At 58.5% G+C, this 56727-nt stretch carries 56 protein-coding genes and 2 tRNA genes (2 of these 58 running past the window's edge); 18 read left to right on the top strand and 40 right to left on the bottom strand.

All coding sequences use genetic code 11. The features are described from left to right. On the bottom strand, nt 1-192 hold the 5' portion of the coding sequence (locus tag EDY99_RS23545) for an NAD(P)H-binding protein (protein ID WP_033641670.1). 441 nt of this gene lie to the left of the window's left edge; 192 of the gene's 633 nt are visible here — the first part of the coding sequence; it begins with the start codon at nt 190-192; the stop codon falls past the left edge of the window. Between the two features lie 30 nt (nt 193-222). Beyond that, on the bottom strand, nt 223-663 hold the full coding sequence (locus tag EDY99_RS23540) for a YhbP family protein (protein WP_015376428.1): 441 nt from the start codon (nt 661-663) through the stop codon (nt 223-225). Nucleotides 664-1096: 433 nt separating this feature from the next. Here EDY99_RS23540 and speFL point away from each other — a divergent pair, with 433 nt between their 5' ends. The 4 genes from speFL (at nt 1097) to EDY99_RS23520 (ending at nt 5410) form a co-directional block, all read left to right on the top strand. Beyond that, nucleotides 1097-1201: a leader peptide SpeFL gene (gene speFL, locus EDY99_RS23535; RefSeq protein WP_004933443.1), complete on the top strand. Its 105-nt coding sequence runs from the start codon at nt 1097-1099 to the stop codon at nt 1199-1201. Nucleotides 1202-1476: 275 nt separating this feature from the next. Further along, on the top strand, nt 1477-3639 hold the full coding sequence (gene speF, locus EDY99_RS23530; RefSeq protein ID WP_123062098.1) for an ornithine decarboxylase SpeF: 2163 nt from the start codon (nt 1477-1479) through the stop codon (nt 3637-3639). 62 nt (nt 3640-3701) lie between these two features. Continuing rightward, nucleotides 3702-5018: a putrescine-ornithine antiporter gene (gene potE / locus EDY99_RS23525; RefSeq protein ID WP_033648789.1), complete on the top strand. Its 1317-nt coding sequence runs from the start codon at nt 3702-3704 to the stop codon at nt 5016-5018. An 86-nt stretch (nt 5019-5104) separates the two neighbouring features. Further along, nucleotides 5105-5410, top strand: coding sequence for a GIY-YIG nuclease family protein (locus EDY99_RS23520; RefSeq protein ID WP_139120340.1), 306 nt, complete (start codon nt 5105-5107; stop codon nt 5408-5410). Here EDY99_RS23520 and EDY99_RS23515 read toward each other — a convergent pair. Next, on the bottom strand, nt 5397-5900 hold the full coding sequence (locus EDY99_RS23515) for a GNAT family N-acetyltransferase (protein ID WP_047025095.1): 504 nt from the start codon (nt 5898-5900) through the stop codon (nt 5397-5399). The two genes, EDY99_RS23520 and EDY99_RS23515, sit on opposite strands and share 14 nt — an antisense overlap. Then, complete coding sequence (locus EDY99_RS23510) at nt 5894-6421, bottom strand: SCP2 domain-containing protein (protein WP_206424499.1); 528 nt, start codon at nt 6419-6421, stop codon at nt 5894-5896. The genes EDY99_RS23515 and EDY99_RS23510 overlap by 7 nt, the downstream gene beginning before the upstream one ends. Before the next feature lie 252 nt (nt 6422-6673). On the opposite strand from EDY99_RS23510, the gene EDY99_RS23505 reads away from it, so the two are divergent. Beyond that, on the top strand, nt 6674-7669 hold the full coding sequence (locus tag EDY99_RS23505) for a peptidase U32 family protein (RefSeq protein ID WP_033641666.1): 996 nt from the start codon (nt 6674-6676) through the stop codon (nt 7667-7669). 11 nt (nt 7670-7680) lie between these two features. Next, complete coding sequence (locus EDY99_RS23500; protein ID WP_123062097.1) at nt 7681-8559, top strand: U32 family peptidase; 879 nt, start codon at nt 7681-7683, stop codon at nt 8557-8559. Between the two features lie 128 nt (nt 8560-8687). On the opposite strand, the gene EDY99_RS23495 is transcribed toward EDY99_RS23500, so the two are convergent. The 5 genes from EDY99_RS23495 to EDY99_RS23475 all read right to left on the bottom strand — a co-directional run bounded on the left by EDY99_RS23495 (nt 8688) and on the right by EDY99_RS23475 (nt 13844). Next, nucleotides 8688-9230, bottom strand: coding sequence for a chorismate mutase (locus tag EDY99_RS23495; protein ID WP_033641664.1), 543 nt, complete (start codon nt 9228-9230; stop codon nt 8688-8690). A 13-nt stretch (nt 9231-9243) separates the two neighbouring features. Then, nucleotides 9244-10032, bottom strand: a complete 789-nt coding sequence (locus EDY99_RS23490; protein WP_047025094.1) for an alpha/beta hydrolase — start codon at nt 10030-10032, stop codon at nt 9244-9246. A 568-nt stretch (nt 10033-10600) separates the two neighbouring features. Next, on the bottom strand, nt 10601-11740 hold the full coding sequence (locus tag EDY99_RS23485; protein WP_016929316.1) for an ABC transporter permease: 1140 nt from the start codon (nt 11738-11740) through the stop codon (nt 10601-10603). Further along, nucleotides 11737-12891: an ABC transporter permease gene (locus tag EDY99_RS23480; protein WP_033651473.1), complete on the bottom strand. Its 1155-nt coding sequence runs from the start codon at nt 12889-12891 to the stop codon at nt 11737-11739. Before EDY99_RS23480 ends, EDY99_RS23485 begins: the two co-directional genes overlap by 4 nt. Next, nucleotides 12873-13844: an HlyD family secretion protein gene (locus EDY99_RS23475; protein WP_033638900.1), complete on the bottom strand. Its 972-nt coding sequence runs from the start codon at nt 13842-13844 to the stop codon at nt 12873-12875. The genes EDY99_RS23480 and EDY99_RS23475 overlap by 19 nt, the downstream gene beginning before the upstream one ends. A 232-nt stretch (nt 13845-14076) precedes the next feature. Here EDY99_RS23475 and EDY99_RS23470 point away from each other — a divergent pair, with 232 nt between their 5' ends. Continuing rightward, on the top strand, nt 14077-15090 hold the full coding sequence (locus tag EDY99_RS23470) for a luciferase-like monooxygenase (protein ID WP_187307333.1): 1014 nt from the start codon (nt 14077-14079) through the stop codon (nt 15088-15090). Nucleotides 15091-15127: 37 nt separating this feature from the next. Here the strand turns inward: EDY99_RS23470 and yedF are convergent, their stop codons facing one another. From yedF to rlmE, 19 genes are all read right to left on the bottom strand, one after another. After that, a complete protein-coding gene (yedF, locus tag EDY99_RS23465) occupies nt 15128-15367 on the bottom strand; it encodes a sulfurtransferase-like selenium metabolism protein YedF (protein WP_033641662.1) in 240 nt (79 codons plus the stop codon). Then, the gene (gene yedE / locus EDY99_RS23460; RefSeq protein ID WP_016929320.1) at nt 15364-16578 is read right to left on the bottom strand and encodes a selenium metabolism membrane protein YedE/FdhT; all 1215 of its coding nucleotides are present in this window, start codon (nt 16576-16578) and stop codon (nt 15364-15366) included. The genes yedF and yedE overlap by 4 nt, the downstream gene beginning before the upstream one ends. Before the next feature lie 145 nt (nt 16579-16723). After that, nucleotides 16724-18646, bottom strand: a complete 1923-nt coding sequence (locus tag EDY99_RS23455; protein ID WP_033641661.1) for a DEAD/DEAH family ATP-dependent RNA helicase — start codon at nt 18644-18646, stop codon at nt 16724-16726. Beyond that, nucleotides 18636-18710 carry a protein YrbN gene (gene yrbN / locus EDY99_RS24970; RefSeq protein WP_223182019.1) on the bottom strand — a complete coding sequence of 25 codons (75 nt, stop codon included), beginning with the start codon at nt 18708-18710 and terminating at the stop codon, nt 18636-18638. The genes EDY99_RS23455 and yrbN overlap by 11 nt, the downstream gene beginning before the upstream one ends. Nucleotides 18711-18832: 122 nt before the next feature. After that, nucleotides 18833-19717, bottom strand: coding sequence for a lipoprotein NlpI (nlpI, locus tag EDY99_RS23445; protein WP_004933495.1), 885 nt, complete (start codon nt 19715-19717; stop codon nt 18833-18835). 128 nt (nt 19718-19845) lie between these two features. Then, a complete protein-coding gene (gene pnp / locus EDY99_RS23440) occupies nt 19846-21963 on the bottom strand; it encodes a polyribonucleotide nucleotidyltransferase (protein ID WP_016929321.1) in 2118 nt (705 codons plus the stop codon). Between the two features lie 256 nt (nt 21964-22219). Further along, a complete protein-coding gene (gene rpsO, locus EDY99_RS23430; protein WP_004933502.1) occupies nt 22220-22489 on the bottom strand; it encodes a 30S ribosomal protein S15 in 270 nt (89 codons plus the stop codon). Between the two features lie 124 nt (nt 22490-22613). Continuing rightward, nucleotides 22614-23558: a tRNA pseudouridine(55) synthase TruB gene (gene truB / locus EDY99_RS23425; protein ID WP_033641660.1), complete on the bottom strand. Its 945-nt coding sequence runs from the start codon at nt 23556-23558 to the stop codon at nt 22614-22616. Then, entirely contained in the window at nt 23558-23968 is a 411-nt protein-coding gene (gene rbfA / locus EDY99_RS23420; RefSeq protein WP_004933508.1) for a 30S ribosome-binding factor RbfA, read from the bottom strand. The genes truB and rbfA overlap by 1 nt, the downstream gene beginning before the upstream one ends. A gap of 70 nt (nt 23969-24038) precedes the next feature. Continuing rightward, nucleotides 24039-26729 carry a translation initiation factor IF-2 gene (gene infB / locus EDY99_RS23415; protein WP_019453339.1) on the bottom strand — a complete coding sequence of 897 codons (2691 nt, stop codon included), beginning with the start codon at nt 26727-26729 and terminating at the stop codon, nt 24039-24041. A gap of 23 nt (nt 26730-26752) precedes the next feature. After that, nucleotides 26753-28261 (bottom strand): transcription termination factor NusA, encoded by a 1509-nt coding sequence (gene nusA / locus EDY99_RS23410; protein ID WP_004933514.1) that lies wholly within the window; start codon nt 28259-28261, stop codon nt 26753-26755. Nucleotides 28262-28282: 21 nt separating this feature from the next. Further along, nucleotides 28283-28735, bottom strand: coding sequence for a ribosome maturation factor RimP (rimP, locus tag EDY99_RS23405; protein WP_033644179.1), 453 nt, complete (start codon nt 28733-28735; stop codon nt 28283-28285). Nucleotides 28736-28952: 217 nt separating this feature from the next. Next, nucleotides 28953-29029, bottom strand: a tRNA-Met gene (locus EDY99_RS23400). A 60-nt stretch (nt 29030-29089) separates the two neighbouring features. After that, nucleotides 29090-29176 (bottom strand) — tRNA-Leu (locus tag EDY99_RS23395). Between the two features lie 70 nt (nt 29177-29246). Next, complete coding sequence (gene secG / locus EDY99_RS23390; RefSeq protein ID WP_004933519.1) at nt 29247-29582, bottom strand: preprotein translocase subunit SecG; 336 nt, start codon at nt 29580-29582, stop codon at nt 29247-29249. A 220-nt stretch (nt 29583-29802) separates the two neighbouring features. Beyond that, complete coding sequence (glmM, locus tag EDY99_RS23385) at nt 29803-31140, bottom strand: phosphoglucosamine mutase (protein ID WP_033651476.1); 1338 nt, start codon at nt 31138-31140, stop codon at nt 29803-29805. Nucleotides 31141-31144: 4 nt separating this feature from the next. Further along, entirely contained in the window at nt 31145-31981 is an 837-nt protein-coding gene (folP, locus tag EDY99_RS23380; protein ID WP_042783532.1) for a dihydropteroate synthase, read from the bottom strand. A 92-nt stretch (nt 31982-32073) separates the two neighbouring features. Further along, nucleotides 32074-34005 (bottom strand): ATP-dependent zinc metalloprotease FtsH, encoded by a 1932-nt coding sequence (gene ftsH / locus EDY99_RS23375; protein WP_004933529.1) that lies wholly within the window; start codon nt 34003-34005, stop codon nt 32074-32076. A gap of 56 nt (nt 34006-34061) precedes the next feature. After that, the gene (gene rlmE / locus EDY99_RS23370) at nt 34062-34691 is read right to left on the bottom strand and encodes a 23S rRNA (uridine(2552)-2'-O)-methyltransferase RlmE (protein ID WP_004933533.1); all 630 of its coding nucleotides are present in this window, start codon (nt 34689-34691) and stop codon (nt 34062-34064) included. 143 nt (nt 34692-34834) lie between these two features. On the opposite strand from rlmE, the gene yhbY reads away from it, so the two are divergent. Continuing rightward, a complete protein-coding gene (gene yhbY, locus EDY99_RS23365) occupies nt 34835-35128 on the top strand; it encodes a ribosome assembly RNA-binding protein YhbY (protein WP_004933536.1) in 294 nt (97 codons plus the stop codon). A gap of 112 nt (nt 35129-35240) precedes the next feature. Here the strand turns inward: yhbY and greA are convergent, their stop codons facing one another. Continuing rightward, nucleotides 35241-35717 (bottom strand): transcription elongation factor GreA, encoded by a 477-nt coding sequence (gene greA / locus EDY99_RS23360; RefSeq protein WP_004933539.1) that lies wholly within the window; start codon nt 35715-35717, stop codon nt 35241-35243. A gap of 256 nt (nt 35718-35973) precedes the next feature. Here greA and dacB point away from each other — a divergent pair, with 256 nt between their 5' ends. The 3 genes from dacB to pmrB are packed head-to-tail and all read left to right on the top strand — an operon-like array spanning nt 35974 to nt 39136. Then, the gene (dacB, locus tag EDY99_RS23355) at nt 35974-37407 is read left to right on the top strand and encodes a serine-type D-Ala-D-Ala carboxypeptidase (RefSeq protein WP_048232490.1); all 1434 of its coding nucleotides are present in this window, start codon (nt 35974-35976) and stop codon (nt 37405-37407) included. Nucleotides 37408-37415: 8 nt separating this feature from the next. Beyond that, a complete protein-coding gene (pmrA, locus tag EDY99_RS23350; protein ID WP_033641655.1) occupies nt 37416-38078 on the top strand; it encodes a two-component system response regulator PmrA in 663 nt (220 codons plus the stop codon). Then, on the top strand, nt 38075-39136 hold the full coding sequence (gene pmrB, locus EDY99_RS23345; RefSeq protein WP_033641653.1) for a two-component system sensor histidine kinase PmrB: 1062 nt from the start codon (nt 38075-38077) through the stop codon (nt 39134-39136). The genes pmrA and pmrB overlap by 4 nt, the downstream gene beginning before the upstream one ends. A 36-nt stretch (nt 39137-39172) precedes the next feature. Here pmrB and cgtA read toward each other — a convergent pair whose 3' ends face one another. From cgtA to rplU, 4 genes are all read right to left on the bottom strand, one after another. Then, nucleotides 39173-40345 carry an Obg family GTPase CgtA gene (gene cgtA / locus EDY99_RS23340; protein WP_033641651.1) on the bottom strand — a complete coding sequence of 391 codons (1173 nt, stop codon included), beginning with the start codon at nt 40343-40345 and terminating at the stop codon, nt 39173-39175. A 16-nt stretch (nt 40346-40361) separates the two neighbouring features. Beyond that, nucleotides 40362-41333, bottom strand: a complete 972-nt coding sequence (locus EDY99_RS23335; protein WP_033641649.1) for a DMT family transporter — start codon at nt 41331-41333, stop codon at nt 40362-40364. Nucleotides 41334-41438: 105 nt separating this feature from the next. After that, nucleotides 41439-41696, bottom strand: coding sequence for a 50S ribosomal protein L27 (rpmA, locus tag EDY99_RS23330; protein WP_004933559.1), 258 nt, complete (start codon nt 41694-41696; stop codon nt 41439-41441). 17 nt (nt 41697-41713) lie between these two features. Continuing rightward, entirely contained in the window at nt 41714-42025 is a 312-nt protein-coding gene (gene rplU, locus EDY99_RS23325) for a 50S ribosomal protein L21 (protein WP_004933561.1), read from the bottom strand. A gap of 270 nt (nt 42026-42295) precedes the next feature. On the opposite strand from rplU, the gene ispB reads away from it, so the two are divergent. Further along, the gene (ispB, locus tag EDY99_RS23320) at nt 42296-43267 is read left to right on the top strand and encodes an octaprenyl diphosphate synthase (RefSeq protein ID WP_033641648.1); all 972 of its coding nucleotides are present in this window, start codon (nt 42296-42298) and stop codon (nt 43265-43267) included. 50 nt (nt 43268-43317) lie between these two features. On the opposite strand, the gene EDY99_RS23315 is transcribed toward ispB, so the two are convergent. Beyond that, nucleotides 43318-43674: a DNA-binding protein gene (locus EDY99_RS23315; RefSeq protein ID WP_033651481.1), complete on the bottom strand. Its 357-nt coding sequence runs from the start codon at nt 43672-43674 to the stop codon at nt 43318-43320. Between the two features lie 180 nt (nt 43675-43854). Between EDY99_RS23315 and EDY99_RS23310 the strand changes: the two genes are divergently transcribed. Beyond that, entirely contained in the window at nt 43855-44115 is a 261-nt protein-coding gene (locus EDY99_RS23310; RefSeq protein WP_004933567.1) for a helix-turn-helix transcriptional regulator, read from the top strand. Nucleotides 44116-44181: 66 nt separating this feature from the next. On the opposite strand, the gene mdh is transcribed toward EDY99_RS23310, so the two are convergent. After that, nucleotides 44182-45120, bottom strand: coding sequence for a malate dehydrogenase (gene mdh, locus EDY99_RS23305; RefSeq protein WP_033636811.1), 939 nt, complete (start codon nt 45118-45120; stop codon nt 44182-44184). A 464-nt stretch (nt 45121-45584) separates the two neighbouring features. Here mdh and argR point away from each other — a divergent pair, with 464 nt between their 5' ends. The 3 genes from argR to yhcN (EDY99_RS23290) all read left to right on the top strand — a co-directional run bounded on the left by argR (nt 45585) and on the right by yhcN (EDY99_RS23290) (nt 47106). Continuing rightward, nucleotides 45585-46055 (top strand): transcriptional regulator ArgR, encoded by a 471-nt coding sequence (gene argR / locus EDY99_RS23300; RefSeq protein ID WP_016929335.1) that lies wholly within the window; start codon nt 45585-45587, stop codon nt 46053-46055. A gap of 403 nt (nt 46056-46458) precedes the next feature. Next, the gene (yhcN, locus tag EDY99_RS23295) at nt 46459-46722 is read left to right on the top strand and encodes a peroxide/acid stress response protein YhcN (RefSeq protein WP_004933574.1); all 264 of its coding nucleotides are present in this window, start codon (nt 46459-46461) and stop codon (nt 46720-46722) included. A gap of 120 nt (nt 46723-46842) precedes the next feature. After that, nucleotides 46843-47106 (top strand): peroxide/acid stress response protein YhcN, encoded by a 264-nt coding sequence (yhcN, locus tag EDY99_RS23290; protein WP_025305042.1) that lies wholly within the window; start codon nt 46843-46845, stop codon nt 47104-47106. Nucleotides 47107-47303: 197 nt separating this feature from the next. On the opposite strand, the gene mpl is transcribed toward yhcN (EDY99_RS23290), so the two are convergent. Further along, nucleotides 47304-48683, bottom strand: coding sequence for a UDP-N-acetylmuramate:L-alanyl-gamma-D-glutamyl-meso-diaminopimelate ligase (gene mpl, locus EDY99_RS23285; RefSeq protein ID WP_123062096.1), 1380 nt, complete (start codon nt 48681-48683; stop codon nt 47304-47306). Between the two features lie 169 nt (nt 48684-48852). Between mpl and fbp the strand changes: the two genes are divergently transcribed. Beyond that, entirely contained in the window at nt 48853-49857 is a 1005-nt protein-coding gene (gene fbp, locus EDY99_RS23280) for a class 1 fructose-bisphosphatase (RefSeq protein WP_123062095.1), read from the top strand. A gap of 45 nt (nt 49858-49902) precedes the next feature. On the opposite strand, the gene EDY99_RS23275 is transcribed toward fbp, so the two are convergent. After that, nucleotides 49903-51456 (bottom strand): methyl-accepting chemotaxis protein, encoded by a 1554-nt coding sequence (locus tag EDY99_RS23275; RefSeq protein ID WP_123062094.1) that lies wholly within the window; start codon nt 51454-51456, stop codon nt 49903-49905. A gap of 260 nt (nt 51457-51716) precedes the next feature. Between EDY99_RS23275 and ppa the strand changes: the two genes are divergently transcribed. Continuing rightward, on the top strand, nt 51717-52247 hold the full coding sequence (gene ppa / locus EDY99_RS23270; protein WP_004933594.1) for an inorganic diphosphatase: 531 nt from the start codon (nt 51717-51719) through the stop codon (nt 52245-52247). A 52-nt stretch (nt 52248-52299) separates the two neighbouring features. On the opposite strand, the gene EDY99_RS23265 is transcribed toward ppa, so the two are convergent. The 3 genes in view from EDY99_RS23265 to EDY99_RS23255 are tightly spaced (at most 2 nt apart) and all read right to left on the bottom strand, a layout consistent with a single transcriptional unit that may run on beyond the window. Beyond that, entirely contained in the window at nt 52300-52647 is a 348-nt protein-coding gene (locus EDY99_RS23265) for a gamma-glutamylcyclotransferase (protein WP_025159589.1), read from the bottom strand. Nucleotides 52648-52649: 2 nt separating this feature from the next. After that, a complete protein-coding gene (locus tag EDY99_RS23260) occupies nt 52650-56468 on the bottom strand; it encodes a translocation/assembly module TamB domain-containing protein (protein WP_123062093.1) in 3819 nt (1272 codons plus the stop codon). Next, nucleotides 56465-56727, bottom strand: partial view of an autotransporter assembly complex family protein gene (locus tag EDY99_RS23255; RefSeq protein WP_169539905.1) — the 3' portion only. The gene runs 1456 nt beyond the window's last position; 263 of the gene's 1719 nt are visible here — the last part of the coding sequence; its start codon lies beyond the right edge, outside the window — the gene reads right to left on this strand; the stop codon is at nt 56465-56467. The genes EDY99_RS23260 and EDY99_RS23255 overlap by 4 nt, the downstream gene beginning before the upstream one ends.

The raw sequence follows: 56727 nt of genomic DNA, 5'->3' as shown, positions 1-56727 counted from the left end.
ATCGACCGGCTGCTGCAGGCCGCTCAGCAGTTCGAACAGCGCATCGCCGACCGGGTTGGTCAGCTTGCCGTGCGGCGGCAGCGGCGTGCGCGTCGGCGCCACGATGGCCGTTACCTGCGGATCGCTTTGCAACAGCTGCAGCAACTCGCGCCCCACCAGCCCGGTTGCGCCGACTAACAGTGCTCGCGCCATGCAATCTCCCGTTGTAATCAATACGTCGACTTAAAGTATAGACCGCGCCCAATGCAGCTTCTTGCCGAAGCCGAGGGTGTTGTCGGTCATCTTCACCTCGTGCAGATCCAGCCGCCATACCGAGGCCTTCATCGCCCTGGCGATCGGGAAGCGCTTGCAGTAACGCGCGCGCGCCGCCTCGGCCTCTTCGCCGCTCAGCAGCACCGCCTCGGCGCGGTACTGCACGCCGCGGATCAGCGCGATGCTTTTCGGTTTCGGCGCGATGGTGCCGACCACCCGGCCGTTGTTCAGCATCAGCCCACCGTGGCGGGTGTGCGGTTCGGTCATCAGCCACAGCGCCATCGTCGCGGCGTCGAACACGTAAAAACAGTTGGCGCACCACATGTCGAGGCCGTCGCCGGCGCACAGCGTTAAGACATGTTGCTTGCCGATGAAATCCGCAATCTGTTGCCGTTGTTCTGGGGTATTCAAGGTTACTCGCCTCCCGGTTCACTCACTTCATCTTACCCTGCGTTGTTGAAGCGAGTCACAAATAACGATAATCACCAAAAATCCCATGCGAATATAAAATCACAATATCTGTATTTTTACTCATTTCAGCGTCAGACGGGTTTATAACATAAAAAAAACAAACCGGATTTATTTGATCGTTAGGCAACCGATTAATTGCGCCATTCTTTTATTCCCATCCTGACGGCACGCAAATTTAGCGCGTCTGCCCGGCGCCGATTAGCAATTTATTTACATGCTCATTTGTCTGCCTGGCCGCAGTTTATGCAACTCACTGCATAATCAATGAATAGTTATTTATAAACACCGGCATTTATGTGATGAAAATCACGATTTCCTGCCCATCTTGCGTTAAAATAGCGCCATCTTTTCACTCAGCAAGGTGGATTAGAAAATGGAAAACAATAACCGAAAAATGGCGCACATCAGGCGCACAACCCATATTATGATGATGGCTCATCGCAGCTGCTTTAGTTTCGCATTCTTCAACTACAGATAACCCTCACCCCCTCGCTCTTACGCCGTTGTTAAGAGTGTCTTTGCGTTTCAATTTATTCTCCGCACTCCGGTGATAATGTCTTTCCCCCGCAAACCGGGAAGGGCGCGCAATACATTTTTAATACCGTCAAAGAGCCTCCAAGAAAAATAAAACAAAGAACACAGTTAATGTCTTAGGGCATCGCTGGGTTCTCGTACACCTTTATTTTCGTGAAGGCGTTAGCGGCAAATGGAATTATTTGCCGACGGTGCGCCTTTGCCTGAAGAATGAGAAAAATGAAAAAATTAAAAATTGCCGCCAACACCCAAACCCTCGGCTGCTTTGAAACTGAACGCGACATCGTCGATGTGCATCACAGCGATTTCAATGACGTCGCCGCCATCGTGCTGTCGGTAGAAGACGTCGCGCAAGGCATGGTGGCGCGCATCGAAGAGCACGGCCTGAACATTCCGCTGTTCGTCGCCGTCTGCTGCGAAGAAGAGCTGGATAACGCCGTATTGCCGGCGCTGCACGGCGTGTTTGAGCTGTGCGGCAAGAATACCCAGTTCTACGGTAAACAGCTGGAGGCCGCCGCCGCAAAATATGAGAGCGAGCTGCTGCCGCCGTTCTTCAACACGCTGACGCAGTACGTGGAAATGGGCAACGCCACTTTCGCCTGCCCCGGCCATCAGGGCGGCGAGTTCTTCCGCAAACATCCGGCGGGCCGCCAGTTCTTCGACTTCTACGGCGAAACGCTTTTCCGTTCGGACATGTGCAACGCCGACGTCAAACTGGGCGATCTGTTGATCCACGAAGGCGCGCCTTGCGCGGCGCAGCAGCACGCCGCCAAGGTGTTCAACGCCGACAAGACCTACTTCGTGCTCAACGGCACCTCGGCCTCGAACAAGGTGGCGACCAACGCCCTGCTGACGCGCGGCGATCTGGTGCTGTTTGACCGCAACAACCATAAATCCAACCACCACGGCGCATTGATCCAGGCCGGCGCCACGCCGGTTTATCTGGAAACCGCGCGCAACCCGTTCGGCTTTATCGGCGGCATCGACGCGCACTGCTTCGACGAGCGCTACCTGCGCCAGCAGATCCGCGAAGTGGCGCCGGAACGCGCCAACGAAGCCCGCCCGTTCCGCCTCGCGATCATCCAGCTCGGCACCTACGACGGCACTATCTACAACGCCCGTCAGGTGGTCGACAAGATTGGCCACCTGTGCGATTACATCCTGTTCGACTCCGCCTGGGTGGGCTATGAGCAGTTCATTCCGATGATGAAAGACTGCTCACCGCTGCTGCTGGAGCTGAACGAGAACGATCCCGGCATCATCGTCACCCAGTCGGTGCACAAGCAGCAGGCCGGCTTCTCGCAAACCTCGCAGATCCACAAAAAAGACAAGCATATCAAGGGGCAGAGCCGCTACTGCAACCACAAGCGCTTCAACAACGCCTTTATGCTGCACGCCTCCACCAGCCCGTTCTATCCGCTGTTCGCCGCGCTGGACGTCAACGCCAAGATGCACGAGGGCAAGAGCGGCCAGCGCCTGTGGCAAGAATGTGTGCGCGTGGGCATCGAAGCGCGCAAAATGCTGCTGGATACCTGCACGATGATCAAACCGTTCGTGCCGGATCAGATCGACGGCAAGCCGTGGCAAGCCTATGACACCGCGGCGATGGCCAACGATCTGCGCTTCTTCAACTTCGTGCCCGGCGAAAAATGGCACGCTTTTGAGGGCTATGCCGAATCGCAGTACTTCGTCGATCCGTGCAAACTGCTGCTCACCACGCCGGGCATCGATACCGCGAACGGCAGCTACAGCGAGTTCGGCATCCCGGCGACCATTCTGGCCAACTACCTGCGCGAAAACGGCATCGTGCCGGAAAAATGCGATCTCAACTCGATCCTGTTCCTGCTGACGCCGGCGGAAGACATCGCCAAGATGCAACACCTGGTGGCCCTGATCGCCCGCTTCGAGAAGCACATCGAGCAAAACTCCCTGCTCAGCGAGGTGCTGCCTGCGGTCTATAAAAACCACCAGCAGCGCTACAAAAACTACACCATCCGCCAGCTGTGCCAGGAAATGCACGACCTTTACGTCAGCTACGACGTTAAAGAACTGCAAAAAGAGATGTTCCGCAAAAGTTATTTCCCGCGCGTGGTGATGAATCCGCAGGACGCCAATACCGAGTTTGTACGCGGCAACGTGGAATTGGTCTCGCTGGCCAAGGCCGAGGGGCGCATCGCCGCCGAAGGCGCCCTGCCTTACCCGCCTGGCGTGCTGTGCGTGGTTCCCGGTGAAATTTGGGGCGGCGCCGCGCAGCGTTATTTCCTGGCATTGGAAGAAGGCATCAACTTATTGCCGGGATTCGCGCCGGAATTGCAGGGCGTTTATATCCAACAGGATGAGGACGGCTGGAACCGCGCTTACGGCTACGTCATGAAAAATTAATCACCTTACGGGGCGGCGATTATTCTCGCCGCCCGGATCGCATCCTAAAAGAGAAAATGATCATGAGTAAGTCCAACAATAAAATGGGGGTCGTGCAATTAACGATCCTGACCGCCGTGAATATGATGGGTTCCGGCATAATTATGCTGCCGACCAAGCTGGCCGAAGTGGGCACGATTTCGATCGTTTCCTGGCTGGTGACCGCCGTCGGCTCGATGGCGCTGGCCTACGCGTTCGCCAAATGCGGCATGTTCAGCCGTAAATCCGGCGGCATGGGCGGCTACGCCGAATACGCCTTCGGTAAATCAGGCAACTTCATGGCGAACTACACCTACGGCGTTTCGCTGCTGATCGCCAATATCGCCATCGCCATTTCCGCCGTCGGCTACGGCACCGAGCTGTTCGACACCACGCTCAGCCCGCTCGGGATCTGTATCGCCACCATCGGCGTGCTGTGGCTGGCGACCGTCGCTAACTTCGGCGGCGCGCGCATCACCGGCAAAATCAGCGGCATCACCGTCTGGGGCGTGATCATTCCGGTGGTGGGCATCTCGGTCATCGGCTGGTACTGGTTCAGCGGCAGCGCCTACGTCGCCGCCTGGAATCCGCATCAGGTGCCGACCTTCGAAGCCATTGGCGCCTCGATCTCAATGACCCTTTGGGCGTTCCTGGGGCTGGAATCCGCTTGCGCCAACACCGACGTGGTGGAAAATCCGGAGCGCAACGTGCCGATCGCCGTACTGGGCGGCACACTCAGCGCGGCGGTGATCTATATCGTTTCGACCAACGTGATCGCCGGCATCGTGCCGAACATGGATCTGGCCAACTCCACCGCCCCGTTCGGGCTGGCGTTCTCCCACATGTTCAATCCGACGGTCGGCAAGATCATCATGGCGTTGATGGTGATGTCCTGCGTCGGCTCGCTGCTCGGTTGGCAGTTCACCATCGCCCAGGTGTTCAAATCCTCCGCCGACAGCGGCTTCTTCCCGAAAATCTTCTCCAAGCTGAGCAAGGCCGACGCGCCGGTCAAAGGCATGCTGACCATCGTCGTCATCCAGAGCGGTTTGTCTCTGATGACCATCAGCCCGTCGCTGAACAAGCAGTTCAACGTGCTGGTGAACCTGGCGGTGGTGACCAACATCATCCCTTACATCCTGTCGATGGCGGCGCTGGTCATTATTCAGAAAGTGGCGAAGGTGCCAGACAACAAGGCGCGCATCGCCAATATCATCGCCGGCATCGGCGCGCTGTACAGCTTCTATGCGCTTTACAGCTCCGGTGAGGAAGCGATGATGTGGGGCGCCATCGCCACCTTCCTCGGCTGGACGCTGTACGGCATCGTCTCGCCGCGCTTCGAGCTGGCGGGAAAAAAGGGGTAAAGCGGTAAGGCTCTGGCGGCCGGGGATGGGATTGTGACGGCGAACATGCCATCATACGCCGACCCTGGCCACCGAAACGGCGTACGATGACCGACACTACCCCCACTCCCTGGCACCTCTACATGCTGCGTTTACCGAGCGGCATGCTGTATACCGGCATCACCACCGACGTGGCGCGCCGCCTGGCGCAACATCAAGCCGGCAAAGGCGCCAAGGCGCTGCGTGGTAAAGGGGAGCTGACGCTGGCGTTTCACTGCCAGGTGGGGGATCGCTCAACGGCGCTGAAGCTGGAGTACCGCGTCAAACAGCTGAGCAAAATACAAAAAGAGCGGCTGGTGAATCACCCGCCGCTGTCGTTGGAGTCTCTATTGCCGGTCGTTAAAAGCGATTAAACGGCGCCGAAAACGCCACTTCGCCGCTGACGCCATTCAGAGCGTCTTGCGCCAGCGAATACACCTGAAACGCGCTTTCCGTGTCCGGCCAGCGACAATTCAGGCCATAGGCGGCGGCCGGTTTGAAACCGAAGCGGCCGTAATAGGCCGGATCGCCCAGCACCACCACCGCGGCGTAGCTGAATTCGTTCAGCGAATCCAACCCCTCGTACACCAGCTTTTCAGCCAGCCCCTGACGGCGCAGGCTTTCATCTACCGCCAGCGGCGCCAGCGCCACCCATTGGCGATCTTCGCCGGCCACATCCACCGGGCTGAACGCGGCATAACCCACCACCCCGCCTTCGTCGTCAGTGGCGACCACGCCCAGCGTCAGCAGGCCGTCTTCGCGCAGCTGCTGCACCAGGTCGGCTTCGTCGTCGCGGCCAAAGGCGCGGCGCAGCAAGGCATCGATGCCCGCCGCGTCTACCGGGATCTCTACGCGGATCAGCATGATGCCGCCACACGGGAAGCCGACGCCGTGCCCTCCTGCAGCCCTGCTTCGACAAAATCAGCCAACTGCAACAGCCCCATGCGCAGCGGCGCAGGCATGCTTTCCAGCTCAATGGCGTCCATCAAATTTTTCACATACAGGCCCAATTCGGTATCCCCTTCAATCTGCAGCCGACGCTGAAAGAACAGCGTATCCGGATCTTGCTTACGCGCCGCGATCAGGATCAGATCGTTGGCGTCGCCGCTGAAGCTGACGTCCGCTTCGGCGTGCTGGCTGACCACCAGTTTGTCGTTTTCTACCGTCATAAACCATTGTAGCGCCAGATCGCGAACTTCGATCTTTAACCAGCGCGATTCGAGAAATTCCAGATCGCCATCCGCCAACGCCTGGCGGAACTGCCAGCTCAGCACCTGTTGCAGCAGTTGGCGCTGCAGAGTGAACGGCGTGAATTTCAGCGGGATGCGCAGCAGCGACGGCCCCTGGCGCACAAGACGTGCTCGTAGTTGTTCCAACACGGTCATCCACTCCTTTCAATACGGACTACCGCTATTTTGCCACACTGACGCGCGGCTTCAGCGGTCTATATCAACAAATAGTGCATTTCACCGCCATGTTTATCAATACGCCATAAGCTGCCTCAAATCAAAACCCGTGCGCGCCCCTTTGCCTAAAATGGCCTCCCCGATTCGCGTTTGCCGGCGGAACACCGTCGTCGGCAACCTTTAAAGACAGCGTGCGCCCGGCCGGGCGTACGGCTAAGCCAGGATAAATCTATGGAGCTGCTTTGTCCCGCCGGCAACCTGCCGGCCCTGAAGGCCGCGGTGGATAACGGCGCCGATGCCGTTTACATCGGGCTGAAAGACGATACCAACGCGCGCCACTTCGCCGGCCTCAACTTCACCGAGAAAAAGCTGCAGGAAGCGGTCGATTACGTGCATCGCCACGGCCGCAAACTGCATATCGCCATCAACACCTTCGCCCATCCCGACGGCTACGCCCGCTGGCAGCGCGCGGTGGATATGGCCGCCCAACTGGGCGCCGACGCGTTGATTCTGGCGGATCTGGCGATGCTGGAATACGCCGCCCAACGCTACCCGCAGCTGGAGCGCCACGTTTCGGTACAGGCTTCCGCCACCAATGAGGAGGCGATCCGTTTCTACCAGCGCAACTTCGAGGTCGGCCGGGTGGTGCTGCCGCGGGTGCTGTCGATGCACCAGGTGAAACAGCTGGCGCGCACCAGTCCGGTGCCGCTGGAAGTGTTCGCTTTCGGCAGCCTGTGCATCATGGCCGAGGGGCGCTGCTACCTCTCCTCCTACCTGACCGGCGAGTCGCCGAACACCGTCGGCGCCTGTTCGCCGGCGCGTTTCGTGCGCTGGCAGCAAACCGCACAGGGCATGGAGTCGCGCCTGAACGACGTGCTGATCGACCGCTATCAGGACCACGAAAACGCCGGTTACCCGACGCTGTGCAAGGGCCGCTATCTGGTGGACGACGTGCGCTACCACGCGCTGGAAGAGCCCACCAGCCTCAATACCCTGGAGCTGCTGCCGGAGCTGCTGGCCGCCAACATCGCTTCGGTGAAGATCGAAGGCCGCCAGCGCAGCCCGGCTTACGTCAGCCAGGTGGCGCGCGTCTGGCGCCAGGCGATCGACCGTTGCCAGGCCGATCCGGCCGCCTACCGCGCCGACGCCGCCTGGATGGAGACGCTGGGCGCGATGTCCGAAGGCACCCAAACCACGCTGGGCGCCTATCACCGCAAATGGCAGTAGCCGGAGGAAACATGAAATACGCACTGGGGCCGGTACTCTACTACTGGCCGAAAAACGACATCGCAACGTTCTATCAACAGGCAGCGGACAGCAGCGCCGACATCATTTATCTCGGCGAGAGCGTCTGCGCCAAGCGCCGCGAGATGAAGGTCGGCGATTGGCTGGCGCTGGCGCGCGAAATCGCCCGCAGCGGTAAACAGGTGGTGATCTCCACGCTGGCGCTGCTGCAGGCGCCGTCCGAACTGAATGAGCTGAAACGCTATGTGGAAAACGGCGAGTTCCTGTTTGAAGCCAACGATCTGGGCGCGGTGAACATGGCGGCGGAGCGCGGCCTGCCGTTCGTCGCCGGCCATGCGCTGAACTGTTACAACGCCTATACCCTGCGCCTGCTGCGCCGCCAGGGCATGATCCGCTGGTGCATGCCGGTCGAGCTGTCGCGCGACTGGCTGGCCAATCTGCTGACGCAGTGCGACGAGCTGGGCTTCCGCCACGACTTCGAGGTGGAGGTGCTGAGCTACGGCCATCTGCCGCTGGCCTATTCCGCGCGCTGCTTCACCGCCCGCTCGGAGAACCGCGGCAAGGACGAGTGCGAAACCTGCTGCATCAAGTATCCGCAGGGCCGCATGATGCGTTCGCAGGAACAACAGCAGGTGTTCGTACTCAACGGCATCCAGACGATGAGCGGTTACTGCTATAACCTCGGCAACGAGCTGCCGAACATGCAAGGGCTGGTGGACATCGTGCGGCTGTCGCCGCAGGGCGCCGAGACGCTGGCGCAGATCGATGCCTTCCGCGCCAACGAGCTCGGCGAGCAGCCGCTGGCCTTGACCGACCACGCCGACTGCAACGGCTACTGGCGCCGCGTGGCCGGGTTGGCGTTGGTGGGATGATGGAGGCCGGCGCCGGGCTTTCCCTCGCCTGAGGGCCCTTTCAACGCCATTATTCGGCTGGCCGCCCGCGAGGAGAATGCGCCCGAAACCACACATCGGGCGCATTCAGCCAGAACAACGGCAGGCGATTACCCTTTCAACGCAATTCGCTTTAATGACTGCCACAGGCGTTCTTTATCGCCAACTTTCAGGTGGGTTTGTTCCAGGGATTTCATAAAAACAAACCTGTCATTAAATCGCTCGCCTTTCTTCAATTTATTGCTGACGCTGGTCAAAATCTGGGTATTCAGCCGGCTGATTTTCGCTCTCACACTGTCCAGCGATTCAGGCTGCCAGCCGTTTTCCGGCGCCGACAGCCAGTCTGCCCGGTAGCGATACTGAATCGCTTTGGCCGCATCCATTTGCGCCTGTATAAAAGGAGCCACCGACTTGCCATCCAATCCCAATGCTTCCGCCTCGCGGACTGAGTTGGCCAATACGTTGGCTTCCTGAGGCAAATCCTCAATGGCCAGATGGTTGTTTGCCTTATACCCGGCAACGTCTTTCATGTAAGACAATCGCTGGTTAATCAATGAGGCGGTCTCGTCGGTTTGAATAGGCTTTGCCACCGCCGTGATAGAGAAAAATAATCCAGCCAAAAGCAGCAACCCTCTCGTCACTTTAAAATCCATTTAACCTCTCCTGTCACAGCCCTGTTGGCAGTGGTTTTTGGCTCGCAACGAAATTCGCTATGCGTGCATAATCTTTTGCCACCGCCGGATGTTTGCGCCCGGGAAGAAACTCGAAGCTGCAGCGCTCGCCGTCTTTCACTAACTGCGACGCCAGATTCCTGACCTTCAACCTTGGGTTATCCCCTATGCGCTGGAAGATCTCTTTCTCAAGATCGGTACTGTCCGGCTCCGCCCGCTCCTCGCGGCTGCCTAAGAGCAGCGATAACCAATCAATGCTTGCGGCAAGCTTAACGTCGCCTTCGGGCAGCACTGCGCCATTCGCCCACCAGAGCGCGGGACTGGCGGCAACATAGCGCTGAAAAGCCGTTTGATGATGAAACGCCACGTATAAGGTGAAATGCCCGCCAAACGAATGCCCCGCCAGCGTTTGCATTTGCTTATTGACCTTAAAACGACATTCGACCCACGGTTTGACGACATCCTGAATAAATCGATAAAATTGCTCCGCTCCGCCCCCGTCTTTAAAGCGCTCGCTGCCATCGCTCACCGTATAGTCGAATGTGCGAGCCGCCTTAATATCGACCCCCTCCTGATAACCGATTCCAATATAAAGCACAGGGGATACATCATCACCGTGATAACCCGCCTTAATTAGGGTCTCAAAGTGTCTGTTGGCATCTAAAAAATACAACGGATTTAATTCGTTGCACCCAACATGCCGTTTATCGCATGCCAGGAAGACCTTATATTTTTGTCCATGATATTCAAACAGAACCGTTTGAACGCTTAACTTACCCGTCATACATCATGCTCCTTCATATTTATTACATAACGGCACCTATCTGAAACATCCCGTTTACAGACCAATCTCATGACTATGAGCGAGCAATCCATTTAATTACCCTACAATTAATGATTTCCGCACGCTAAGATCGTAAATCCCGAGGAGTTCATCACATACATCAACAATTAAGAAAATCTAATCATTTTGAGCGAAATAGAAATATAACAATTAAAATTGGATAAGCAATGTTCTATCCCGGCAAATATCACTTTTGGCTAAATAGTCGAAGGGTTATTTTTTAGGGATGATAAGGTTGAAAGAATTAGGAATAGCCTTATCAAAAAGAGAACATAACACTGCAACACAAACAGGCGTGATTGAAGGCGTGCGTAATTGTCGGCGGGCCAGACCGAATTTCAAGAAGGGGTTGCTGCGTGTCGTTAGCGAGGAGAGTTTATGCGCGGCCGAAACCCGATTGCCGGGTTGTGGTCGCTTTGCGTTATCCCCGCCGGCCACGGGGATAACGCAATAACCCATTGGATTAATTATCTTTTGACATCACCGGGAAAGGCATCAATGCCTCCCCTTACGCCCGCCGCTTCCTGAACATCCCGCGCAGCGCCACGCTGTTGCGCAAGAAGGCCACGCCGAAGCCCAGCAGGGTGTAGACCACGCCGAGTATCAGCATCATCACCACGTCGCCCCACACTTCATTCAGCGACAGCCCCATCTGGTTGACGCCGGCGATCGCCTTGGTGCCCCAGGTGGAGGGAATGCTGTACGAGATGGCGCGCACCCAGGCCGGCATCGACTGCAGCGGCCAGATGGTGCCGGACAGGTAGAAGACCGGCGTCGTGATGAACGCCAGCGTCAGGTAGATCATCTCGACGCTGCGCAGGCACTCGGTCACCAGCTTGCCCAGCCCCAATACCGCCAGCAGGAACGGGAAGGTCAGCAGCAGCAGTTCGGCGATGTTCGCCGTCTGCCTATAGCCCAATACCCACGGCCACAGCACGAACAGCACGATCGACAGGAACAGCCAGATCGGCAGCAGCGCCGTCAGCCCGCCGAGGTGCGCCGCCAGCGGCGCTTTGCCGCCGGGCATGCTTTTCATGGCGATATTGACGCGGATACAGGCGATCAGCAACGAGTGCTGCAACAGCATCACCAACAGCCCGGGGAAGATGATCGCCGCAAAGCTGATGCCGGGGTTGAACACGTCCAGCGTTTGTCCCAGTATCGGCGTCAGCAGTATCTGCGCCTGCCGTTCGCTGAAGCCGCTGCGCAGCAGCAGCCCGTTGTTGTACTCCGTCAGCAGCTGCTGATAGGCCGCCACCACGTCTTGTTGGATCTGGCCGTTGGCCAGGCGGTTGGTGGCGTCGCCGTAGACCGGCACCACGATGTTCTGCCCGCTGAGGATCTTCTTCTCCAGATCCACCGGCATGATGATCACCGCAAACAGCTTGCGCCAGCTGAGATCGCGCTGCGCCTGTTCCAGGCTGTCGTAGGTTTCAATCGCTATCTTGGAGGTTGCGTCCAGCTGGCGGATCAGCTGCCGGCTGGCGGTGCTGTGATCCTGATCGACCACCCCCACCGGCAGATCCCAGACCGTGCGGTTGGCGTACACCAGGCTCATGATGCACAGCGACAGGATCAGCATCAGCCACACCGGCCGCTCCAGCATGCCGAGCAGCACTTTAACGAAGGTTTGCCAATAGAGCTTCATCCGGCGTTCCCCTCTTTTTCCAGCCGCGCCGGCAGGCGATTGCGCACCAGCAGCGCGGCCACCAGCGGATAGACCGCCAGCAGCGCACACACGCTGAAGATGGCGCTGGCGTGCACCTGCCGCAGGAACACGTCAAACATCGCGTACAGCGCGTGGGTCAGCGGTTCGATGTTGGAAATGATGCGCGCCGGCAGCGGCATCGACAGCTCAGGCACCGCCATGCCGGAGAAGGTCATCGCGATACTGACCAAAATACCGATCAGGCTGTACGCGGTGATGGTACTGCCGGTAAAGGTGTACAGCAGCAGGCCGATGCTCTGCGCCGCCATCACGTAGAACAGGCCGATCATCAGCATAAACAGAGGATTGCCGCTGACGCGGGCGTCAAAGATGCCCACCAGCGCCGCGATCTCGACCATCAGCAGGGTGGTGAAACACAGCGTGTACGGCGCCAGCTTGCCGAGTAGCGCCAGGCTGAACGGCTTGGCCTGCAGCAGCGACTTGCTGCGCGCCAGCACGTAGATCATGCAGGTCACCGCGAACAGCTGCAGCAGATGGATGGTGGCGGCGAACTGCTGGTAATAGATATAGCTGCCGCTGGCGTTGAACAGGCTGCCGTAGGAGAGCGTCACGTCCGCCAACGGCGGCAGCGTCTTGCCCATCTCGGTGGCGATGATGCTGCGGGTGCTGGCGTTGATTTCGTTCATCAGGCCGCCAAAGTCCTGGGTGGAGTACAGCCCGGCGCCGTAGAACAACGCATTGTAGTACATCACCACGCTCGGCTGTTTGCCCGACAGCGCGTTGGCCTCAAGGTCCGGCGGGATATACAGCAACGCGTAATCCTGCGCGCTGCGCAGGCGGCTCAGCGACTCCGGCAACCCACCGCCGTAAGCCTCGACGTGGGCGTGCGAACCGGCGTCCAGCCGCCGCGTCAGCGATTTGGACAGCGGGCTGTGATCGCTGTCCACCACCGAGACCGGCAGATCGAGCAGCGTGCCTTCGGAGAAGTTGCTGCTGATCAGCGCAAACAGGATCAGCGGAAAGATCCAGCTCAGCCAGTGCACCACCGGGCTGCGAAAGGCGACGCGACACTCTTTGTCGAACGCGTGACTGAAGCAGCGCCAGCCGGCCCTTACTCTTTCCATTGCCATAAGGTGCTCATCCCCGGACGCAGGCCGTCCACCGGCTGTGACGGATACAGGCGCACTTCGAAGGTTTTCAGGTCGAAGTCGCCGGTGGCGCGGGTGGCGCGTTTGGTGGCGTAATCCCCCAGCGGCGCGATGTAGCGCACCTCGGTGTCGATCATTTTGTCCTTCAGCGCCGGCACCCGCAGCTTGACCTTGTCGCCTTTGCGCACGTGGGCCAGGATGTCTTCACGCAGGTTAAACACGAAGTAGGCGTCCGGCACCCGGATCAACGTCACCAGCGGGCTGCCGGCGTTCAGCAATTCGCCCACTTCGGCCGGGATCGGCCCCACTTCGCCGTCTACCGGCGCTTTCACCTGCAGATCGTCGCTCTGCGCCTGGATCTGCAGCAGGTTCTCTTCCGCCGCCCGCAGCGCCGCCGCATATTGCTGCCGCTGCTCGACGCGGTCGCCGTTGATGCCTTCATCCAGATTGGCCTTGGCGGCCTGCACCTGTTGGAAGGCGGTGTCGCGCGACCGGCGCGAAGCGTCCAGCTCGGACTTCGAGATATAGCCCTTGCCGGCCACGCTCAGGTTCCGGTTGTAGTCGTTTTGCGCATTGCGGTACTGCGCCTCGGCCTGCGCCAGGTTGGCGCGCAGGTTGCGGATGCTCTCTTCACGGGTACCGTGCAATGACAGCTCAAGCTGCGCCTTGGCCTCGTCGCGCGTCGCCTGTGCGGAACGCAGCTGCGCCATCAGTTCGGGGCTATCGAGTTGAATGATCAGCTGGCCGCTTTTCACGTCGTCGCCGCGTTCGATCAGGCGTTCAACGACCCGGCCTTTCGCCTTGGATGCGACGATCACTTCGGGGGCATCCACTTCACCCTGCAGCAACAGATCCTGATTGTGCGCGCGGAACAGGATCGCCAATGCGATCGCCGCCAACATCAGCAACAGGGTAAACAGCGTCTTTTTTTTCATTATGTCAGCTCCCGGAACGGTAAGCGGCGGGCGGGGATAATCATTTCCATGTCTCAAATTGCTCCAAAAAACACCATTGCACTCATGAGGATATCACAAGCACATATCTCCTCTTTTATAACTATAAATTGGATTATGCTTTTAACACTAAAAAGCATCTTTTTTTCGGCCTTTTAGTATGCAGACTCCTGCAATCGCCCTTTAAGCGATCCACTCTCTGATGGACGATGTCATGACTGAACACACTGCCGTACCGCTTTCGGTACTGGATTTATCGCCAATCCCGCAAGGGGCCAAGGCGCGCGACGCTTTCCACTGTTCGCTGGATTTGGCGCAGCACGCCGAACGCTGGGGCTACCAACGCTACTGGCTGGCCGAGCACCACAACATGACCGGCATCGGCAGCGCCGCCACCTCGGTGCTGCTGGGCTATCTGGCCGCCGGCACCCAGAGCATTCGCCTCGGCTCCGGCGGCGTGATGCTGCCGAACCATGCGCCGCTGGTGATCGCCGAACAATTCGGCACGCTGGAGTCGCTCTACCCGGGGCGCATCGATTTGGGGTTGGGCCGCGCGCCCGGCACCGATCAGCGCACCATGATGGCGCTGCGCCGCCACCTGTCCGGCGACGTGGATACCTTCCCGCGCGACGTGCAGGAACTGCAAAACTACTTCTGCGATGCGCAGCCCGGGCAACCGGTGCAGGCGGTGCCGGGCCAGGGGCTGCATGTGCCGCTCTGGCTGCTCGGTTCCAGCCTCTACAGCGCACAGCTGGCGGCGCAGCTCGGCCTGCCGTTCGCCTTCGCTTCGCACTTCGCCCCGGATATGCTGTTCCAGGCGCTGCAGCTGTACCGCGAGAACTTCAAACCGTCCAAACAGCTGGCGCAGCCGCACGCCATGGTCTGCGTCAACGTGATCGCCGCCGACAGCGACCGCGATGCGCGCTTCCTGTTCAGCTCGATGCAGCAGCAGTTCATCAATCTGCGCCGCGGTGCGCCCGGCCCGCTGCCGCCGCCGGTGGATAACATTCACGCGTTGTGGACCGCCGGCGAGCAATACGGCGTCGAGCAGGCGCTGCGGATGTCGATCGTCGGCGATGAAAAAACGGTGCGCCACGGGCTGCAAACGCTGCTGCGTGAAACCGATGCCGACGAGATCATGGTCAACGGCCAGATTTTCGATCATCAGGCGCGGCTGCGTTCGTTCGAGATCGTCGCCGGCGTGAAGGGCGACATCGTGAAGGGCTAAAAAGCGAAAAGGCGGTGGGAACCCCACCGCCTTGGCGTTAACGCTGGATCAGGTAGCGAATGGTCGGCCCGTCCTGCTGGATATCCAGCACCTTGTAGCCGTGGTTGCGCGCATCGAGCGGGATGTTGTTGATCGACTGCGGGCAATCGCTGATCACCTCCAGGATCTCCCCCGGCTTCAGCTGCGGCATCGCCTCCAGCGTCGCCACCGCCGGGTACGGGCAAGGCTCGCCCAGCATGTCCAGCCGGTAGTCCGGCACTATCGTTGTCGCTTTCATGGCATGCTCCTCAAATTCACCACCTGCGCCTCAGGCCGGGCGCGGAAAAAGCGTTTCTCCCACCACAGCATGGCGGCGAAGGCCAGCGCCAGCAGCAGGTAAGTCACCAGCAGGCCGCCGATCGGGCCGAAGGTATCGAGCAGGTTGATCTTGTCGTAGTCGGTTGCCAGCGCCGGCGCCAGGTCGTCCCAGTAATAGGCCAGCAGCGTAGCGCCGATGATGTTGCCCAGCCCCACCCACCAGTAGTGCACCTGCCCTTCCACGGCGCGGTACATCCAACCGGTCTCGCAGCCGCCGGCCAGCACGATGCCGAAGCCGAACAGCAAACCGCCCAGCACCGCATTCGGGCCGGCCCACATGATCTTCGGCGCCACGCCGAGCTGCACGTAGCTGAAGATGCCGATGGCGCTCACCGCCATGCCGATGATGATGGCTTTCGCCATGTGAGTGCGGCCGGTGATCCACAGATCGCGGAACGCCGAAGTGAAGCAGATCTGCGCGCGTTCGATCAGCAGGCCAAAGCCGATGCCGAACAGCATGGCGATGCCGAGCTTCGGCGCATCGAACAGCGTCCACAGCGACCAGGCCACCGCCAGGCCGAAGACGGCCATGCCCAGCCGGAAGCGGCGGCGCGCCTGCTCAGGCTTCTGCGTCAGCGGCGCGGCGGCCTTCACCTTTTGCAATTTGACCGGGATGCGGAACATCGGCAGCAGCGTGAATTTGGCGCCGAAGTAAGAACCGGCGGCGGTCGCCAGCGCGAAAAACCAGGCGTGCAACGAGAACTGAGGAATGCCGGTGAAGAATGCCGCCAGGTTACACCCCATCGCCAGGCGCGCGCCGAAACCGGCGATGATGCCGCCCAGCAGCGCCTGCACGATGCGAATACGATGCTGCGGTTGACGCAGCTTGATGTTGTTGGCCCACAGCGCGGCGGCGATACAGCCGGCGAACATGCCGATGATCATGCGCCCGTCGATGCGCTCCAGCGGCGTGCCCTGCAAACCGATCACCTTGAAATAGCCCCACTGCTCAGGGTGCAGACCGAACCACTGCAGCACATGGCCACCCCAGCGCGTGAATTCGCCGGTCACCGCCCAGAAGGTGCCGGTCATGCCGAAGTAGTAGGTAGAGAGGATCCCGGCGGCGATCACCGCCGGCAGCGGCGCCCAAAAGCGCACCAGGTATTGAGATTTGAACTGCTGCCAACTCATGGCATCTCCCGTGCATATCATCCGTAAGAAAAAACCTTATGAATGATACGCCATTCAGGGGCGTTTGACGGCAATTTTCAGGCATAAAAAAACCAGCCCGCAGGCTGGTTTTTCAGAGCGCTCACCGCGAACGGAGAATCGGCGATTACGCGTCGCCGAAACGACGACGTGGTGCCGCCGGTGCGCCGTCATCACGGCGTGGCGCCGGCTTGCCGTCACGGTTGTAGTTACCGCCACGACGCTCGCCGCCGTTACCGCCTTCACGACGTTCGCCGAAGGAACGACGTGGGCCGCCTTCGCGACGTTCGCCGTTGAACGGACGACCGTTGCCGCGACGCTCGCCGCCGTTGCCGCCGTCACGACGCTCGCGACGTTCGAACGGCTGCGCATCGCCCAGCAGCTGCATGTTCATCGGCTTGTTCAGGATGCGAGTGCGAGTGAAGTGATTCAGGATCTCGCCCGGCATGCCTTTTGGCAGCTCGATGGTGGAGTGGGAAGCGAACAGCTTGATGTTGCCGATGTAACGGCTGCTGATGTCGCCTTCGTTAGCGATAGCGCCAACGATATGACGGACTTCTACGCCATCGTCACGGCCCACTTCGATGCGGTACAGCTGCATTTCGCCAACGTCACGACGTTCGCGACGCGGACGATCGCCGTCACGGCTGTCGCGGCTGTCACGACGGTCGCCGCGGCGATCGTCACGGTCGTTGAACTCACGACGCTGACGCGGCTTGAAGACCGGATCCGGTGGCAGGATCAGCGGACGTTCGCCCTGAGCCATTTTCAGCAGCGCTGCGGCCAGGGTTTCCATATCCAGCTCTTCTTCCGGCTGCAGTTTGGTCAGCAGCGCGCGGTACAGATCCAGATCGCTGCTTTCCAGCTGCTGCTGAACTTTCGCGGCGAACTTGGCCAGACGACGCTCGCCCAGCAGTTCTGCGTTCGGCAGCTCCACTTCCGGGATGGTCAGCTTCATGGTGCGTTCGATGTTGCGCAGCAGGCGGCGTTCGCGGTTTTCCACGAACAGCAGCGCGCGGCCGGCGCGGCCCGCACGACCGGTACGGCCGATACGGTGAACGTAAGACTCGGAGTCCATCGGGATGTCATAGTTGACAACCAGGCTGATGCGCTCAACGTCCAGGCCACGGGCCGCAACGTCGGTGGCAATCAGGATATCCAGACGACCGTCTTTCAGGCGCTCCAGGGTCTGCTCACGCAGCGCCTGGTTCATGTCGCCGTTCAGCGCGGCGCTGCTGTAACCGCTGCGCTCCAGCGCTTCGGCCACTTCCAGGGTCGCGTTCTTGGTACGAACGAAGATGATCGCCGCGTCAAAGTCTTCGGCTTCCAGGAAACGCACCAGCGCTTCGTTTTTACGCATGCCGTAGACCGACCAGTAGCTCTGGCTGATGTCCGGACGGGTGGTGACGCTGGACTGGATGCGCACTTCCTGCGGCTCTTTCATGAAGCGGCGGGTAATGCGACGGATCGCTTCCGGCATGGTGGCGGAGAACAGCGCGGTCTGATGTTCAGCCGGGATCTCAGCCATGATGGTTTCTACGTCTTCGATAAAGCCCATGCGCAGCATTTCGTCGGCTTCATCCAGCACCAGACCGCTCAGGTTGGAGAGGTTCAGGGTGCCGCGCTTCAGGTGGTCCAGCAGGCGGCCTGGGGTACCCACAACGATTTGCGGGCCCTGGCGCAGAGCGCGCAGCTGCACGTCGTAACGCTGGCCGCCGTACAGGGCTACCACGTTAACGCCGTTCATGTGTTTGGAGAAATCGGTCATCGCTTCGGCAACCTGAACCGCCAGTTCGCGGGTCGGTGCCAGCACCAGGATCTGAGGTGCTTTCAGGTCTGCCTGCAGGTTGTGCAGCAGCGGCAGCGAGAACGCTGCAGTTTTACCACTACCGGTCTGTGCCATGCCCAGCACGTCGCGGCCGTTCAACAGGTGAGGAATACACTCAGCCTGGATCGGAGATGGTTTTTCATAGCCCAGATCGTTCAGGGCGGAAATGATTGGAGCAGACAGCCCCAGATCAGCAAAAGAGGTTTCAAACTCAGTCGTCATGTACACGTGCCTCATTAATAATGGCAGCCAGTCTACATAACTCGTCGAGAAAATTTTCAGTCATTTTCATTGAAAAGTGTGAACCGGCTCAAATTAGATTATAAAACGAACAAAAAAGCCCTCGCCCGTTAAGGCGATAACTTTGGTTAAAAACCAATGTTCATCAGGCTGATAGGTGTTCGTCAGCTATTGCTGGTCCGATTCCGATAGGTCGTCTTGCTCTTGGCCCAAAAGCGCCAATTCCAACAATGCATAGCGGTGCTCAACGAAGTTGTGAACGTTGTTAGACACCGTCAGTTTGAACAGCGCCGAAGCGGTGTCCTTGTCCCCCAGACTCAGGTAGTGTTTACCCAAATAGAAGTCAGTTTCACTGAGATGCTCAGCGAGCGAAGTGTTATCCGTTGCATCTGCCTTGAGGCGTTCCATCAGCGTTTTTTCGCTGATCTTGCCCAGGTAGAATTCGACAATATTCCATCCCCATTGCCCTCTGTCCGCTTTGTCATAGCGCTGCTGAAGCGCTACCTCGGCCTTCTTGGGATCGATTTCTCTCTCCACCAGATACAGCCATAACGAACGGAAGGGATCGTTTGGGTCGTCTTGATAAAACGCCTGCAGATCATCCTGCGCCAACGGGAAGCGGCCGCCATAATACAGTGCGATGCCCCGGTTTAAACGCGCGTAATTGTAAGTTGGATCAAGCTCTAGTACAGAATCAAACGCTTCATAGGCAGCATCAAAATTGCCTGCCTGCGTTAAGTAAATGCCCAGGTAGTTGAAAACTTCCGGCATGTCGGGACGTATCGCCAGCGCCTGCGAGAAATCATTGCGCGCTAATGCACGTAACCCGAGGCTATCATACAGCACACCGCGCTCATATAAAAGCTGTGCGCGTTCGTCATCCGTCAGTGCCCGGCTGGCAAGAATTTGTTCCATGCGCGCCAGGATCACTTCCTGCTGCAACGTAGGCTGCAACGGGATTGCCAAAACTTCGTCTTTACGCCAATCATGGTTGCTGCATCCTGCCAGCATGAGTGCTGTCGCAACGTAACACCAGCGCAAGAAAGGCTTCATTTCCCACTCCCGAAGACAAACATTGGATGAACATCCTGTCCTCCGTTTGCTAAAACGCGGGCATCCTACCCGCGCGATACGAACAGCTCCCAACCCCGTGGCGGGGAGCTGTAAAACTATCTATACAGTTATTCTGCTTCAGGCGCAGGTGAACCTGCTTCCGGCGCCATCGCTTCTTTGATGCTCAGACGCACGCGGCCCTGACGGTCAACTTCCAGTACCTTAACCGGCACTTCCTGACCCATCTGCAGATAGTCGGTCACTTTCTCAACGCGCTTGTCGGCGATCTGAGAAATGTGCACCAGGCCTTCTTTACCACCGCCGATAGCGACGAATGCGCCGAAATCAACGATACGGGTCACTTTACCCTGGTAGATACGGCCCACTTCGATCTCTGCCGTGATCTCTTCGATGCGACGGATAGCGAATTTCGCTTTCTCACCGTCGGTCGCAGCGATTTTAACTGTACCATCATCTTCAATTTCGATGGTAGTGCCAGTCTCTTCGGTCAGCGCGCGGATAACGGAACCGCCCTTACCGATCACGTCTTTGATTTTATCCGGGTTGATGCGGATAGTATGAATACGCGGTGCGAATTCGGAGATATCGCCGCGCGGAGTGCTGATAGCCTGTTCCATTACGCCCAGGATGTGCAGACGCGCGCCCTTGGCCTGGTTCAGAGCCACCTGCATGATTTCGCGGGTGATGCCTTCGATTTTGATGTCCATCTGCAGCGCGGTGATACCGTCGCGGCTACCGGCCACTTTGAAGTCCATGTCGCCCAGGTGATCTTCGTCACCCAGAATGTCGGACAGAACCACATAGTTATCGGCTTCTTTCACCAGGCCCATCGCGATACCCGCAACGGCAGCCTTGATTGGCACGCCGGCGTCCATCAGCGCCAGAGACGCGCCGCACACGGAAGCCATGGAAGAAGAACCGTTGGACTCGGTGATTTCAGACACCACGCGAACCGTGTACGGGAAATCTTCCGGTTTAGGCATCATAGCCAATACGCCGCGTTTCGCCAGGCGACCGTGACCGATTTCACGACGCTTAGGAGAACCGACCATGCCGGTTTCGCCTACGGAGTACGGAGGGAAGTTGTAGTGGAACAGGAAGCTGTCGGTCTTCTCGCCCATCAGCTCGTCCAGGTTCTGTGCGTCGCGCGCGGTGCCCAGGGTCGCGGTAACCAGCGCCTGAGTTTCGCCACGGGTGAACAGCGCGGAACCGTGGGTGCGCGGCAGTACGCCGGTGCGCACATCCAGGCCACGGATCATGTCTTTTTCACGGCCGTCGATACGCGGCTCGCCACGCAGTACACGGCTGCGCACCACGTTCTTCTCGACGGTGCCCAGGATGTCCTGGATTTCGCCGGCGTCCAGCGTTTCGTCCTGCGCCAGCAGGGTTTCAACCACGCTGTCTTTGATCGCGTCAACCTGAGCGTAACGCTCTTGTTTTTCGGTAATGTGGTAAGCGTCGCCCAGGCGAGCTTCAGCCAGTTCAGCCACGCGCGCGTGCAGCGCTTCGTTGACCGCAGGCGCCTGCCAATCCCACTTCGGCTTGCCGGCTTCGGCAACCAGCGCGTTGATGTTTTCGATAACCACTTGCTGCTGGTCATGGCCGAACACCACGGCGCCCAGCATCTGATCTTCGCTCAGCACGTCAGCTTCGGATTCCACCATCAGCACCGCGCCGGCGGTACCGGCAACCACCAGATCCAGACGGCTTTCTTTCAGTTCGTCGGTCGTTGGGTTCAGTACGTACTGATCGTTGATGTAACCTACGCGCGCGGCGCCGATTGGGCCGTTGAACGGAATACCGGACAGGCTCAGGGCGGCAGAGGCGCCGATCATCGCAACGATGTCCGGGTTCACCTGCGGGTTAACGGAAACCACGGTCGCGATCACCTGAACTTCGTTCAGGAAGCTGTCCGGGAACAGTGGACGGATCGGGCGGTCGATCAGACGGGAAGTCAGCGTCTCGCCTTCGCTCGGACGGCCTTCGCGGCGGAAGAAGCTGCCCGGGATACGGCCGGCGGCGTAGGTACGCTCTTGGTAGTTCACCGTCAGCGGGAAGAAGCTCTGGCCCGGCTTGGCTTTTTTCTGGCCAACGACGGTAACGAATACGGCGGTGTCATCCATGCTCACCATAACGGCGGCGGTGGCCTGACGCGCCATCATACCGGTTTCGATGGTGACGGTATGCTGGCCATATTGGAATTTGCGAATGATCGGTGTCAGCAAAATTATATCCTTGATTAACGGCGCGCAATCGCATTGACGACTCGACACGCCTGTGACTCGATTTGCCTTCTCACTACATCCTCGCGACTAATGACAATCCTTATCTCAGGCGGGAGATAAAGCCTCTCATTAGCCGCGCGAACCTCTGTAACGGAAGAACCTGTTTGGAAACATCAGTAATACATTAACCTGATTTGCTTATGCTTCCTAGAAGAAAGGGGCCAAAATAGGCCCCTTTCCACTGAAACTTGCTAGATTAGCGACGCAGACCCAGACGCTCGATCAGGCTGGTGTAACGTGCTACATCTTTACGCTTCAGGTAGTCCAGCAGCTTACGACGCTGAGAAACCATACGCAGCAGACCACGACGGCTGTGGTGATCTTTTTTGTGCTCGGAGAAGTGGCCTTGCAGATGGTTGATCTGCGCAGTCAGCAGGGCAACCTGAACTTCGGTAGAACCGCTGTCGTTAGTACCACGACCGAAATCAGCTACGATTTGAGCTTTAGCTTCAACACTTAGAGACATTGTAATACTCCAGATTATAGATAATAAAAACAGGCGCCGATCTCTAATTCAGCAACCCAATGCATAAGCTGCGCCATTCTACTCTTAGCGCAGTGCGATCGCAAGGCGACGCAGTGCCCCGCCGTCAGTCGAAATGCTCGACCACCAGGCGGCGCGGCGCCACGCGACCATCCTCGGCGATGTCGCCAACGCCGATGAATTTCCGCTCTTCACCCTCGGTGATGCGCACCAGGCCGGATGCCGGCGCGCCGGCCACTTGCACCGGTTGCCCCTGCTTGACGTAACCCGCCACCACCGGCAGCAAATTCACTTCCGGATAGTTCTCAACCGGGCTGTCCATCGGCATCAGCAGCGGATCGAGCAGCTCACCGGGCGCGATCGCTTGTTCCTGCGCCTGCGCCACCAAGGCGTTCAGCTGTTCCAGCGTCACCATGCGCGCGATGGGATAAGTCGCCACCTGCAGGCGGCGCAGATAGATCACGTGCGCGCCGCAGCCCAGCAGCTCGCCGAGATCGTCGGTGATGGTGCGGATGTAGGTGCCTTTCGAGCAGTGAATCTCCAGCTCGAGTTCATCCCCTTCCCAGCGGATAAACTGCAGCTCGTACACCGTAATGCTGCGCGCTTCGCGCGGCACTTCGATGCCCTGGCGCGCATACTCGTAGAGTTTCTTGCCCTGGTATTTCAACGCCGAATACATCGACGGCACCTGCTGGATGTCGCCGCGGAAGGTGTCCAGCGCCGCGTCGAGCTGCGCCTGGGTGAAGTTCACCGGGCGTTCCTGCACGATCTGCCCGTCGGCGTCGGAGGTATCGGTACGCTGCCCCAGCTTGGCGATCACCCGATAGCGCTTGTCGGAATCGAGCAGGTATTGCGAAAACTTGGTCGCTTCGCCCAGACAGATAGGCAACATGCCGGTCGCCAACGGATCGAGCGCGCCGGTATGGCCCGCTCGGTTGGCGTTGTACAGACGTTTTACTTTTTGCAGCGCATCGTTGGACGACAACCCCTGCGGCTTGTCCAGCAACAGCACGCCGTGGATGTCACGGCCGCGGCGACGAGGGCGACTCATTAATCCTCCTTGTCATCGCCTGAGGCGGAACGGCGCTCTGCGTCGTTCTTCACCACGTTGGTCACCAGGTTGGACATGCGCATGCCTTCCACCAAGGAGTTGTCGTAAGCGAAGGTCAGCTCCGGCACCACGCGCAGGCGCATCGCTTTGCCCAGCAGGGTGCGGATATAGCCGGAAGCGTCCTGCAACGCTTTGATGCCGTTGGTGACCAGATCCGGATCGTGGTTCTCGGTCAGCACGTTCAGGAAGGTGACGTAAACCTTGGCATACGCCAGGTCGCGGGACACTTCCACGCCGGAAACGGTCGCCATGCCGACGCGCGGATCTTTCACTTCACGCTGCAGAATGATCGCAATCTCTTTCTGCATCTCTTGCGCCACGCGTTGACCGCGGCTGAATTCTTTTGCCATTTTGGATTCTCCAGACAAATCGGGGGGCACAAAGGCCCCCCGTAAACAGATATAAGCAGATGTGCAATCGTTAAGCGATGGTGCGTTGGATCTCAATGATTTCGAACACTTCGATCATGTCGCCGACGCGCACGTCGTTATAGTTCTTAACGCCGATACCACATTCCATGCCGTTACGGACTTCGTTAACGTCATCTTTGAAGCGACGCAGGGATTCCAGCTCGCCTTCATAGATAACCACGTTGTCGCGCAGTACGCGGATTGGGTTGTGACGCTTGATGGTCCCTTCGGTAACCATACAGCCGGCGATAGCGCCGAACTTAGGCGATTTGAACACGTCGCGCACTTCGGCCAGGCCGATGATCTGCTGCTTGTATTCCGGCGCCAGCATACCGCTCATCGCCTGCTTCACTTCGTCGATCAGGTTATAGATCACGGAGTAGTAACGCAGATCCAGGCTTTCCGCTTCGATCACGCGGCGCGCAGAAGCGTCGGCACGCACGTTGAAGCCCAGGATGATGGCGTTGGAAGCCGCAGCCAGCGTCGCGTCGGTTTCGGTGATCCCACCTACGCCGGAGCCGACAATCTTCACCTTCACTTCGTCGGTGGAGAGTTTCAGCAGCGAGTCGCTGATCGCTTCGCAAGAACCCTGTACGTCGGATTTCAGTACGATGTTCAGCTCGGACACTTCGCCGTCGGTCATGTTGGCGAACATGTTTTCCAGCTTGGACTTCTGCTGACGCGCCAGTTTGACTTCGCGGAACTTGCCTTGACGGTACAGCGCCACTTCACGCGCTTTCTTCTCGTCACGCACCACGGTCGCTTCGTCACCCGCTGCAGGCACGCTGGACAGGCCGAGGATTTCCACAGGGATAGACGGACCGGCGGAGGTCACTTCACGACCCAGCTCGTCACGCATCGCACGCACGCGGCCGTATTCGAAGCCGCACAGGACGATATCGCCCTTGTTCAGCGTACCTTCCTGAACCAGCACGGTAGCCACCGGGCCACGGCCTTTATCCAGGAAGGACTCGATCACTACGCCGCTCGCCATGCCGCTGCGAACCGCTTTCAGCTCCAGCACTTCGGCCTGCAGCAGGATGGCCTGCAGCAGCTCGTCGATACCGGTACCGGCTTTCGCGGACACGTGAACGAACTGCGCTTCGCCGCCCCACTCTTCCGGCATAACGCCGTACTGAGACAGTTCCTGCTTAACGCGATCCGGATCGGCTTCCGGTTTGTCGATTTTGTTCACCGCAACCACCAATGGCACCTGCGCCGCTTTCGCGTGCTGGATAGCTTCGATGGTTTGTGGCATCACGCCGTCGTCGGCCGCCACCACCAGAACCACGATGTCAGTCGCCTGAGCACCGCGAGCACGCATCGAGGTAAACGCGGCGTGGCCCGGGGTGTCCAGGAAGGTGATCATGCCGTTCTCGGTTTCTACGTGGTAGGCACCGATGTGCTGGGTAATGCCGCCGGCTTCGCCCGCCGCCACTTTGGTGGAGCGGATGTAGTCCAGCAGAGAGGTTTTACCGTGGTCAACGTGGCCCATGATGGTCACGACCGGCGCGCGCGGCTCGGCCGCAGCGCCCGTATCACGGTCGCTCATCAGCGCTTCTTCCAGCTCGTTTTCACGACGCAGGATAACTTTGTGGCCCATCTCTTCGGCAACCAGCTGTGCGGTTTCCTGGTCGATAACCTGGTTGATGGTGGCCATGGCGCCCAGTTTCATCATCACTTTGATGACCTGAGAACCTTTGACCGCCATCTTGTTGGCCAGCTCGGCCACGGTGATGGTTTCACCGATCACCACGTCACGGTTAACCACCTGCGCCGGCTTGTTGAAGCCCTGCTGCAGAGCGCTAGGCTTGCGTTTGCCGCCTTTGCCGCCACGGGTAACGGCACGCGCTTCTTCGCGATCCGCTTTGGATTCGGACAGCTTGTTGCCTTTCTTCTGCTTGGTGGCTTTGCCGCCGCGGGTGCGGCTGCGACGATCGCCTTCAACTTTGGCGTCGTTTTCATCTTCAGCGGCACGGGCGTGCTGAGAGGTGGTCACGTGATAGTCGGCGCTTTCAACCGCAGCGCTAGCCGCGTCGGCCTGGGCCCACTTCTCGCCGTTCTCTTCGGCCATGCGACGGGCTTCTTCCGCCACGCGCTTGGCTTCCTCTTCAACCTTGCGGCGCACTTCCTCTTCCGCTTTACGTTTCAGTTCAGCGGCTTCGGCTTCACGGCGTGCTTTTTCCGCCTGAGCTGGCTTGGTCATTTCGTCGGTATGTTGATTGGTCACTTTTTCTTTTTCCGCTGAATTACGCTTAGCAATCTCCGCGGCCTCACGTTTGGCTTGCTCTTCGGCTGCGCGCTTCGCTTCCGCTTCGCGTTTTGCGAGCTCTTCCGCTTCGCGCCGTGCCTGCTCTTCCGCTTCACGCTGTGCCTGCTCTGCCGCTTCAGCCAACTGGGCTTCCTGCGTATCGCGATTTACATAAGTGCGTTTCTTGCGGACCTCAATTTGCACCGATTTACTTTTACCGCCGGTGCTCGGGATATTCAAGGTGCTGCGCGTTTTGCGCTGCAAAGTGAGTTTACCCGGCGCGCTGCCGTGTTCACGGTTCAGGTGCGCCAGTAATGTTTCTTTTTCTTGCTGGGTAACAGAGTCCGACTCGGACTTGTTGATCCCTGCATCAGCAAACTGCTGTACCAGGCGATCAACCGGAGTCTGAATCTCTGCTGCCAGCGATTTTACGGTTACATCTGTCGTCATGCTGTTCCTTCCTGCTACAGTTATTACGCGTTGTCGCCAAACCAACAGATATTGCGTGCAGCCATGATCAGCTCGCCGGCTTGCTCATCGCTAAGCCCTTCAATATCAGCCAGATCGTCAACACCCTGCTCGGCAAGATCTTCCAGCGTACAAACCCCACGCGCGGCCAGTTTAAAGGCCATGCTGCGCTCAAGACCCGGCAGGTTGAGCAAATCGTCGGCCGGTTTGTTGTCGCCCAGGCTTTCTTCTTGTGCCAGGGCCAGCGTGGTCAATGCAGCTTTGGCGCGTTCGCGCAATGCTTCAACCGTATCTTCATCCAGACCGTCGATTTCCAACAGCTCTTTGATCGGCACGTAGGCCAGCTCTTCCAGCGTGGAGAAGCCTTCTTCAACCAGTACGGTGGCGAAATCTTCGTCGATATCAAGATACTTGGTGAAGGTATCAATAGCGGCATGAGCCTCGGCCTGGTGCTTGGCCTGCAGGTCGTCCGCCGTCATCACGTTCAGTTCCCAACGATCGTCGCCGCGGTGTTGTTTCAGCAGCTGGGAAGCCAAACGCACGTTTTGGCCGTTACGGCCGATCGCCTGCGCCAGGTTGCTGGCTTCAACGGCGATATCCATGGTGCAGTTATCTTCGTCTACCACGATCGACGCGACGTCGGCCGGCGCCATGGCGTTGATGACGAATTGCGCTGGGTTATCATCCCACAGGATGATATCGATGCGTTCGCCGCCGAGCTCGCTCGACACGGCCTGAACGCGCGCACCGCGCATACCTACGCAGGCGCCGACGGGATCGATGCGCTTGTCGTTGGTTTTCACTGCAATTTTCGCACGGGAGCCTGGATCGCGGGCTGCCGCTTTAATCTCGATCACTTCTTCGCCGATTTCCGGCACTTCGATGCGGAACAGCTCTTTCAGCATTTCCGGGCTGGAACGGCTGACGAACAGCTGCGCGCCGCGAGCTTCGGGACGTACGGCATACAATACGCCGCGAATGCGGTCGCCCGGACGGAAGTTTTCGCGCGGCAGCATGTCTTCACGGCCAATGACCGCTTCGGCGTTGTTGCCCAGATCCAGCGCGATGCTGTCACGGTTCACTTTCTTCACCACGCCGGTGACGATCTCACCTTCGTGTTCACGGAAAGCGTCGACCACCATCGCACGCTCGGCCTCGCGCACTTTCTGCACGATAACCTGCTTGGCGGTTTGGGTGGTAATGCGGTCGAAGGTCACGGATTCGATCTGATCTTCGACGTATCCGCCGAGCTCGATGCTCGGATCTTCAAACTGAGCGGCTTCCAGCGTGATTTCACGCGTCGGCTGAGTCACTTCGTCTACGGCGACCCAACGGCGGAAGGTATCGAAATCGCCGGTTCTGCGGTCAATGCTGACGCGCACGTCGATTTCCTGCTCGTATTTTTTCTTGGTTGCGGTGGCTAATGCAGTTTCCAGCGCTTCGAAAATCTTCTCGCGCGGAAGGGATTTTTCATTGGAAACTGCTTCAACAACAGCCAGAATCTCTTTGTTCATCCTAGTTGCCTCTTCCAAACTTTAAAAGTGGGGTACCAGGTTCGCTTTCTGGATGTTGCTCAGCGCGAACACTTCATCTTTCCCTTCCACAGTAACCGTGATCATCTCGCCTTCGACAGACTTGATAATACCCTGCCACTTGCGACGGTTCTGTACCGCCATGCGCAGGACCAGGCTGACTTCTTCACCGAGGTAACGCGTATAGTGTTCTGCGGTGAACATCGGGCGATCAAGGCCAGGAGAGGAGACTTCCAAGTTGTAAGCGACCGTGATTGGATCTTCGACGTCCAATACAGCGCTGACCTGGTGGCTGACATCAGCGCAATCATCAACATTGATGCCGTTATCACTATCAATATAGATGCGGAGCGTCGATTGGCGCGCACGAATGAATTCGATGCCTACAAGCTCAAAGCCCAACGCTTCTACCGGTGCCGAAAGCATCTCTGTTAACTTTTGCTCTAATGTGGACAAGCCCACCCCCAAGACATAAAAAAAGGGCTAAATAGCCCAGTGATTCTGTTGCCAAATAACAAAAAACCCCGAAAAATCGGGGCTTTATGCAACTGGACCCTGTTTGCCGCTAGGCGGCCTCGGTACAACTTTCGAGCAAGTGTCATTTTCAAATGTTGATCGAGAAAAGCGGGTTTCAATCGAAAAGTGTATTTGAAAATAAACACTTAAAGGAAAGTGGTTGCGGGGGCCGGATTTGAACCGACGACCTTCGGGTTATGAGCCCGACGAGCTACCAGGCTGCTCCACCCCGCGTCCGAAAACGTGGCAAATACTACGCCGATAATCGCAAAATTGCAAGTTATCTCTGGGATTTGGTACCGAGGATGGGACTCGAACCCACAAGCCCGTTAGGGCACTACCACCTCAAGGTAGCGTGTCTACCAATTCCACCACCTCGGTACTGATTCTTACTGCTAACGGCCGTTGTTCTTTCGAGTTCACAACCACCGTTTTCAAACTTTGTTGCGGCTTACTGCGGGATATCGCTGCTCGGCTTGGCTGGTGCCGCCGGCGCGGTCGTCTGCTCAGTTTTCACTGGCTGACCCAGGTTTTCCCACTCGCTGCCTTTCTTGCTCTGGTTGCTGCTGAGGTTGCCCAGAATCAGACTGATGACGAAGAACAACGTCGCCAGCACAGCAGTCATGCGGGTCATAAAGTTACCGGAACCACTCGAACCGAACAATGTGCCTGATGCACCTGCTCCGAAAGAGGCTCCCATATCAGCGCCTTTACCTTGCTGCAACATAATCAGAGCAACCAGCCCGATTGAGATCAGCAGGAAAATTACCAGAAGAGCTTCGTACATAGTAGTACCCGTATCCTTGCGGCCTTACCGCATGCCAAATGCTTCACACTCATCAAGCAGGCGTTTTTATAAACTGCCTACTGAAGCGGGTGTGAATACTAACCAAAGCCGCCAACCCGCGCAAGGGCAATTTGCAGCCGCCGGCGCGTTTGCGGAAAAAAACGCCAACAATCGCCTGTTCGGGCTCAGCGATGCCAAGCCCGGCGGCTAACTGTCTGTTTTAACCTGCGGATTTCACCGCGTCGGCGATGCGATGCGCCAGCGCGGTCACCTGCTGCTCGTCTTCGCCTTCCACCATCACGCGGATCAGCGGCTCGGTGCCCGATTTGCGCAGCAGCACCCGGCCGCGGCCGGCCAGCTCGGCCTCCACCTGCTCGGTGACTTTGCGCACTGCATCAGACTCCAGCGGATTGTGCTCGCCGGCGAAGCGCACGTTGACCAGGATCTGCGGCAGCAGCTTCATGCCGCTGCACAGGTCATGCAGGCTCATGTGGTTGCGCACCATGGCGGTCAGCACCTGCAGCCCGGCCACGATGCCGTCGCCGGTGGTGGTTTTGTCCAGCAGGATCACATGGCCGGAGTTTTCCGCGCCGATGCGCCAGCCCAACTCCTGCAGCTTCTCCAGCACGTAGCGGTCGCCCACTTTGGCGCGAGCGAACGGAATGCCCAGCTGTTTCAGCGCCAGCTCCAACCCCATATTGCTCATCAGTGTGCCGACCGCGCCGCCGCGCAGCTGGCCCTGACGCAGGCCTTCACGGGCGATGATGTACAGGATCTGGTCGCCGTCCACCTTGTTGCCCAGGTGATCCACCATCATTACGCGGTCGCCGTCACCGTCGAACGCCAGGCCGACGTGCGCTTTTTCCTTCAGTACGCGCTCCTGCAGCTGACGCACATCGGTAGCGCCGCATTTTTCGTTGATGTTCATCCCGTCCGGCTCAACGCCGATGGCTATCACCGTGGCGCCCAGCTCGCGCAGCACGCTCGGCGCGATGTGATAAGTCGCGCCGTTGGCGCAGTCAACCACGATTTTCAGCCCCTTCAGGCTCAGCTCGCTCGGGAAAGTGCCTTTGCAGAATTCGATATAGCGGCCGGCGGCGTCGATGATACGGCTGGCTTTACCCAGCTCGGCGGACTCTACGCAGGTCAGCGGTTTTTCCATCTCGGCTTCGATCGCCTCTTCGACGTTGTCCGGCAATTTGGCGCCGTCGATCGAGAAGAACTTGATGCCGTTGTCATAGAACGGGTTGTGCGAAGCGGAGATGACAATGCCCGCTTCCGCGCGGAAGGTGCGCGTCAGGTAGGCCACCGCCGGCGTAGGCATCGGCCCAGTGAAGGAGGCGGATAATCCGGCGGCCGCCAGGCCGGCTTCCAGAGCGGACTCCAGCATATAACCGGAGATGCGCGTATCCTTACCGATGATGATCTTGCGGGAACCGTGACGCGCCAGCACTTTACCGGCCGCCCAGCCCAGTTTCAGCACGAAGTCCGGCGTGATGGGGCTGTCCCCGACCTTGCCTCGGATGCCGTCGGTGCCAAAATATTTGCGCTCGCTCATGTCTCTACTGTCCTTTAGCTGAAAGTGTTGCCTCGACGACACGCATCGCCTCGACGGTTTCTTTAACGTCATGCACTCTGACAATCTGCGCCCCCTGCATCGCCGCGATCACCGCGCAGGCCACGCTGCCGATAACCCGTTGATCCGGCGGCACGTTCAGCAGTTGTCCAATCATCGATTTGCGCGACATGCCGACCAACAGCGGCAAACCGAAACGATGAAATTCCGACAACCGGGCCAGAAGCTGATAGTTGTGCGCCAAATTTTTACCGAAACCGAAGCCTGGGTCGAGCAGCAATTTCTGATTTGTTATCCCCGCCTCGTTACAGCGCCGGATATGGTGCTCGAAAAACGTCTGAACGTCGGCGATCAGATCGTCGTAGTGGGGCGCCTGCTGCATGGTGCGCGGCTGCCCCTGCATGTGCATCAGGCAGACCGGCAAACCGCTTTCCGCCGCCGCCGCCAGGGCGCCCGGCTCCTGCAGCGAACGGATGTCGTTGATCAAGTGTGCGCCGGCGTGCGCCGATTCGCGGATCACACCCGCTTTCGAGGTATCGACCGAGATAAAGACTTCAAAGCGCTGCGCCAGCGCTTCCACCACAGGCACGACCCGCTCAAGCTCCTCCTCTTCGCTCACTTCCGCCGCCCCCGGCCTTGTCGATTCGCCGCCGATATCAATCATCGTGGCGCCGGCCGAAATCAGCGCATGCGCATGTACCAGCGCCTGGTTCAGGGTGTTGTGGCGGCCGCCGTCGGAAAACGAATCCGGCGTCACGTTGAGGATGCCCATCACCTGAGGATGGGAGAGATTGAGCGTCATGTCGCGCACGGTTAACTGCATGGTTGGTCCACCTTACTGTTGCCTGGTTCACTGCCCGCCGGGCAAAAAAAAACCCCGGCATGCCGGGGTTTGATGTTATTACACAGCCGCTGTTACTTGTCGAGCTGTTCGGACATGGTGTTGCCCGGCGTTGGGGTGCGCGGCTCATCTACCGGCGTCGGGGCTTTCGGGGTGCCACCGTTGTCGGAGCTGTTGCCTTTGTTCGCATCGTCCCAGCCCGCCGGCGGACGCACGTCTTTGCGGTTCATCAGATCGTCGATCTGCGGCGCATCGATGGTTTCATACTTCATCAACGCATCCTTCATCGAGTGCAGGATGTCCATGTTTTCCATCAGCAGCGAGCGAGCACGCGTGTAGTTGCGTTCGATCAGCGACTTCACTTCCTGGTCGATGATACGCGCGGTTTCATCCGACATGTGCTTCGCCTTGGCCACGGAACGGCCCAGGAACACTTCGCCCTCTTCTTCCGCATACAGCAGCGGCCCCAGCTTCTCGGAGAAGCCCCATTGGGTCACCATGTTGCGGGCGATGGAGGTCGCCACTTTGATATCGTTCGACGCACCGGTAGAGACTTTTTCCGGCCCGTAGATGATCTCTTCCGCCAGACGACCGCCGTACAGGGTGGAGATTTGGCTCTCCAGCTTCTGACGGCTGGCGCTGATCGCATCCCCTTCCGGCAGGAAGAAGGTCACGCCGAGCGCCCGACCACGAGGAATGATGGTGACCTTGTGCACCGGGTCGTGTTCAGGAACCAGGCGGCCAATGATGGCGTGGCCCGCTTCGTGATACGCGGTCGACTCTTTCTGCGCTTCAGTCATCACCATGGAGCGGCGTTCCGCACCCATCATGATCTTATCTTTGGCTTTCTCGAACTCCACCATCGACACCACGCGCTTGTTGCCGCGGGCGGCGAACAGCGCCGCTTCGTTGACCAGGTTGGCCAGATCGGCACCGGAGAAGCCCGGCGTACCGCGCGCAATGACGGAGGCGTCGATGTCAGCCGCCAACGGCACGCGGCGCATGTGCACCTTCAGGATCTGCTCGCGGCCGCGCACGTCCGGCAGCCCGACCACGACCTGACGGTCGAAACGGCCCGGGCGCAGCAGCGCGGGATCAAGCACGTCCGGACGGTTGGTCGCCGCGATGACGATGATGCCCTCGTTGCCTTCGAAACCGTCCATCTCAACCAGCATCTGGTTCAGGGTCTGCTCGCGCTCATCGTGACCGCCACCCAGGCCGGCGCCACGCTGGCGACCGACGGCGTCGATTTCATCGATGAAGATGATGCACGGCGCGGCTTTCTTCGCTTGTTCGAACATGTCGCGCACGCGGGATGCACCCACGCCGACGAACATTTCGACGAAGTCGGAACCGGAAATGGTGAAGAACGGTACCTTCGCTTCGCCGGCGATCGCTTTCGCCAACAGCGTTTTACCGGTCCCCGGCGGGCCAACCATCAGCACGCCTTTCGGGATCTTGCCGCCCAGCTTCTGGAAACGGCTCGGTTCGCGCAGGTATTCCACCAGTTCGCTCACCTCTTCTTTCGCTTCGTCACACCCGGCGACATCGGCGAAAGTGGTCTTGATCTGGTCTTCCGTCAGCATGCGGGCCTTGCTCTTGCCGAAGGACATCGCGCCCTTGCCGCCGCCGCCCTGCATTTGCCGCATAAAGAAGATCCAGACCCCGATCAGCAACAGCATCGGGAACCAAGAGATAAAGATAGAAGCCAGCAGGCTCGGCTCTTCAGGCGGCTCGCCGACAACTTTCACATTCTTCGTTAACAACGTATCCAGCAACTTAGGATCGTTGACAGGGATGTAGGTCGTGTATTTGTTACTGTCTTTCTTGGTAACGTTAATTTCACGTCCGTTGATTCGCGCTTCGCGAACCTGGTCCTGGGTCAGTTCGGACATGAAGGTAGAGTAATCCACCCTACGGCCATTCGACTCGCTGGGCCCAAAGCTCTGGAATACAGACATCAACACTACCGCGATGACTAACCAGAGAATTAGGTTTTTCGCCATGTCACTCAAGGGATTAACCTCATCTTACAACTGTGTTAACAAACAGCGTTAGGGTACTACAGTTTGCGCCCTGTCGCTACAATGTACACTTCGCGCGAACGGGCGCGGGAAGCGTCTGGCTTACGAATCTTAACCTTCGTAAACAGGGAGCGAATTTCCCGTAGGTACTCGTCAAAGCCATCTCCCTGGAACACCTTCACCAGGAAACTTCCGCCTGGTGCGAGGACATCACGACACATATCCAGCGCCAACTCCACCAGATACATCGACCTTGGAATATCGACCGCCGGGGTGCCACTCATATTCGGGGCCATATCGGACATGACCACCTGAACCTTACTCTCGCCTACTCGTTCCAACAGTGCCTTCAGCACCAGTTCATCACGAAAATCGCCCTGAAGGAAATCGACGCCAACGATAGGATCCATTGGCAAAATATCACAGGCGATGATGCGCCCGGTACCGCCGATTTGGGTGACCACATACTGCGACCAGCCGCCCGGTGCGGCGCCCAAGTCAACCACGGTCATGCCCGGTTTGAACAGTTTGTCGCTCTGCTGTATTTCATCAAGTTTAAACCAGGCACGGGAACGCAGTCCCTTTTTCTGCGCCTGCTGTACATATTTATCGCTAAAGTGTTCTTGTAACCAGCGACTGGAGCTAGCCGAACGCTTTTTATTAGCCATCTCGTTTTCCAACTATCATAAAAAGAGTCTTATGTCAGGGTCGCTGCTCACGTAGACTCACACCGGTGAAGACCGATTTGGTGATATACATGAGATGGCGGTAGAATGTACCGTTTTCAATCCCAACTTAAGCAAAAAAGACAATGAATCTGAATAATAAACAAAAACAGCACCTGAAAGGCCTGGCGCATCCGTTAAAACCGGTGGTGATGCTGGGCAATAACGGTCTTACCGAAGGGGTGCTGGCTGAAATTGAACAGGCTCTGGAGCATCATGAGCTGATCAAGGTAAAAATCGCCGCTGAAGATCGCGAAACCAAGACCCTGATCGCCGACGCTATCGTGCGTGAAACGGGCGCCTGCAATGTGCAAGTTATCGGCAGTACGCTTATTCTTTACCGCCCGTCGAAAGAGCGCAAGATCAGTCTACCGCGTTAATAACCATCAGGTTAACGAAAAGGTGCCATGCGCCTGACCAAGATAAAAGGCCGCTTGCGGCCTTTTTCCTATCTTTACAAAACGTTGGCGCATTAATGACCAACGGTCCCGATCAGAGATACTCGACCTTCAGGATCTCGTATTCCACGTCGCCGCCTGGGGTTTTGATCACCACCACATCGTCTTGCTCTTTGCCGATCAGGCCGCGCGCCATCGGCGAGTTTACCGAAATCAGATTTTTCTTGAAATCGGCCTCATCGTCGCCAACGATGCGGTAAGTCACTTCTTCTTCGCTGTCCAGATTCATCACCGATACGGTGGCGCCGAAGATCACCCGACCGGTGTTCGGCATCTTGGTGATGTCGATCACCTGAGCATTGGACAGCTTGGCTTCGATTTCCTGAATGCGGCCTTCACAGAAACCCTGCTGTTCGCGGGCGGCATGGTACTCGGCATTTTCTTTCAGGTCGCCGTGTTCACGCGCTTCAGCGATATCCGCAATGATTTTCGGGCGGCGCACGCTTTTCAGATATTCGAGCTCTTCGCGCAGTTTTTCAGCGCCAAACAAGGTCATCGGAATTTGGTTCATCGTATAAATACCTCTAAATCTTTCCTGTTCAAATAACCGTCATCCTGACGTATTCGTATGAAAACACGGTTGGCATACCGCCCCCCGCCTCCAGGCGACAAACAAAAGAAACCTGACTCGGAACGGGGCCCAAGCCAAGATCGGTTTTGCATTTTGATACGCATTTTAGCCTAGAGTTCCTTGAGGGTCATCGTTTACTTTTTCCCTGATTGCACCGTAGTATGACGGCACGTTATCCAGCTGTTATCCCGAGATTATGCGTTTTTCACGAATTGTCAGTGCATTGGCTTGCGCATTTGTTCTGAATGCGAATGCGGCCCCGGTTGAAGAGTACACACAATATCTGCCTGATGGGGCCAACCTTGCCCTGGTCGTTCAGAAGATCGGCGCCAGCGCGCCGACGATCGATTACCACTCTCAGCAGATGGCGCTGCCGGCCAGTACCCAAAAAGTGCTGACGGCGCTGGCTGCGCTATTGCAACTCGGGCCCGATTACCGTTTCACCACCACGCTGGAGAGCCAGGGCGATATTCGCGACGGCGTGCTGCGCGGCAACCTGATTGCCCGCTTCAGCGGCGATCCGACTTTCAAACGCCAGAGCCTGCGCAATATGGTGGCCGTCCTGAAGAAGCAGGGCGTGCGCCAAATCAGCGGCGACGTGCTGGTCGACACCTCGGTCTTCGCCAGCCATGACAAGGCGCCCGGCTGGCCGTGGAACGATCTGACGCAGTGCTTCAGCGCGCCGCCGGCCGCCGCCATCGTCGATCGCAACTGTTTCTCGGTCTCGCTGTACAGCGCGCCAAATCCGGGCGACATGGCGTTTATCCGCGTCGCCTCCTATTATCCGGTCAATATGTTTAGCCAGGTGCGCACCCTGGCACGCGGCTCCGCTGACGCGCAGTACTGCGAACTGGACGTGGTGCCGGGCGAGCTGAACCGCTTTACCCTGACCGGCTGCCTGACGCAGCGCAGCGAACCGCTGCCGTTGGCCTTCGCCATCCAGGACGGTGCCAGCTACGCGGGCGCCATCCTGAAAGACGAGCTGACGCAGGCCGGCATCCAAATCGACGGACATTTGAAACGCCAGACGCGCCCTGGCATCACCGGCACGGTGATCGCGCAAACCCAGTCAGCGCCGCTGCACGATCTGTTGAAGATCATGCTGAAGAAATCGGACAATATGATCGCCGATACCGTCTTCCGCACCATCGGCCACGAACGCTTCGGCGTGCCGGGCACCTGGCGAGCCGGTTCCGATGCGGTACGGCAGGTGCTGCGCCAGAAGGCCGGCATCGATCTGGGCAATACCATCATCGCTGACGGTTCCGGCCTGTCGCGCCACAACCTGCTGGCCCCGGCGACCATGATGCAGGCGCTGCAGTACATCGCGCAGCACGACAACGAGCTGAACTTTATCTCGATGCTGCCGCTGTCCGGCTATGACGGCACCCTGCGCTACCGCGGCGGCCTGCATGAAGCCGGCGTCGACGGCAAGGTGTCGGCCAAGACTGGCGCGCTGCAGGGCGTCTACAACCTGGCGGGCTTCATCACGACCGCCAGCGGCCAGCGCATGGCCTTCGTTCAGTATCTCTCCGGCTACGCCGTGCCGCCGGAAGATCAGAAACAGCGCCGCGCGCCGCTGGTGCGCTTCGAAAGCCGCCTGTATCGGGATATTTACCAAAACAACTGAGGGTCGTCATGAAGCTGCTGGTCGTTGAAGATGATGAACTGCTGCAACAGGGGCTGGCGTTGGCGCTGACCGGCGAGGGTTACGTCTGCGACTGTGCCGCCACGGCGGCGGAGGCCAACAGCCTGCTCATCACCAGCCAATACAGCATGGTGATCCTGGATCTCGGCCTGCCGGACATGGACGGCGCGGCGCTGCTGCGGCAGTGGCGCCGCCAGCAGATCGATCTGCCGGTGCTGATCCTGACCGCCCGCGACGCCCTGGAAGATCGCGTCGACGGGCTGGACGCCGGCGCCGACGACTACCTGGTCAAACCCTTCGCGCTGGTTGAGCTGCAGGCGCGCGTGCGCGCCCTCCTTCGGCGCTACCAGGGCCACAGCGACAATCTGATGCAGGTGGATGACCTGCAGTTGAACCTCTCCAGCCAGCAGGTCTACCTGCAGCAACAGCCGGTGGAAGTCACGCCAAAAGAGTTCGCCATTCTGTCGCGCCTGATCATGCGTGCCGGGCAGACGGTCAACCGTGAGCTCCTGCAACAAGATCTCTACACCTGGCAAGACGATCTGGGCTCCAACACGCTGGAAGTGCACATCCACAACCTGCGCCGTAAACTGGGCAAGGATCGCATCCGCACCGTGCGCGGCATCGGCTACCGCCTGGAACCTTCCTCATGATCAGCATGCGCCGCCGCCTGCTGCTGATGTTGGCGCTGATCCTGTTGGTCACGCAGCTCATCAGCGCCTTCTGGCTGTGGCACGAAAGCCAGGAACAGATCAGCTTCCTGGTGGACGAAACCCTGTCCGCCAAAGTGCGCAGCGAGCGCGTCGATACCGAGATCGCCGAAGCCATCGCCTCGCTGTTGGCGCCTTCGCTGATCATGATGATCGTGACCCTGCTGGCGTCTTTCTGGGCCATCAGCTGGATCACCCGCCCGCTCAACCAATTGCAGCAGCGGCTGGAAAAGCGCTCTGCCGATAACCTGACGCCGCTGCCGATCACCAGCGACAGCCAGGAAATGGTGGCGGTCACCAATGCGCTCAATCAGCTGTTCTCGCGGCTGGACAACACCATTCAGCAGGAACGCCTGTTCACCGCCGACGCCGCCCACGAGCTGCGCACGCCGCTGGCCGGCATCCGCCTGCATCTGGAACTGATGGAAAAACAGGGCGTCAAGGGCAGCCAGGCGCTGATCGCCCGCATCGATCAACTGATGCACACCGTCGAGCAACTGCTGATGCTGTCGCGCGCCGGGCAAGACTTTGCCAGCGGCCATTACCAGCATTTCGATTGGGTAGCCGATGTGATCCAGCCGCTGCGTGAAGAGCTCGACGAAATGACCGCCCAACGCGGGCAAACGCTGGCCTGGCAATTGCCGGCCGCCGCCGCGGTGAACGGCGATCCGGTGCTGCTGCGGCTGCTGCTGCGCAACCTGGTCGAAAACGCCCACCGATACGGCCCGGAAGGTGGCGCGATACAGGTGCGGTTAACGCCGCAGGACCGCGGTTATCTGCTGCAGGTCATCGACGATGGCCCGGGGATCAAGGAAGAGATGGTCGGGGAGCTGACGCAGGCGTTTCGCCGCATGGATCAACGCTACGGCGGCAGCGGACTGGGCTTGAATATCGTGATCCGCATCGTGCAGCTGCACCAGGGGCGCTTGACGCTGGAAAACCGCCGCGATGCGCGCGGCCTGAATGCCCAGTGTTGGCTGCCGGAAAAGGCGCTCAAATAACAAGGGCCCAGCGTTGCTGAGCCCTTTATCATCGAATTACTTCTGGTAAATGATTTCGACGCCTTCGTCGTCGTCTTCGTCCCAGTCGTCATCCCAGTCGTCATCCGCTTCCGATTCCATCTCCGCCAGCTGTTCGCGGTGATAGTCGTCCCACATGAATTCGACTTTTTCCGGCGCGCTTTCTTCGATCGCCATCGCTTTCGGCTGGGTGTTGATGAAGTTCATCACGTCCCAGCACAGCGCGTTGACGCCTTCGCGGTTGGCGGCGGAGATCATGTAGTACTTTCCTTCCCAGCCCATGCCTTCCACAATCGCCTTGGCGCGTTCGGCAGCTTCTTCCTCACCAATCACATCAATTTTGTTGAACACCAGCCAGCGTGGCTTCTGCGCCAGATTTTCGCTGTATTGGTTCAACTCGTTGATGATGACTTTGGCGTTTTCCACCGGATCGGATTCGTCGATCGGCGCAATGTCCACCAGGTGCAACAGCACGCGGCAACGCTCCAGGTGTTTCAGGAAGCGAATGCCCAGGCCAGCGCCTTCGGAGGCGCCCTCGATCAGCCCCGGAATGTCGGCGACCACAAAGCTCTGCTCGTGGTCCATGCGCACCACGCCCAGGCTTGGCACCAGCGTGGTAAACGGATAATCGGCCACCTTCGGCTTGGCGGCGGACACCGCGCGGATGAAGGTCGATTTGCCGGCGTTCGGCAGCCCCAGCATGCCCACATCGGCCAGCAGCAACAGCTCCAGCAACAGATCGCGCGCTTCGCCGGCGGTGCCCAGCGTCTTCTGACGCGGCGCACGGTTGACCGACGATTTGAAACGGGTGTTACCCAGACCGTGCCAGCCGCCTTTGGCGACCATCAGTTTCTGCTCGTGACGGGTCATGTCGCCGAGGATCTCGCCGGTGCCCTGATCCTTCACGCGCGTGCCGACCGGCACCTTGATGATGACGTCTTTACCGCGTTTACCGGTACAGTCGCGGCTCTGGCCATTCTGACCGCGCTCGGCGCGGAAAGACTTCTCAAAGCGGTAGTCGATCAGGGTATTGAGGTTCTCGTCCGCCAGCAGGTAGACGTCACCGCCGTCGCCGCCGTCGCCGCCGTCAGGCCCACCGTTAGGGATATATTTTTCGCGGCGGAAGCTGACGCATCCGTTGCCGCCATCGCCTGCAACGACCAGAATCGCTGCTTCATCTACAAACTTCATTTACCGTCTCCGTAAATCATTCACCGGGCTGCTTCAAAGGAGCAACCTGGGGGGGTTCTGCCCGTCGCGGCCACCACCGGTGACCAATTGCGGAAAACATAGCGCCCGCCACGACCACAAACGCGCCAACATAGCCGACGAGATTTAACGTCGGCGCGGCGAATGCCTGGGGCCAGGCCAGCGCCAATAAATCAGAAAACAGCAGGGTAAACAGCGGGGTCAGCGTCACCAACGCACTCACCTGCGCCGCCTGCCAGCGCGCCATCGCTTCCGCCAGCGCGCCATAGCCGATCAACGTGTTGGCGCCGCAAAACAGCAGGCACGCCAATTGCCAGCCGCTAAGCTGGAAAATCACCTCGGGTTTGGCCAGAGGGAACAACGCCATCGCACATAAAGTGTACAACATAACCAGGATCTGCGGCGAAGCCAGCCGTCGCAGCAATACCTTCTGCGCCACGCCGTAGCTCACCCAGACCATCGCCGCACACACGCCCAGCATGACGCCCAGCGTGTAGTCCGTCAGCCGGGTAAAGATCTCTATCAGACTGACGTTGAAAAACAACATCAGTCCACAAATCAGCATCAAGGCGCCAATGACCTGGGTGATGCGCATGCGCTCTTTTAAAATCAGCACGCTGGCGAACATCATGCCCACCGGCGACAGCTGGCCAATCACCTGCGACGCCGTCGGGCTCAGGTATTGCAGCGAGGAACTGAAGAACACAAAGTTGCCCAACAGCCCCGCCGTGGCGATCGCCAACAGCAGCAGCCAACGCGGTTGACGGAACATCTTCAGCGGCGGCAGCTTGCCGCGCACCGCGAGGATCACGCCCAAACCGATGGCGGCCATGGTAAAGCGATACCAAACGACGGTAAACGGCTCCATCACCGCCAACACTTCTTTCATCGCGATCGGCAACGCGCCCCAGCAAACCGCCGTGGTTAACGCCAGGGAAATACCCACGCCGACCTGCTGCTTCGTATCCATATTACCTTCGCCAACGCTGACAGGGCTGCCCGCAGGCAACCCATAAATGTAAAAAGCCCCGCAACGAATTGCGGGGCTTACATCTATTTCGTAAGGCTCGAAAAATTATTCAGCTTCGATGCTGATGAATTTACGATTGCTCGGGCCTTTAACTTCGAATTTGACTTTACCGTCTTTCAAAGCAAACAGAGTGTGGTCTTTGCCGCAACCCACGTTGGTACCAGCGTGGAATTTGGTGCCGCGCTGACGAACGATGATGCTGCCTGCCAGTACTGCTTCGCCGCCAAAGCGTTTTACGCCCAGACGTTTAGCTTCTGAATCGCGACCGTTACGAGTCGAGCCGCCAGCCTTTTTGTGTGCCATTAATCCGCTCTCCTAACTTAAGCGCTGATGCCGGTGATTTTAACGTCAGTGAACCACTGACGGTGGCCCTGCTGCTTACGGTGGTGTTTACGACGACGAAACTTAACAATTTTAATTTTCTCGCCACGACCGTGAGCAACGACTTCAGCTTTGATCTTGCCGCCATCGACGAAAGGAACGCCGATTTTGATATCTTCGCCATTAGCGATCATCAGAATCTGGTCAAACTCAACCGCTTCACCAGTTGCGATGTCCAGCTTTTCCAAGCGAACGGTCTGACCTTCGCTTACTCGGTGTTGTTTACCACCACTTTGGAAAACCGCGTACATATAAAACTCCGCTTTCCGCGTGCCCGACTGTGTTAGTTCAGAGCGCGCTATAAATATTCACAATAGGGCGCGAATTCTACGCAAAAAAGCGGCGCATGACAAGAGCAGAATAAGACCAGATGTACAAAAAAGAAGAAAAAAAACACAGTTTCTTTCGTGGCGTTTATCTGAACCGTTTTTCAAGTACAATCATAGGGACAGTTACCGCCATGTACCGATGTGAGCAGCGATCTCAACGCGGTGAAGAGAAACACAGCTGAAAAAAACACAATGAACCTAGAGCAAATTACCGAGTTAACCGCGCAAGATATGGCGGCCGTGAACGCAACAATTCTCGAACAGCTGAATTCCGATGTCACGCTCATCAATCAGCTTGGCTATTACATTATCAGCGGTGGCGGTAAACGCATCCGGCCGATGATCGCCGTCCTGGCGGCGCGCGCGTTGGGCTATGAAGGCAACAAGCACGTCACCGTCGCCGCCCTGATCGAATTCATCCATACCGCCACGCTGCTGCATGACGACGTCGTCGACGAATCGGACATGCGCCGCGGCAAAGCCACCGCCAACGCCGCGTTCGGCAACGCCGCCAGCGTGCTGGTCGGCGACTTTATCTATACCCGCGCCTTCCAGATGATGACCAGCCTGGAATCGCTGCGCGTGCTGGCGCTGATGTCGGAGGCGGTCAACGTCATCGCCGAAGGCGAAGTGCTGCAGTTGATGAACGTGCACGATCCTGACATCAGCGAAGAAAGCTATATGCGGGTGATCTACAGCAAAACCGCCCGTCTGTTTGAGGCGGCGGCGCAATCGTCGGCGATCCTGTCCGGCGCCAACGCCGAGCAAGAGAAGGCGCTGCAAGATTATGGCCGCTACCTCGGCACCGCTTTCCAGCTGATCGACGATCTGCTCGACTACAGCGCCGACGGCAGCACCCTGGGCAAAAACACCGGTGACGATCTGAATGAAGGGAAACCGACCCTGCCGCTGCTGCACGCGATGCACAACGGCGACGACGCACAGCGTGAGATGATCCGTGGCGCGATTGAGCAAGGCAACGGTCGTCATCTGCTGGAGCCGGTATTGCAGGCGATGCAACAATGCGGTTCGCTGGAATACACTCGCCAACGCGCCGAGGAAGAAGCCGACAAGGCGATCGCCGCGCTGCAGGTCTTGCCGGCCTCGGAGCACCGCACGGCGCTGGAAGGCCTGGCGCATCTGGCAGTGCAACGCGATTTTTAAGAAATAAAAGTTTCTTAACATTCTTATCAGGCCCGCTGAGGCGGGCCTGTCTAGGTATTGTTCTCTTCGTCAATACGCGCTAGCAGGCCGCCTATCCCTTCCCGCATCAGGAAAGCCACCATTTTCTCGCGCTCGCTCTCCGTCAAATGGTAGTAATACTCGATCCATACCGCTAACGGATCCTGGCGTTCTACGTCATACGCCGCCCCATCTTCTTTCAGCATCAGCAGGTTGCGTGCACCAGGCGGCAGGCTGTCGATATGATACTCCAACGCTTTTCCCTGCACGCCTTTACGCCTGCGGCTTATCCAGCCTTCGCGCCGGGCCATCAGATTGATTCCCTGTGGTGAGGAAGGTAATCCTGCGATGCCTGTCAGTTCCTTGGCGGCAAACCACTCGTTTTTCATAGCCATCATCTCTGGGCAATAGTGGGCAAAGTCATTTTTGGAAATTACTTGGGTATTTTTTAGGAAATTTAATGGTATTCTTGTTTCCGAATAAGCGTTTCACGTTGTTCAAACGCCTAACCCTGATCCGTTAGTTATACCACTAACGCAACTTTGGCTAATCAGAAAAGGAATGTAAACATGAATTCAAGGAACCCAGATTGGCATCCGGCAGATATCATCGCGGCGTTACGCAAACAGGGCACCACGCTGGCGGCGGTGTCGCGCAAGGCCGGATTAAGCTCATCAACGCTGGCCAACGCGCTGTCGCGTCCCTGGCCGAAGGGGGAATGGCTGATCGCCGAAGCAATCGGCATCCACCCATCGGAGATCTGGCCAAGCCGCTATTATGATCCGCACAGCGATTGCCTGCTGGATCGAAAAGCCCGCATCAAATCGTGAACGCGGGGCAAAAAAAACCGCCGGAACAGCGTCCGGCGGCGTTTATCGGCTGACTATCGGCGACGATCAGTTATTGATGAACTTCTCGCCCAGTTCGATATCTTTGTGCAGCACGTCCAGCATCTCATTCAGCGCTTTCTGTTCGAAGGCGCTCAGCGTGCCGATATCCTTGCGTTCTTCAACGCCGTTTTTACCCAGCACCAGCGGCTGTGCGAAGAAGCGAGCGTATTTGCCGTCGCCTTCAACGTAAGCGCATTCCACAACGCCTTTCTCGCCCTGCAGTGCGCGCACCAGAGACAGACCGAAACGCGCGGCCGCCTGGCCCATGGACAGCGTAGCAGACCCGCCACCGGCTTTGGCTTCCACCACTTCGGTGCCGGCGTTCTGAATGCGTTTGGTCAGATCCGCCACTTCCTGATCGGTGAAGCTCACGCCAGGGATCTGCGACAGCAGAGGCAGGATAGTCACGCCAGAGTGGCCGCCGATGACCGGCACGTTCAACTCTTCCGGCTGCTTGCCTTTCAGCTCGGCCACGAAGGTGTTGGAACGGATGATATCCAGCGAAGTCACGCCGAACAGTTTGTTCTTGTCGTAAACGCCGGCTTTTTTCAACACTTCCGCCGCGATGGCGACCGTGGTGTTAACCGGGTTGGTGATGATGCCGATGCAGGCTTTCGGGCAGGTTTTCGCCACTTGCTCAATCAGGTTACGCACGATGCCGGCGTTAACGTTGAACAGGTCAGAGCGATCCATGCCTGGCTTACGGGCCACGCCGGCGGAAATCAGCACCACGTCCGCACCCTGCAGAGCCGGGGTCGCGTCTTCGCCGCTGAAGCCTTTGATTTTAACTGCGGTTGGGATGTGGCTTAAGTCGACGGCAACGCCTGGGGTAACGGGGGCAATGTCGTAGAGAGAGAGTTCAGAACCTGAAGGAAGCTGGGTTTTGAGTAGAAGGGCGAGGGCCTGGCCGATACCGCCAGCAGCACCGAGAACTGCAACTTTCATCCTATACTCCTTTATTGTCTTAAATATATAAAGCGCCGTGAATGTGTTGGTGACGGACCTTAAATTATTACACCTTTAAAAACAATAAATTAGCTAATTGTTGCCTGCAGGTGCAATAAAATGACCGCTGTCGCGCCCATTTTAGATTAAATCGCTTACGCATGAAGGGCATAGCGCACACTAATCAAAAATAGTGCGAGGTTATTCACGAGCAAGTTAACCGGCCGTTACATTACACCCTTACGCAACATCAGAACAACATCATTTTAATAACATTTTATTTACCAGCGCAGGCCGATTTTCCGACGTCAAAAGGGCATATTCATCACGGCCGGATTTTGTTAAAATGCCGCCCTTTCCTCGCCGCCCGGTCATGTTTATTTTCTTTGGGTCGGCCTTTGTTGCATAAAAATTCATCTATATGCATAATCATGACTTCCATTATCAACATTCCACGGTGCAAAATGCGTAATCCCGCAAAACAGGAAGATCTGATCAAGACGTTCAAAGCGTTATTGAAAGAAGAAAAATTCAGTTCTCAAGGCGAGATCGTTTTGGCGCTGCAAGAAGAAGGCTTCGAAAACATTAACCAATCCAAAGTATCGCGCATGCTGACCAAGTTCGGTGCGGTACGTACGCGCAATGCCAAAATGGAAATGGTGTATTGCCTTCCTGCCGAACTCGGCGTGCCGACCACCACCAGCCCGCTGAAGAACCTGGTGCTGGACGTCGACCATAACGACGCCGTCGTGGTGATCCACACCAGTCCGGGCGCCGCACAGCTGATCGCCCGCCTGCTTGACTCCTTGGGCAAATCCCAGGGCATCCTCGGCACTATCGCCGGCGACGACACGATTTTCGTCACGCCGTCCAGCGGCTTTACCGCTCAGAAGCTGCATGAAGCGATCCTGGGCGTGTTCGAGCAAGAGCTGTGAAACCTGGCGCTAACAAAGTGCGGCTACCGCCCGCATTTTGTTAGCGCTTCTTTAACCCTCGCGTTACCTTTCCGGCCTTCAACCGCGTTTAACACTGCTTTTTTATCCCGCAACAACACATTTCCATGACATATCCATGTAACCAGCAGTACCCACTGTGATCTTCCGCACTTTTAGTCAAAAGCACTTACCTTATTGAAATTACATAAAATTAACATCGAAAGATCGTTTTATGAGCGTTTTTTATTCCTTGTAGTTATAAAAAATAAGGTTCATCGGTTTAAAGTTTCACTAGCAACTGTTAGCGAACTATTAATTTTTCACGTTACTAGCTGTATACTCATTTCCGTGAACTGAATCACAGTTCGTTGGAACTGATAAAAGAATACGATGAGGTGAGATGATGAAAATTAAAGCTACCGTTGCAACCCTGAGCGTTCTGTCCATGCTTTCCTTTGGCGCATTCGCAGCACAATCTGTTGACGCAACCCAGGCCGCAAAACTGCAGCCCGCCGGTGTGATCACCGTGAGCGGCGTCGCCGCTGCGCCTTCCGACATTCGTCAGGCGCTGTCCGATAAAGCCGATGCCAAAGGGGCAACCGCTTACCGCGTGATCGAAGCGCGCAACGACGGCAACTTCCACGCGACCGCTGAAATCTACAAATAAGTACCGGCATTACCCGGCAACGGGCAATACATCTCTGGAATCAAACGCTGTCATAACGGCCTTCAAGAATAAAAATCGCTGCCAAGCCCTTCCAGGCTGTTATGACCAAGGATCGCTATCATGAACATGAAAACTACTCTCGCTGCACTCGGTTTGCTGTCTGTCATCTCCTTTGGCGCGTCTGCCGCCCAGTTGGTGACTAACGATCAGACCGCCAATCTGCAATCTATCGGCACCATTACCGTCAGCGGTATCGACGGCGCACCGACCGACATTCGCCAGGCGCTGTCGGAGAAAGCCGATGCTAAAGGCGCGACCGCCTACCGCGTGATCGAAGCGCGTAACGAAGGCAACTACCACGCCACCGCCGAGATTTACAAATAACAACTCTGGGAACGGCTTTGCAGAGCTGATTACCCTCGTCACTGCCACTGCCGAGTTCTGACGCAAACGCCGATTTCCCAGAGACCCTCTCGTCGTCCTATCCGACGAACCCCGTTGCCCTCGCTCGCGAGGGCTTTTTTATGGGCGTAAAAAAGGCCGCGAATGCGGCCCTTAGGTTGGCTTATGCGGCTGAACAATCAGTAGGTCACCTTCGGTTCCTGCTTTTTCGCCAACGCGTCCAACAGGCGATCGTGAATGCCGCCGAAACCGCCGTTGCTCATCACCAGAATGTGGTCGCCCGGCTGTGCGGTTTTCACCACCATCTCCACCAGCGTGTCGAGATCCGCGCTCCAGTGCGCCGGCTGCACGCAGGCATCCGCCACTTCCGCAACCTGCCACGGAATGTGATGCGGCTGGAACAGGAACACTTCATCGGCACGGCCGAGCGAAGGCGCCAGATCGTTTTTGCTGATGCCCATTTTCATGGTGTTGGATCGCGGCTCCAGCACCGCCAGAATGCGCGCCGTGCCGCCTACCTTGCCGCGCAGCGCGGCCAGAGTGGCCAGGATCGCCGTCGGGTGGTGCGCGAAATCGTCGTAGACCGTGACGCCGTTGGCTTCGCCACGCAGCTCCAGGCGGCGACGGGCGTTGATGAAGTCGCCCAAGGCGCGGCAGGCGTCCGCCGGCTGCACGCCAACGTGACGGGTCGCCGCGATGGCCATCAGGCCGTTATGCATGTTGTGCTCGCCCACCAGCGCCCAGTTCACTTCGCCGACCTGCTCGCCGTCGAGGAACACCGCGTAATGACTGGCGTCCGGCGTCAGCTTCTGCGCGCGCCAGGTGCTCTCTTCGCCCACCAGCTCCTGTTCGCTCCAGCAGCCCATCGCCATCACCTGCTTCAGGTGGCTGTCGTTGTCCGGCAGGATGATCTTGCCTTTTCCCGGCACCAGGCGCACCAGGTGGTGGAATTGTTTCTGAATGGCTTTCAGATCGTCGAAGATATCGGCGTGGTCGAACTCCAGGTTGTTCATGATCAGCGTGCGCGGGCTGTAGTGCACGAACTTGGAGCGCTTGTCGAAGAACGCGCAGTCATACTCGTCGGCCTCGATCACGAAGAACGGGCTGCCGCCGAGGCGAGCCGAGACGTCGAAGTTGCCCGGCACGCCGCCGATGACGAAGCCCGGCTGGTAGCCGCAGGCTTCGAGGATCCAGGTCGCCATGCCGGCGGTGGTGGTTTTGCCGTGGGTGCCGGCGACCGCCAGTACCCAGCGATCGCGCAACACGGCGTCGTGCAGCCACTGCGGGCCGGAAACGTAAGGGATACCACGCTCCAGCACCGCCTCCACGCACGGGTTGCCGCGCGTCATGGCGTTGCCGATGATCACCAGATCCGGCGCCGGATCCAGCTGGGCCGGATCATAACCCTGAATAAGATCGATCCCCTGGTTCTCCAGCAGCGTGCTCATCGGCGGATAGACGTTGGCGTCCGAACCGGTGACGTCATGCCCCAGTGAGCGCGCCAGCATCGCCAGCCCGCCCATAAAGGTGCCACAGATCCCAAGAATGTGAATGCGCATAGGTTTCTCATGTGAGTGCATCGAATGTCGGCATATTCTAACGCTCAGAATCGTCCAGAAGAAATGGATTTGCCTATGAATGGCGCGCATCTTTGGGCTACACTGCTCGCGAAAACGTTGGCGGTTTGTTAACAGGCCGCTATCCATCCGTAGATTCAGGGATTGTGTCATGAAAACGTTAGGCGAATTTATCGTCGAGAAACAGCACGACTTCTCGCACGCCACCGGCGAGCTGACCGCGTTACTTTCTGCCATTAAACTGGGCGCCAAAATCATTCACCGCGACATCAACAAGGCCGGCCTGGTTGATATTCTGGGGACCAGCGGGGTGTCCAACGTACAGGGCGAAGTTCAGATGAAACTGGACCTGTACGCGAACGAAAAACTGAAAGCGGCGTTGAAAGCGCGTGGTGAAGTTGCGGGTATCGCTTCCGAAGAAGAAGATGAAATCGTGATATTCGACGGCGAGCGAGCTGAAAATGCCAAGTATGTCGTATTGATGGATCCGTTGGACGGTTCGTCCAACATCGATGTCAACGTCTCGGTCGGTACGATTTTCTCTATCTATCGTCGCATCACGCCGGTCGGCACGCCGGTGACCGAAGAAGACTTCCTGCAGCCGGGCAGCGCCCAGGTCGCAGCGGGTTACGTGGTTTACGGTTCGTCCACCATGCTGGTGTACACCACCGGTTACGGCGTCCACGCCTTCACGTACGATCCGTCTCTGGGCGTGTTCTGTCTCTCTCACGAGAAAGTGCGTTTCCCGGCGAGCGGCAACATGTATTCCATCAACGAAGGCAACTACATCAAGTTCCCTCTCGGCGTGAAGAAATACATCAAGTACTGCCAGGAGCAGGATGAAGCGACGCAGCGCCCTTACACCTCGCGCTACATCGGTTCTCTGGTGGCGGACTTCCACCGCAACCTGCTGAAAGGCGGCATCTACATCTACCCAAGCACCGCCAGCCACCCGCAAGGCAAGCTGCGCCTGCTGTACGAATGCAACCCGATGGCGTTCCTGGCCGAACAGGCCGACGGCAAGGCCAGCGACGGCAAAAACCGCATTCTGGACATCACGCCGGTGAAACTGCACCAGCGCGCGCCATTCTTCGTCGGCACCAAGTCGATGGTGGAAGACGCAGAACGCTTCATCGCCGAAAATCCGGACGAGTAACGCGTTCTTTGCCAGGGTTCGGCGCCTTGCCGAACCCTTATTGCCTTACAGCTTGAACGCCGCCATGCTCTGCGCCAGCAGCTGAGCCTGATCTTCCAGCGAGCGCGTCGCCGCCGCAGACTCCTCCACCAGCGCCGCATTCTGTTGCGCCACCTGATCCATCTGCGCCACCGCCAGGTTCACCTGTTCGATACCGCTGCTTTGTTCGCGCGTCGCCGCCGAGATCTCACGCATCAACGCCGTCACCCGGCCCACTTCACCGGTGATGCCGCTCATGGTCTGCGCCGCCGACTCCACCATCTGTTCGCCTTCCTGCACCCGGTTTTGCGACGCCTCGATCAGCCCTTTGATCTCTTTCGCCGACTGGGCGCTGCGCTGCGCCAGGTTGCGCACTTCACCGGCCACCACCGCGAAACCGCGGCCCTGTTCGCCGGCGCGCGCGGCTTCCACCGCCGCGTTCAGCGCCAGGATGTTGGTCTGGAAGGCGATGCCGTCCATCACGCTGATGATATCGGCGATGCGGCGCGAGCTGTCGGTGATCGCCTGCATCTTGCTCATCACCTGGCTGACCACCTCACTGCCCTGGTTGGCGATATCGGACACGCTCAGCGCCAGCTGGTTGGCCTGTTCACAGTTCTCGGCGTTCATTTTCACCGTCGAGGTCAGCTGTTCCATGCTGGCGGCGGTCTCTTCCAGCGACGCGGCCGATTCTTCGGTGCGCTGCGCCAGATGCAGGTTGCCGGCCGCCAGTTCGCGCGAACCGGTGTCGATCTGGCTGCTGGCGTCACGCACTTTGCTGACCGAACTGGCCAGCGCCTGCTGCATGCGCAGCATCGCCCGCACCAGGCGCCCCATCTCGGTATCGCCCTCGCCACGGATCTCGTGGGTCAGATCGCCGCCGGCGATGTGTTCCAACTGCGCGATGGACTCGTCCAGCGGACGCAGAATAATCACGCGCAGCGCGAACCAGGCCAGCAACGCCAACAGCACGCTGAGCAGGCCCGCCACCACGATCAGCGAGATCTTGGTGCTGGCGTTGCTTTCCGCCTCATACACCTGCTTCTCGCCGAGCTTCATGGCGAAGCTGCGGAAATCGGTGAGATCCTTTTCAAACGCGATGCTCAAGGCGGAAATGCGCGTCTCCTGGATATGGTAATACTCATCGATCTTGCCGGCTTTGATGGCGGCGGCCATCGGCTTCACGCCCTGCTCCAGATAGGCGCGATAGCTGTTTTGCAGGCGATTGGAGAGTTCGCGGCCGCGATCGGTTACGGTGCCGACGCCGACAAAGCGCGCCATTTCCTTGTTCGACTGCTCGAGGTAACCGTAGATGCGGCTCACGGTGGCGTCAGAGACATCGATCTGACCGATCTCCCGTTGGCGCACCGCCAGCGAGGCGGCGGTTCGGGCGCGCAGCGTCAGGTTGGAACTGTTGGCCAGCGAGCCCAGCTCTTCGCCGAGGATCTGGTTCAAGGTATGGATCGAGCGCGATCCTTCGTTAATCGCGTTGACGCCAATAACGCTGACCATGATCAGCAGCATGGTCATCAGGCTCAGCAGGGCGATCAGCCCAGCCTTCACCGTAATCTTTTTTAGCATGAGTTCTTCCCGGCTTCAGAATAGTGAGATCAGACGTAGTAGGGGTGGCAAAACGCGGAGCCAGCTTTGCCGGCTCATTATTGTTTGTTGAAGTTATCGGCAGGCGGAGGCAAAACTTCATGCCGCGGCGGGATTAATCTGGAAATTATCCCTGCGCCGGCACGCTGGGTTTTCAACGATGAAAAGGGCAGGAAATCGCAAAAGAGTCCGCTATAATAGCCGCCACTCCATTTCTGGTTTGATGATTAAAGGAAACCGACATGAGCTTGAATCTGGTCCCTGCTGGCAAAGACCTGCCGGAAGACATCTACGTAGTAATCGAAATCCCGGCCAACGCCGATCCAATCAAATACGAAATCGACAAAGAAACCGGCGCGCTGTTCGTTGACCGTTTCATGTCCACAGCGATGTTCTACCCGTGCAACTACGGTTACATCAACCACACCCTGTCTCTGGACGGTGATCCGGTTGACGTGCTGGTCCCAACCCCATACCCGCTGCAGCCGGGCTCCGTGATCCGCTGCCGTCCGGTTGGCGTACTGAAGATGACCGACGAAGCCGGTGAAGACGCCAAGCTGGTTGCGGTACCGCACAGCAAGCTGACCAAAGAGTACGATCACGTGAAAGACGTGAACGACCTGCCGGAACTGCTGAAAGCCCAGATCGCTCACTTCTTCGAGCACTACAAAGATCTGGAAAAAGGCAAATGGGTGAAAGTGGAAGGCTGGGCAGACGCTGCCGCGGCTAAAGCGGAAATCATCGCCTCCTTCGAACGCGCTGCCAAGAAGTAATCCTGCCGCCGTCCGATGAAAAAACACCGCTCATTGAGCGGTGTTTTTTTTCTTACTGTTCTTCGAGACGCTTCAGCCAGTCACCGCTGGTAATTCGCGGGTAACCGTCCACGCTGTGTTTGTACAGGTAGATCCACGCACTCCCATAAGGCGTCTGAATCAGCTCGCGCTTATAGTCCTTGGTGTTGCTTTTCAGTTCGTCCAGCTCTGCCAGAATCGATGAGTTAATACGATACACCTCGCAATGTATCGTGCCCTCTCCAGGGATCGCCGCCGGGTAATGGCCCAGATTGTAAATCTGATAGCCTTCGAGCTCGTGCTCGCCGAGCCATTGGGCGTTGGTCATCCAATGGCTGTTTCCCTGTTTGCGTCGTAAACTGCCGTAGACAATTATTCGCATCGCTAAAACTCAAACTGATAGAGCAAATCTAATGCCTGGTCGAGACCAGACACCGCTTCAAGATACAACTTAGGCATCAGGCGATAACGCAACGTCAGCGTGGCCAGCGAGTCGAAAATGCCCACCCCATATTTTACTTGTAAGCCTGGGAGGACATAGCCGCTCACGACAACCTGGGAATTGTCGCCAACCCCTTGAGTGTCCAGAGCCAAATTACTCACGCCGAATGCCTCGCCGATTTTACCCACAAGTTGACCACTTTGTGCAACCCCCATGCCGATTAACATCGACGTCATGGCGTTGCCGTCGGCGCCTGAGCTGTTCAAGCCCTGGCCGCGCAGCAGATAAGACAGGGCTTCCTGTTGCGATTTGGCCGGATCGGAGAACACTTCCAGCTTCGGCGCATCCGCCAGGCCGGTCACGCGCACGCCAGCGGTCACGTCGTCCTCGGTGGATTCCGGGTTGCGGATCGCTTCGATATTGAGCAGCGGCTGATCCGGCGGGCCGGAGAACATCAGCTGCCCTTTACGCACGATCAAATCCTGACCATAAGCATGGAAGCGACCGGAAGGGATGTCAATCTGGCCATTGAGGCCCAGCCCTTTCTTGTCCTGCACCACTTTCAAATCACCCTTCAGGCGGGCTTTGAGGCCGAAGGCGTCCAGCCGCACGTCATTGCCGACGTGGATCATCAGGTTGCTGTTGATCGGAATCGAGGCGGTCTTCGGTTGAATCGGCTTCAGCTGGTCGTCCAGCATCACTTCGTCGGAAGAGACGCCCACCGCGCTTTCCGGCAGCTCCTGCACCGTGATGCGCGCCCAAGGGATGTCGACCTTGCCGTTGAGCGAGAACAGCTGCGGCGTGGCTTCGAACACCAGATCCGGCGACACGTCGATGCGGATCATCGGCGGCACCGTCACCCGCAGTTTGTCGCCCTTGGCGGCAATGCGCGCACGCCAGGCGTTGATGTCACGCCAGTCGGCATCGCCCGCCAGATTCAGCTGGCCGCGCGTGGTGCTGAGCAGCCCTTCCAGCGTCGAGGTCATGCCATTGAAATTCACCGCCAGCCGCGCGTCGGTCATATCGAACGGCATCCAGTGGCCCTGCACCTTCGCCCGATCCAACGCCAGACGCCCGAACACCAGCGGCTTCTGCACGCTGCCGCCCAGACGCAGGTTGGCGTTCAGCATGCCCGCCGCGCTTTCGCCCTTCATCAGCGCTGGGTTGATCAGCGCCAACGAAATGTTGGTGATATTGACGTTGCCGCTGATGGTGCGCCGCACCTGCGGATCCGCCACCTGGATATTGCCGTCGAACTGGCCGTTGTTGGTCAGTTTGATCCGCCAGTCGGCCTGCGCGCGGCCGTTGTTCAGACCGGCGTTGAGGGTCAGCGTATCGAAGGCGATCGGCAGCGCGTTGCCCTGCACCTGCTGCACCACCTTGACGCCGTTGCCGGCCAACGTGACCTTCGCCTCCGGCAGCGCGCCGCCCGGTTTCCAGCTGACGTCGGCCCGGCCGGTGAACACGCCGCTCAGGGCGGTCTCCGGGCCGAGGAACGGCTTGATCATCGCCAGATCGAACCGGTTGAGCACCACGCTGGCCTGGCCGCTCTGGCCGGCTTCGATGGTCTTCGGCACGCACAGCTCGGCATTCGGGTTCTGCCAACAGTGCGGCCCGATGCTGATTTTCTGCGCGGTGTTCAGGTAGTCCAGCGCGATGGCGCGCGTCAGGCGCCACTCCCCCACCGGCGTATCGAAGCGGGTATTGTTCAGATTGCCGCGCCAGCGCTGCTGCTGACGATCGAAGCTGCCCTGCAGCGCCAGCTGGCCGGAGACCGGCTTACCGTCGATCTTCAACTGCAGCTGATGCTGCTTCTCGCTGCCTTTGGCGTCCAGGGTCAGCAGGCTGACTTCCAGCGCGTCCTGCTTCAGCTGCTCGACGCGAACCGCCAACTGCCCCTGGATCTGATCCGTGGAGCGCACGTCACCGTCGATCTTCACCCGGTTGATGCGCAGCGCCTGCCACTGCAAACCGGAGGCGGTCAAATCCGCCAGCAGCTGAGGTGCCTGCAGATTGCCGCGCAGCTTCAGCAGCCCTTTGGCGGTGCCGCCCAGGCCCGGCAGCGCGCCGTCCAGACGCGGCGCGTCGATGTTGGCGTCCAGGTTCCAGCTCTTCTCGTCCAGCTGTCCTTTGACGTTCAGCTGGTTGCGCCCCAACGTCAGATCGATGCCGGGGATTTTCCACTGCCCGGCGGCGTTGCCGCTCAGCGTGCCGCGCGCCGTGACCTTGTTCTGCTTCACGTTGCCGTCCAGCTGCAGCACCGGCACCTGCAGCTGCCAGCTGCCGCCGTGCAGGCTGCCGCGCGTGGTGATCTTGCCGTCGAGTTTCGCCGGCCATTCCGGCCACTGCTTGGCGGTATTGATGCCGCTCAGCGTCAATTGCGAGTTCCAGCTGATGGCCTTGCTCCAGTCCACCAGCGCGGTGAGATCGGTATTACCCTGCAGCGCCGCCAGCCGCAGGCGCTCCAGCTTGAACTGCTCGACGTTGCCTTTGCCGTCCAGCGTCAGCACCGCCGGCGGCAGATCCTGACCTTTCAGATTAGCGCGCGTCGACAACGCATAGTCGGTCGCCTTGCCGTTAAAGCGCAGGCGGAAATCGTTAACCTGGTACTGCGCCTCGCCGCTCAGCGGCCATTTCAGCTGTTTGCTCTGCAGCGTCAGCGCCAGCGGCAGGCCGGCTTCGGCCAGCCGGGTTTGCACATCGAGCTGGGCGCCGACCGGGCCGGACAGGTTCAGCGCCACCTTCAGCTCATCACGCAACCCGCCGCCGATGTTCAGCTTCACCTTCTCGCCCTTCAACGGGTCGATGTTCAACGCGCTGTTGGCGGTCAGGGCCACCGGCCAATCGCCGGTCAGGGTCGCCTGCCCCTGCACCGACAGCGTACCCTGCGGCGACTTCACGTCGAAGTTGTCCAGCTGGATATGCTGATCCTGCGTGCTGGCCTGCAGCAACAGACTCGTGATCAGCACGTCGGTATCGCCGGTCAAGCGCAGCTGTTCACCGCTGATCTCTTTCACGGTGATATCCAGCGGCAGGCGGATGTCCGGCAGATCCGGCAACAGCGGTTTGGCGAACAGTTCCTTCAGCGTTTCGCCAAGCGGCTTCTCTTCCGGCTGCGGCGCCGGTTTCGCCGCGTCGGTAACCTGCTCACCGACCTTTTTCGCCACCTCGACCGCCGGTTGCACCGCTTCCGGCAACGGATTTTGCGGCGTTTTCGGCAAGGCGATCAGCAACGAGCCGATCTTGGTCGGCATCAGCGTCAGCGCACGCTCTTGCCACTGTGCGCCGGTGCGGAACTCGGCCAGAGAAATGGCGGTGTCGTCGACGGTGACCTTGACGTTGTTCAGCGCCAACAGGCGCAGGGTGATCGGATAAGGCGTACTGAGATTGGTGGTCGGCTCGCTGCTCTCCTCCACCGGCGCGGAGGGCGCCATCTCTTTGGTGTTCACCGCCACGTCCACGTCCTGAGCAGTCAAGGCGTTGACGCACAGCGAGCTGCGTTTAAAGCAGGAGAGATCGAGGGACAGATGGAATTGCCCGGCGTTGACCGTCACGCCCGGCATCTGATACTTCACGCCCTTCAGCGTCAGATCGCGCCAGCCGCCGCTGACGCCGGCGATCTCCAGCCCCGGCACCCAGCGCGCCGCGCCGTTGATGACCATGTGCAAACCGGTGGTGGTCCCCACCAGAAAGGCCAGTCCGCCGATCAGCAGCAGCAGAACGACCAGAAATCCGAGACAAATCTTTTTAACCAGGCTCATAGTTCAGGCCCCAAACCGATGTAGAACTGCATCCCGTGAGTGTCCTTGTCTCCCACGGGCGCGGCGATATCCAGCTTCACCGGCCCCACCGGCGACTGCCAGCGCACGCCTACGCCGGCGCCGGTCTTGAAGTTGCTCTGCTTGATATCGTTCACCGCTTCACCGGAATCGACGAACATCGCCCCCCACCATTTGCCGGTCACGTTGTATTGATACTCCAGCGAGCCGGTCAGCATCTTGGAGGCGCCGGTCAGCTTGC

The sequence above is a fragment of the Serratia sp. LS-1 genome, assembly GCF_003719595.1.
Lineage (GTDB): Bacteria > Pseudomonadota > Gammaproteobacteria > Enterobacterales > Enterobacteriaceae > Serratia > Serratia ureilytica.
This window is presented reverse-complemented; position numbering and strand designations above follow the sequence as displayed.

Excerpts from the sequence above, each read along its gene's own strand:
- speFL (WP_004933443.1), top strand. The coding sequence starts at position 1,097 with ATGGAAAACAATAACCGAAAAATGGCGCACATCAGGCGCACAACCCAT.
- speF (WP_123062098.1), top strand. The coding sequence starts at position 1,477 with ATGAAAAAATTAAAAATTGCCGCCAACACCCAAACCCTCGGCTGCTTT.
- potE (WP_033648789.1), top strand. The coding sequence starts at position 3,702 with ATGAGTAAGTCCAACAATAAAATGGGGGTCGTGCAATTAACGATCCTG.
- EDY99_RS23520 (WP_139120340.1), top strand. The coding sequence starts at position 5,105 with ATGACCGACACTACCCCCACTCCCTGGCACCTCTACATGCTGCGTTTA.
- EDY99_RS23515 (WP_047025095.1), bottom strand. The coding sequence starts at position 5,900 with ATGCTGATCCGCGTAGAGATCCCGGTAGACGCGGCGGGCATCGATGCC.
- EDY99_RS23510 (WP_206424499.1), bottom strand. The coding sequence starts at position 6,421 with ATGACCGTGTTGGAACAACTACGAGCACGTCTTGTGCGCCAGGGGCCG.
- EDY99_RS23505 (WP_033641666.1), top strand. The coding sequence starts at position 6,674 with ATGGAGCTGCTTTGTCCCGCCGGCAACCTGCCGGCCCTGAAGGCCGCG.
- EDY99_RS23500 (WP_123062097.1), top strand. The coding sequence starts at position 7,681 with ATGAAATACGCACTGGGGCCGGTACTCTACTACTGGCCGAAAAACGAC.
- EDY99_RS23495 (WP_033641664.1), bottom strand. The coding sequence starts at position 9,230 with ATGGATTTTAAAGTGACGAGAGGGTTGCTGCTTTTGGCTGGATTATTT.
- EDY99_RS23490 (WP_047025094.1), bottom strand. The coding sequence starts at position 10,032 with ATGACGGGTAAGTTAAGCGTTCAAACGGTTCTGTTTGAATATCATGGA.
- EDY99_RS23485 (WP_016929316.1), bottom strand. The coding sequence starts at position 11,740 with ATGAAGCTCTATTGGCAAACCTTCGTTAAAGTGCTGCTCGGCATGCTG.
- EDY99_RS23480 (WP_033651473.1), bottom strand. The coding sequence starts at position 12,891 with ATGGCAATGGAAAGAGTAAGGGCCGGCTGGCGCTGCTTCAGTCACGCG.
- EDY99_RS23475 (WP_033638900.1), bottom strand. The coding sequence starts at position 13,844 with ATGAAAAAAAAGACGCTGTTTACCCTGTTGCTGATGTTGGCGGCGATC.
- EDY99_RS23470 (WP_187307333.1), top strand. The coding sequence starts at position 14,077 with ATGACTGAACACACTGCCGTACCGCTTTCGGTACTGGATTTATCGCCA.
- yedF (WP_033641662.1), bottom strand. The coding sequence starts at position 15,367 with ATGAAAGCGACAACGATAGTGCCGGACTACCGGCTGGACATGCTGGGC.
- yedE (WP_016929320.1), bottom strand. The coding sequence starts at position 16,578 with ATGAGTTGGCAGCAGTTCAAATCTCAATACCTGGTGCGCTTTTGGGCG.
- EDY99_RS23455 (WP_033641661.1), bottom strand. The coding sequence starts at position 18,646 with ATGACGACTGAGTTTGAAACCTCTTTTGCTGATCTGGGGCTGTCTGCT.
- nlpI (WP_004933495.1), bottom strand. The coding sequence starts at position 19,717 with ATGAAGCCTTTCTTGCGCTGGTGTTACGTTGCGACAGCACTCATGCTG.
- rpsO (WP_004933502.1), bottom strand. The coding sequence starts at position 22,489 with ATGTCTCTAAGTGTTGAAGCTAAAGCTCAAATCGTAGCTGATTTCGGT.
- truB (WP_033641660.1), bottom strand. The coding sequence starts at position 23,558 with ATGAGTCGCCCTCGTCGCCGCGGCCGTGACATCCACGGCGTGCTGTTG.
- rbfA (WP_004933508.1), bottom strand. The coding sequence starts at position 23,968 with ATGGCAAAAGAATTCAGCCGCGGTCAACGCGTGGCGCAAGAGATGCAG.
- infB (WP_019453339.1), bottom strand. The coding sequence starts at position 26,729 with ATGACGACAGATGTAACCGTAAAATCGCTGGCAGCAGAGATTCAGACT.
- nusA (WP_004933514.1), bottom strand. The coding sequence starts at position 28,261 with ATGAACAAAGAGATTCTGGCTGTTGTTGAAGCAGTTTCCAATGAAAAA.
- secG (WP_004933519.1), bottom strand. The coding sequence starts at position 29,582 with ATGTACGAAGCTCTTCTGGTAATTTTCCTGCTGATCTCAATCGGGCTG.
- glmM (WP_033651476.1), bottom strand. The coding sequence starts at position 31,140 with ATGAGCGAGCGCAAATATTTTGGCACCGACGGCATCCGAGGCAAGGTC.
- folP (WP_042783532.1), bottom strand. The coding sequence starts at position 31,981 with ATGCAGTTAACCGTGCGCGACATGACGCTCAATCTCTCCCATCCTCAG.
- ftsH (WP_004933529.1), bottom strand. The coding sequence starts at position 34,005 with ATGGCGAAAAACCTAATTCTCTGGTTAGTCATCGCGGTAGTGTTGATG.
- rlmE (WP_004933533.1), bottom strand. The coding sequence starts at position 34,691 with ATGGCTAATAAAAAGCGTTCGGCTAGCTCCAGTCGCTGGTTACAAGAA.
- yhbY (WP_004933536.1), top strand. The coding sequence starts at position 34,835 with ATGAATCTGAATAATAAACAAAAACAGCACCTGAAAGGCCTGGCGCAT.
- greA (WP_004933539.1), bottom strand. The coding sequence starts at position 35,717 with ATGAACCAAATTCCGATGACCTTGTTTGGCGCTGAAAAACTGCGCGAA.
- dacB (WP_048232490.1), top strand. The coding sequence starts at position 35,974 with ATGCGTTTTTCACGAATTGTCAGTGCATTGGCTTGCGCATTTGTTCTG.
- pmrA (WP_033641655.1), top strand. The coding sequence starts at position 37,416 with ATGAAGCTGCTGGTCGTTGAAGATGATGAACTGCTGCAACAGGGGCTG.
- pmrB (WP_033641653.1), top strand. The coding sequence starts at position 38,075 with ATGATCAGCATGCGCCGCCGCCTGCTGCTGATGTTGGCGCTGATCCTG.
- cgtA (WP_033641651.1), bottom strand. The coding sequence starts at position 40,345 with ATGAAGTTTGTAGATGAAGCAGCGATTCTGGTCGTTGCAGGCGATGGC.
- EDY99_RS23335 (WP_033641649.1), bottom strand. The coding sequence starts at position 41,333 with ATGGATACGAAGCAGCAGGTCGGCGTGGGTATTTCCCTGGCGTTAACC.
- rpmA (WP_004933559.1), bottom strand. The coding sequence starts at position 41,696 with ATGGCACACAAAAAGGCTGGCGGCTCGACTCGTAACGGTCGCGATTCA.
- rplU (WP_004933561.1), bottom strand. The coding sequence starts at position 42,025 with ATGTACGCGGTTTTCCAAAGTGGTGGTAAACAACACCGAGTAAGCGAA.
- ispB (WP_033641648.1), top strand. The coding sequence starts at position 42,296 with ATGAACCTAGAGCAAATTACCGAGTTAACCGCGCAAGATATGGCGGCC.
- EDY99_RS23315 (WP_033651481.1), bottom strand. The coding sequence starts at position 43,674 with ATGAAAAACGAGTGGTTTGCCGCCAAGGAACTGACAGGCATCGCAGGA.
- EDY99_RS23310 (WP_004933567.1), top strand. The coding sequence starts at position 43,855 with ATGAATTCAAGGAACCCAGATTGGCATCCGGCAGATATCATCGCGGCG.
- mdh (WP_033636811.1), bottom strand. The coding sequence starts at position 45,120 with ATGAAAGTTGCAGTTCTCGGTGCTGCTGGCGGTATCGGCCAGGCCCTC.
- argR (WP_016929335.1), top strand. The coding sequence starts at position 45,585 with ATGCGTAATCCCGCAAAACAGGAAGATCTGATCAAGACGTTCAAAGCG.
- yhcN (WP_004933574.1), top strand. The coding sequence starts at position 46,459 with ATGAAAATTAAAGCTACCGTTGCAACCCTGAGCGTTCTGTCCATGCTT.
- yhcN (WP_025305042.1), top strand. The coding sequence starts at position 46,843 with ATGAACATGAAAACTACTCTCGCTGCACTCGGTTTGCTGTCTGTCATC.
- mpl (WP_123062096.1), bottom strand. The coding sequence starts at position 48,683 with ATGCGCATTCACATTCTTGGGATCTGTGGCACCTTTATGGGCGGGCTG.
- fbp (WP_123062095.1), top strand. The coding sequence starts at position 48,853 with ATGAAAACGTTAGGCGAATTTATCGTCGAGAAACAGCACGACTTCTCG.
- EDY99_RS23275 (WP_123062094.1), bottom strand. The coding sequence starts at position 51,456 with ATGCTAAAAAAGATTACGGTGAAGGCTGGGCTGATCGCCCTGCTGAGC.
- ppa (WP_004933594.1), top strand. The coding sequence starts at position 51,717 with ATGAGCTTGAATCTGGTCCCTGCTGGCAAAGACCTGCCGGAAGACATC.
- EDY99_RS23265 (WP_025159589.1), bottom strand. The coding sequence starts at position 52,647 with ATGCGAATAATTGTCTACGGCAGTTTACGACGCAAACAGGGAAACAGC.
- EDY99_RS23260 (WP_123062093.1), bottom strand. The coding sequence starts at position 56,468 with ATGAGCCTGGTTAAAAAGATTTGTCTCGGATTTCTGGTCGTTCTGCTG.